This window comes from Yinghuangia sp. YIM S10712, assembly GCF_051388935.1.
GTDB lineage: Bacteria > Actinomycetota > Actinomycetes > Streptomycetales > Streptomycetaceae > Yinghuangia.
Genome location: NZ_JBPKBI010000002.1, coordinates 289,566 through 347,236, shown reverse-complemented (window position 1 = coordinate 347,236; position 57,671 = coordinate 289,566). Strand labels below are relative to the sequence as shown.

At 70.7% G+C, this 57,671-nt stretch carries 47 protein-coding genes, 2 tRNA genes and 2 pseudogenes (1 of these 51 only partly in view); 5 read left to right on the top strand and 46 right to left on the bottom strand.

Annotated features, from left to right (window positions below):
* Window positions 1–523, bottom strand: partial view of a glutamine synthetase family protein gene (locus tag ACRX5W_RS07005; RefSeq protein ID WP_436787061.1) — the beginning only. It extends 836 nt beyond the left edge of the window; the window shows 523 of its 1,359 coding nt (coding positions 1–523); its start codon is at window positions 521–523; the stop codon falls past the left edge of the window.
* Between the two features lie 136 nt (window positions 524–659).
* Between ACRX5W_RS07005 and ACRX5W_RS07000 the strand changes: the two genes are divergently transcribed.
* Window positions 660–1,427, top strand: a complete 768-nt coding sequence (locus tag ACRX5W_RS07000) for a FadR/GntR family transcriptional regulator (protein ID WP_436787060.1) — start codon at window positions 660–662, stop codon at window positions 1,425–1,427.
* A 248-nt stretch (window positions 1,428–1,675) separates the two neighbouring features.
* Here the strand turns inward: ACRX5W_RS07000 and ACRX5W_RS06995 are convergent.
* From ACRX5W_RS06995 to ACRX5W_RS06960, 8 genes are all read right to left on the bottom strand, one after another.
* Window positions 1,676–1,748: transfer RNA gene (locus ACRX5W_RS06995), tRNA-Ala, on the bottom strand.
* A 466-nt stretch (window positions 1,749–2,214) separates the two neighbouring features.
* Window positions 2,215–2,287, bottom strand: a tRNA-Ala gene (locus ACRX5W_RS06990).
* An 82-nt stretch (window positions 2,288–2,369) separates the two neighbouring features.
* Window positions 2,370–3,017 (bottom strand): histidine phosphatase family protein, encoded by a 648-nt coding sequence (locus tag ACRX5W_RS06985; RefSeq protein WP_436787505.1) that lies wholly within the window; start codon window positions 3,015–3,017, stop codon window positions 2,370–2,372.
* On the bottom strand, window positions 3,014–3,430 hold the full coding sequence (gene rsfS / locus ACRX5W_RS06980) for a ribosome silencing factor (protein WP_436787059.1): 417 nt from the start codon (window positions 3,428–3,430) through the stop codon (window positions 3,014–3,016). Before rsfS ends, ACRX5W_RS06985 begins: the two co-directional genes overlap by 4 nt.
* A 119-nt stretch (window positions 3,431–3,549) precedes the next feature.
* The gene (locus tag ACRX5W_RS06975) at window positions 3,550–5,655 is read right to left on the bottom strand and encodes an LCP family glycopolymer transferase (RefSeq protein ID WP_436787058.1); all 2,106 of its coding nucleotides are present in this window, start codon (window positions 5,653–5,655) and stop codon (window positions 3,550–3,552) included.
* Window positions 5,652–6,266, bottom strand: coding sequence for a nicotinate-nucleotide adenylyltransferase (nadD, locus tag ACRX5W_RS06970; RefSeq protein WP_436787057.1), 615 nt, complete (start codon window positions 6,264–6,266; stop codon window positions 5,652–5,654). The genes ACRX5W_RS06975 and nadD overlap by 4 nt, the downstream gene beginning before the upstream one ends.
* 190 nt (window positions 6,267–6,456) lie before the next feature.
* On the bottom strand, window positions 6,457–7,872 hold the full coding sequence (locus ACRX5W_RS06965; RefSeq protein ID WP_436787056.1) for a TerD family protein: 1,416 nt from the start codon (window positions 7,870–7,872) through the stop codon (window positions 6,457–6,459).
* 178 nt (window positions 7,873–8,050) lie between these two features.
* Window positions 8,051–8,212: a hypothetical protein gene (locus ACRX5W_RS06960; protein ID WP_436787055.1), complete on the bottom strand. Its 162-nt coding sequence runs from the start codon at window positions 8,210–8,212 to the stop codon at window positions 8,051–8,053.
* 313 nt (window positions 8,213–8,525) lie between these two features.
* Between ACRX5W_RS06960 and ACRX5W_RS06955 the strand changes: the two genes are divergently transcribed.
* Window positions 8,526–9,686: a M48 family metallopeptidase gene (locus ACRX5W_RS06955; RefSeq protein WP_436787054.1), complete on the top strand. Its 1,161-nt coding sequence runs from the start codon at window positions 8,526–8,528 to the stop codon at window positions 9,684–9,686.
* Window positions 9,687–9,693: 7 nt separating this feature from the next.
* On the opposite strand, the gene ACRX5W_RS06950 is transcribed toward ACRX5W_RS06955, so the two are convergent.
* The 12 genes from ACRX5W_RS06950 to ACRX5W_RS06895 form a co-directional block, all read right to left on the bottom strand.
* Window positions 9,694–10,929 carry a hypothetical protein gene (locus tag ACRX5W_RS06950; protein ID WP_436787053.1) on the bottom strand — a complete coding sequence of 412 codons (1,236 nt, stop codon included), beginning with the start codon at window positions 10,927–10,929 and terminating at the stop codon, window positions 9,694–9,696.
* 97 nt (window positions 10,930–11,026) lie between these two features.
* On the bottom strand, window positions 11,027–11,407 hold the full coding sequence (locus ACRX5W_RS06945; protein ID WP_436787052.1) for a hypothetical protein: 381 nt from the start codon (window positions 11,405–11,407) through the stop codon (window positions 11,027–11,029).
* A 96-nt stretch (window positions 11,408–11,503) separates the two neighbouring features.
* Entirely contained in the window at window positions 11,504–12,052 is a 549-nt protein-coding gene (locus ACRX5W_RS06940; RefSeq protein ID WP_436787051.1) for a hypothetical protein, read from the bottom strand.
* 90 nt (window positions 12,053–12,142) lie between these two features.
* The gene (locus tag ACRX5W_RS06935) at window positions 12,143–13,429 is read right to left on the bottom strand and encodes a glutamate-5-semialdehyde dehydrogenase (protein ID WP_436787050.1); all 1,287 of its coding nucleotides are present in this window, start codon (window positions 13,427–13,429) and stop codon (window positions 12,143–12,145) included.
* A gap of 338 nt (window positions 13,430–13,767) precedes the next feature.
* Window positions 13,768–14,226, bottom strand: coding sequence for a hypothetical protein (locus tag ACRX5W_RS06930; RefSeq protein WP_436787049.1), 459 nt, complete (start codon window positions 14,224–14,226; stop codon window positions 13,768–13,770).
* 91 nt (window positions 14,227–14,317) lie between these two features.
* Complete coding sequence (gene proB, locus ACRX5W_RS06925; RefSeq protein WP_436787048.1) at window positions 14,318–15,448, bottom strand: glutamate 5-kinase; 1,131 nt, start codon at window positions 15,446–15,448, stop codon at window positions 14,318–14,320.
* Window positions 15,449–15,834: 386 nt separating this feature from the next.
* A complete protein-coding gene (obgE, locus tag ACRX5W_RS06920) occupies window positions 15,835–17,277 on the bottom strand; it encodes a GTPase ObgE (protein ID WP_436787047.1) in 1,443 nt (480 codons plus the stop codon).
* Between the two features lie 90 nt (window positions 17,278–17,367).
* On the bottom strand, window positions 17,368–17,622 hold the full coding sequence (gene rpmA / locus ACRX5W_RS06915) for a 50S ribosomal protein L27 (RefSeq protein WP_436787046.1): 255 nt from the start codon (window positions 17,620–17,622) through the stop codon (window positions 17,368–17,370).
* 5 nt (window positions 17,623–17,627) lie between these two features.
* Window positions 17,628–17,942, bottom strand: coding sequence for a 50S ribosomal protein L21 (rplU, locus tag ACRX5W_RS06910; RefSeq protein ID WP_436787045.1), 315 nt, complete (start codon window positions 17,940–17,942; stop codon window positions 17,628–17,630).
* 443 nt (window positions 17,943–18,385) lie between these two features.
* Window positions 18,386–21,985, bottom strand: coding sequence for an Rne/Rng family ribonuclease (locus tag ACRX5W_RS06905; RefSeq protein ID WP_436787044.1), 3,600 nt, complete (start codon window positions 21,983–21,985; stop codon window positions 18,386–18,388).
* A gap of 176 nt (window positions 21,986–22,161) precedes the next feature.
* A complete protein-coding gene (locus tag ACRX5W_RS06900) occupies window positions 22,162–22,968 on the bottom strand; it encodes a TIGR03936 family radical SAM-associated protein (protein ID WP_436787043.1) in 807 nt (268 codons plus the stop codon).
* A gap of 168 nt (window positions 22,969–23,136) precedes the next feature.
* Window positions 23,137–24,396 carry a hypothetical protein gene (locus tag ACRX5W_RS06895; RefSeq protein ID WP_436787042.1) on the bottom strand — a complete coding sequence of 420 codons (1,260 nt, stop codon included), beginning with the start codon at window positions 24,394–24,396 and terminating at the stop codon, window positions 23,137–23,139.
* An 859-nt stretch (window positions 24,397–25,255) separates the two neighbouring features.
* Here ACRX5W_RS06895 and ACRX5W_RS06890 point away from each other — a divergent pair.
* Window positions 25,256–25,459, top strand: a pseudogene (locus tag ACRX5W_RS06890) (hypothetical protein); the annotation flags it as partial.
* A gap of 226 nt (window positions 25,460–25,685) precedes the next feature.
* Here the strand turns inward: ACRX5W_RS06890 and ACRX5W_RS06885 are convergent.
* The 22 genes and pseudogenes from ACRX5W_RS06885 to ACRX5W_RS06780 all read right to left on the bottom strand — a co-directional run bounded on the left by ACRX5W_RS06885 (window position 25,686) and on the right by ACRX5W_RS06780 (window position 52,334).
* Window positions 25,686–27,611 carry a TIGR03960 family B12-binding radical SAM protein gene (locus ACRX5W_RS06885; RefSeq protein WP_436787041.1) on the bottom strand — a complete coding sequence of 642 codons (1,926 nt, stop codon included), beginning with the start codon at window positions 27,609–27,611 and terminating at the stop codon, window positions 25,686–25,688.
* A 174-nt stretch (window positions 27,612–27,785) separates the two neighbouring features.
* Window positions 27,786–29,882 (bottom strand): hypothetical protein, encoded by a 2,097-nt coding sequence (locus tag ACRX5W_RS06880; protein ID WP_436787040.1) that lies wholly within the window; start codon window positions 29,880–29,882, stop codon window positions 27,786–27,788.
* A 6-nt stretch (window positions 29,883–29,888) separates the two neighbouring features.
* Window positions 29,889–30,944 (bottom strand): lysylphosphatidylglycerol synthase domain-containing protein, encoded by a 1,056-nt coding sequence (locus ACRX5W_RS06875; RefSeq protein ID WP_436787039.1) that lies wholly within the window; start codon window positions 30,942–30,944, stop codon window positions 29,889–29,891.
* On the bottom strand, window positions 30,941–32,206 hold the full coding sequence (locus tag ACRX5W_RS06870; RefSeq protein ID WP_436787038.1) for an acyl-CoA reductase: 1,266 nt from the start codon (window positions 32,204–32,206) through the stop codon (window positions 30,941–30,943). The genes ACRX5W_RS06875 and ACRX5W_RS06870 overlap by 4 nt, the downstream gene beginning before the upstream one ends.
* Complete coding sequence (locus ACRX5W_RS06865) at window positions 32,203–33,315, bottom strand: hypothetical protein (RefSeq protein WP_436787037.1); 1,113 nt, start codon at window positions 33,313–33,315, stop codon at window positions 32,203–32,205. Before ACRX5W_RS06865 ends, ACRX5W_RS06870 begins: the two co-directional genes overlap by 4 nt.
* A complete protein-coding gene (locus tag ACRX5W_RS06860) occupies window positions 33,312–34,766 on the bottom strand; it encodes an AMP-binding protein (RefSeq protein ID WP_436787036.1) in 1,455 nt (484 codons plus the stop codon). Before ACRX5W_RS06860 ends, ACRX5W_RS06865 begins: the two co-directional genes overlap by 4 nt.
* Before the next feature lie 5 nt (window positions 34,767–34,771).
* Window positions 34,772–35,533 carry an SDR family NAD(P)-dependent oxidoreductase gene (locus ACRX5W_RS06855; protein WP_436787035.1) on the bottom strand — a complete coding sequence of 254 codons (762 nt, stop codon included), beginning with the start codon at window positions 35,531–35,533 and terminating at the stop codon, window positions 34,772–34,774.
* Complete coding sequence (locus ACRX5W_RS06850; protein ID WP_436787034.1) at window positions 35,526–35,765, bottom strand: acyl carrier protein; 240 nt, start codon at window positions 35,763–35,765, stop codon at window positions 35,526–35,528. The genes ACRX5W_RS06855 and ACRX5W_RS06850 overlap by 8 nt, the downstream gene beginning before the upstream one ends.
* A 57-nt stretch (window positions 35,766–35,822) precedes the next feature.
* The gene (locus tag ACRX5W_RS06845; protein WP_436787033.1) at window positions 35,823–36,521 is read right to left on the bottom strand and encodes a hypothetical protein; all 699 of its coding nucleotides are present in this window, start codon (window positions 36,519–36,521) and stop codon (window positions 35,823–35,825) included.
* Window positions 36,437–37,093, bottom strand: coding sequence for an acyltransferase (locus ACRX5W_RS06840; protein WP_436787032.1), 657 nt, complete (start codon window positions 37,091–37,093; stop codon window positions 36,437–36,439). Before ACRX5W_RS06840 ends, ACRX5W_RS06845 begins: the two co-directional genes overlap by 85 nt.
* On the bottom strand, window positions 37,080–38,354 hold the full coding sequence (locus ACRX5W_RS06835; RefSeq protein WP_436787031.1) for a glycosyltransferase family 4 protein: 1,275 nt from the start codon (window positions 38,352–38,354) through the stop codon (window positions 37,080–37,082). Before ACRX5W_RS06835 ends, ACRX5W_RS06840 begins: the two co-directional genes overlap by 14 nt.
* Window positions 38,355–38,412: 58 nt before the next feature.
* Entirely contained in the window at window positions 38,413–39,342 is a 930-nt protein-coding gene (locus ACRX5W_RS06830; protein ID WP_436787030.1) for an NAD-dependent epimerase/dehydratase family protein, read from the bottom strand.
* 55 nt (window positions 39,343–39,397) lie between these two features.
* Window positions 39,398–40,546: a DegT/DnrJ/EryC1/StrS family aminotransferase gene (locus ACRX5W_RS06825; RefSeq protein WP_436787029.1), complete on the bottom strand. Its 1,149-nt coding sequence runs from the start codon at window positions 40,544–40,546 to the stop codon at window positions 39,398–39,400.
* Window positions 40,547–40,766: 220 nt separating this feature from the next.
* Complete coding sequence (rodA, locus tag ACRX5W_RS06820) at window positions 40,767–42,032, bottom strand: rod shape-determining protein RodA (RefSeq protein ID WP_436787028.1); 1,266 nt, start codon at window positions 42,030–42,032, stop codon at window positions 40,767–40,769.
* Entirely contained in the window at window positions 42,029–44,272 is a 2,244-nt protein-coding gene (mrdA, locus tag ACRX5W_RS06815; RefSeq protein ID WP_436787027.1) for a penicillin-binding protein 2, read from the bottom strand. The genes rodA and mrdA overlap by 4 nt, the downstream gene beginning before the upstream one ends.
* A 76-nt stretch (window positions 44,273–44,348) precedes the next feature.
* A pseudogene (gene mreD / locus ACRX5W_RS06810) lies at window positions 44,349–44,852 on the bottom strand (rod shape-determining protein MreD); the annotation flags it as partial.
* A 3-nt stretch (window positions 44,853–44,855) separates the two neighbouring features.
* Window positions 44,856–45,848: a rod shape-determining protein MreC gene (gene mreC / locus ACRX5W_RS06805; RefSeq protein WP_436787026.1), complete on the bottom strand. Its 993-nt coding sequence runs from the start codon at window positions 45,846–45,848 to the stop codon at window positions 44,856–44,858.
* Window positions 45,849–45,919: 71 nt separating this feature from the next.
* On the bottom strand, window positions 45,920–46,939 hold the full coding sequence (locus ACRX5W_RS06800) for a rod shape-determining protein (protein WP_436787504.1): 1,020 nt from the start codon (window positions 46,937–46,939) through the stop codon (window positions 45,920–45,922).
* Between the two features lie 324 nt (window positions 46,940–47,263).
* The gene (gene ndk / locus ACRX5W_RS06795; RefSeq protein ID WP_436787025.1) at window positions 47,264–47,674 is read right to left on the bottom strand and encodes a nucleoside-diphosphate kinase; all 411 of its coding nucleotides are present in this window, start codon (window positions 47,672–47,674) and stop codon (window positions 47,264–47,266) included.
* A gap of 79 nt (window positions 47,675–47,753) precedes the next feature.
* Entirely contained in the window at window positions 47,754–48,077 is a 324-nt protein-coding gene (locus tag ACRX5W_RS06790; protein ID WP_436787024.1) for a DUF4233 domain-containing protein, read from the bottom strand.
* Between the two features lie 3 nt (window positions 48,078–48,080).
* Complete coding sequence (folC, locus tag ACRX5W_RS06785; protein ID WP_436787023.1) at window positions 48,081–49,649, bottom strand: bifunctional tetrahydrofolate synthase/dihydrofolate synthase; 1,569 nt, start codon at window positions 49,647–49,649, stop codon at window positions 48,081–48,083.
* A gap of 51 nt (window positions 49,650–49,700) precedes the next feature.
* On the bottom strand, window positions 49,701–52,334 hold the full coding sequence (locus ACRX5W_RS06780; protein ID WP_436787022.1) for a valine--tRNA ligase: 2,634 nt from the start codon (window positions 52,332–52,334) through the stop codon (window positions 49,701–49,703).
* A gap of 292 nt (window positions 52,335–52,626) precedes the next feature.
* On the opposite strand from ACRX5W_RS06780, the gene ACRX5W_RS06775 reads away from it, so the two are divergent.
* Both ACRX5W_RS06775 and ACRX5W_RS06770 read left to right on the top strand, forming a co-directional pair.
* The gene (locus ACRX5W_RS06775; RefSeq protein ID WP_436787021.1) at window positions 52,627–53,361 is read left to right on the top strand and encodes a hypothetical protein; all 735 of its coding nucleotides are present in this window, start codon (window positions 52,627–52,629) and stop codon (window positions 53,359–53,361) included.
* Between the two features lie 588 nt (window positions 53,362–53,949).
* Entirely contained in the window at window positions 53,950–54,462 is a 513-nt protein-coding gene (locus ACRX5W_RS06770) for a hypothetical protein (RefSeq protein WP_436787020.1), read from the top strand.
* A 69-nt stretch (window positions 54,463–54,531) separates the two neighbouring features.
* On the opposite strand, the gene clpX is transcribed toward ACRX5W_RS06770, so the two are convergent.
* From clpX to ACRX5W_RS06755, 3 genes are all read right to left on the bottom strand, one after another.
* Complete coding sequence (gene clpX, locus ACRX5W_RS06765) at window positions 54,532–55,815, bottom strand: ATP-dependent Clp protease ATP-binding subunit ClpX (protein ID WP_436787019.1); 1,284 nt, start codon at window positions 55,813–55,815, stop codon at window positions 54,532–54,534.
* Window positions 55,816–56,024: 209 nt separating this feature from the next.
* Window positions 56,025–56,699 carry an ATP-dependent Clp protease proteolytic subunit gene (locus ACRX5W_RS06760; RefSeq protein WP_436787018.1) on the bottom strand — a complete coding sequence of 225 codons (675 nt, stop codon included), beginning with the start codon at window positions 56,697–56,699 and terminating at the stop codon, window positions 56,025–56,027.
* 62 nt (window positions 56,700–56,761) lie between these two features.
* Window positions 56,762–57,352, bottom strand: a complete 591-nt coding sequence (locus tag ACRX5W_RS06755; RefSeq protein ID WP_436787503.1) for an ATP-dependent Clp protease proteolytic subunit — start codon at window positions 57,350–57,352, stop codon at window positions 56,762–56,764.
* Window positions 57,353–57,671 lie beyond the last annotated feature (319 nt).

Genomic DNA, 57,671 nt, shown 5'->3' with positions numbered 1-57,671 from the left:
CGACGTTGTACTGATTGGCGGGCGTGAGGTCGCGGTAGCCGCGGTTCCACGCCTCTTCGTACGTGTCGCGGTAGACGACGAACTCAAGCTCCGTGCCGACCATCGCCCGCCGGCCGGCCTCCGCCAGGCGGTCGGTCTGCCTCCGGAGGATCTGACGCGGAGACGCGGCCACCGGCGTTCCGTCCGCCCACGTGAGATCGGCGAGCACCATCGCCGTCCCGGCGTTCCACGGAACCGGGCGCAACGTGGCCATGTCGGACACCATGACGAAATCGCCGTAGCCCTGGTCCCAAGAACTCATCGCATAGCCGTCGACGGTGTTCATGTCGACGTCCACCGCGAGAAGGTAGTTGCAGCCCTCGGCGTGACGGTCCGCCACCTCTTCGAGGAAGTATCGCCCCGAGAGCCGCTTGCCCTGTAAGCGGCCCTGCATGTCGGTGAAGGCGATCAGAACAGTGTCGATGTCCCCGGCTTCGACCTGCCCCCGAAGCCGATCGACGCCATACGCCCACCCACCCGACACCGTCACCCTCCCCTGGGGCACGCCAGTCTGCCGCCGTCCGCACTGCCCGCACGATCGGTTCGGGGCCATCCAACCTCATTGGGCTAACATCGGTCCATTGAATCGGATAAGCGTTCGACCAGGGGAGGTACCGCCGGTGCCGGCCGACACGGCGACATTTCCGCCGGAGAGCCCACGCGCGGCGTCCGACACCCCCGCCGCGGACGCCGTGCTCCGCCCCGTACGCACGGGAAACGCGTTCGAGGAGACGGTCGAACGCCTCATGGCCGCGATCAAACTCGGCGTGGTCCCCCCAGGCGACCGCTTCCCCGCCGAACGCGACCTCGCCGCACGCCTCTGTGTCAGCCGCATCACCCTCCGCGAAGCCCTGCACGCCTTGCGCCAATCCGGCCACGTCGAAGTACGACGCGGCCGATTCGGCGGCACGTTCGTCACCTGCCCTCCGCCCACCCCGCCGCCCGGCGAAGCCCGCCGCCGCGCCGAGGACATGGGCCCGGCACTCGACGACGCCCTCACCTTCCGCCGCGTCCTCGAAGTCGGCGCCGTCCACGTCCTCGCCACCCGTCCCCTCGACGAAGACCGGCGCGCCCTGCTCCTCGCCCGTCTGCACGCCGTGGACAACGCCACGCCCGGGGACTACCGCCGCCTCGACACCGCCTTCCACCTGACCCTCGCGGAACTCGCCGGCTCCTCCTCGCTCACCGCCGCGGCCGCCGACGTCCGCATGCGCCTCAACGACCTCCTGGACGCGATCCCGGTCCTCGACCGCAACATCGAACACAGCGCAGCCCAACACGCGGCAATAGTCCGCGCCATACTCGCCACCGACCCCGAAGCCGCCCGCCACGCCGTCACCGAACACCTGGACGCCACAGCCGCATTGCTGAGGGGCTTCCTCACCTGACGCGCCGGGAACGCGAGGTGCCCCCCAAGAACACCGCGATCCCGCAACGGTGCTCCCCCACCCGCGCGACCCGCCCCAAAAAACAAACGCCGACCCCGTCCCCACGCTTCGGGCACCACAACCACGAAGCCAACAAGCGCCCCACGACTCCCCGCGCCGACGCGGGCTGTGGGTGGCGAAGCCGCGCAGAAACAACAAAGACGACCCGGTCTGCGCTTTCCGCAGACACAGGTCGCCCATCGTTTTTGTGGAGCTAAGGAGACTTGAACTCCTGACCCCCTGCATGCCATGCAGGTGCTCTACCAGCTGAGCTATAGCCCCTCACCGGCGCCACCGGTACCCCGGTCGGCCGAGGAACACCTTACATGGTCGACGCCCCAACTTCCCAACCGATAGACCCAGGAACGCCCACCGACACCCCATCCGCAACAGACGCAACTGGAGCGGCACATACGGGCAGGACACACACTGTCCGCAGAGCGAGCCACGACCCATCTCCGACCAGCCGCGCCTGAGAGTCGTCACGACCGAGCCGGTCGTCGCTGTCGGAGTTTCACGGGATCTCAGCGGTGTCGTCGAGCCGAGAACGACTCGTGTGGCGTAACGCATGCCGCCGCCTTCGAACGACAGTCAGAACCGATCAACAAACCCACCACCCCCACAATCCCCCGCGCCGGCACGGGGGGCGTGGGTGGCGAAGCCCCCACCCACGCGGCGAAGCCGCGCAGAAACAACAAAGACGACCCGGTCTGCGCTTTCCGCAGACACAGGTCGCCCATCGTCTTTGTGGAGCTAAGGAGACTTGAACTCCTGACCCCCTGCATGCCATGCAGGTGCTCTACCAGCTGAGCTATAGCCCCTCACCGGCACGACCGGTACTCCGGTCGGCCGAGGAATACTTTACATGGTCGGCAGGGGAACTTCCCAACCGATAAACCTCGCTCAGACCTCGTCGCCGAGCACCGGCTCCGGAAGGGTGCCCGCGTTGTGCTCCAGCAGGCGCCAGCCGCGTGCGCCCGGGCCCAGTACCGACCAGCAGCAGTTGGACAGCGCGCCCAGGACGCCCCATGCACTTTCGTCGAGTCCGATCATGCGTCCTATGGCGCAGCGGATCGCGCCGCCGTGAGAGACGACGACGAGGGTGCCGGAGTCCGGGAGTTTTTCGAGTGCGCGTTCGATCGACTGGACCGCGCGGTCCGCGACCTCGGTTTCCAGTTCGCCGTCGCCGCGGCGTACCGGTTCGCCGCGCCGCCAGGCCGCGAACTGCTCCGGGAAGCGTTCTTCGATCTCGCTGTTGGTCAGGCCCTGCCAGTGGCCCGCATACGTCTCGCGGAGCCCCTCGTCGAGTTGCACCGAGAGGCCGGTGAGGCTCGCGAGTTCGCCGGCGGTGTCCGCGGCGCGCATCAGGTCGGAGGCGAGGATCGCGCTCGGCTTGAGCGCCGCGAGCAGACGCGCGGCGCGTTGTGCCTGCGCGACGCCCGCCTCGGTGAGCGGGATGTCCGTCTGCCCCTGGAACCTTCGCTCGACGTTCCATGTCGTCTGGCCGTGCCGCCACAGCAGGATGCGGCGACCGCCGCCGGACGCGCTCAGTTTGCGTCCTCGACTGCGGCACCGGCCTCGGCGCGCTCGGCGTTGACGCGCTGCACCACCTCGGGCAGCTCCATCTTGGGGCAGTCCTTCCACAGTCCTTCGAGCCGGTAGTACGCGCGTTCCTCCGCGTGCTGCACGTGCACGACGATGTCGATGAAGTCGAGCAGGACCCAGCGCGCCTCACGGTCGCCCTCGCGGCGGACCGGCTTGGCACCGAGCTTCCGGAGCCGTTCCTCGACCTCGTCGACGATCGCCTTGACCTGCCGGTCGTTGGGCGCGGAGGCCAGGACGTAGGCGTCGGTGATGCCGACGACTTCGCTGACGTCGTAGGCGACGGTCTCGGTGGCGAGCTTCTCGGCGCACGCCTCGGCGGCGGCGTTGACGAGCTCGATGGCGTGGGGTGTGGCGGTCACGGTCTGCTTTTCTTCAGGTGACGAGGGACGCCTTCCAGGTTCTCACACCGGACAGGGTGGCCGCCGCCGAGTAAAGCGACGGCCACCGTCCGTACGAAACGGTCCCGGTGAGGCACCGGTCAGGCCGGGTTGTAGTCCTTGCCGAGCGTCACGACGATGTCGGCCAGCATCTCTCCCTCGGATTTCTGCACCGCCGTCTCCGGCAGGCCCAGCGTGAGCGCGATCTGCACCGCGGCTTCGCGTCGTGCGTCGTCGGAGAACTGCACCACGGTCGTCGGCTTGGCCACGGGTTCGACCATGCCGCCCGGCACGTAGGAGTAGCCGGCGTTGACCATCTTGATCCGCGCCGCCTCCTGCGCTCCGGCCTTTCCGCTGGCGTCGGCGACCATGACGCGCGCCGGGCCCTCCGACTTCGCCACCTGCACGGTCCCGCCGAGCAGTTCCCCGACGACCGGCCCCGCCGCGGCGACGTCGATGATGCCGTCGGGTTGCACCGGCAGGTCGGCGGATTTGAACTGCTGCGCCTGGACGGCCTTGGCCATCGACGTGAGCAGTTCGGCAAGCCGGTCGTCGGGCAGTGACGGGTCGGCGACGTTCGCGAGGTTGCGCAGCAGATTGGCGACGAGCTGCGCCTCGGTCGGCAGCACCTTGAGCACCGCCTGCACGACACGGCCGAACCGCTCGGCGCCGAGTGAGGGTGCCTCGCCCGGGATGCGGTACGTCGCGTACGCGCGCGCCTGGAGGCCGGTGACCTTCGACGGCCCGGCCGGCAGCACGACGCGGCCGTCCGCACCCTTGACCTCGACGTCGGCGGCGAGTTCGACGCCGCCCATCATGTCGACCAGGCCTTGCAGCACCGGCTCGCTCACGACCCACGAGCCGTCGAGCCTGACACCGATGAGCTGGGCGAGCGCGTCGCGGGTCGCCCCCGCGCCGTCGGTCGCCATCAGTTCGCCGAGTCCCCTGGGGCCACCGCCCGCGGTGTTGACCACGGTCGCCGACGGGACGGTGATCATCGCGGCGGTGCCGCGCTGCGGGTCGTCGGCCAGGACCGCGCTCGCGGTCGCCTGGCCGCCCTCGCCGCGCAGTTGGATCAGCACCGCGCCGCCACTCGCGCGCTCGGCGGTCTTGGAGTCTTCGCTCCACCAGGTCGTGTACGCGTAGTAGCCGCCCGCGCCGACCGCCGCGACGGCCAGGACCACCACCAGGGCGATCAGGCGGCTGCGCAGTTGGCGGCGGCGTTCGTCGCGACGTTCGGAGCGCGTCTCGGCGAATTTCAGCCAGTCGATGACGTCTTCGGTTTCCTCGGCGTCGTCGTCGACGAAGTCGAACTCGTCTTCCGCGTAGCCGACCCGCTCGCGGTTGGGTCCGGGTCGGCCGCCGGGCCGCCTGCCTTCCCCGGGGCGCGGCCGTCCGGGGGCGGGCACTGTTCCGGTCGTCCCGGAGGCCGCGGGCTTCGCGGGGCTGCTCGGCGCGGCCGGACGGGCGGGTGCGGCAGGTCGGCTGGGAGTTCCCGGCCGAGCGGTGGGCACCTGGACGCGGAACGAACCTGTCGCGGCGCCGCCGGTGGGTCCGGTCGCGCCGGGCCGGCGTACACCCGCCTCCGTCTGCGGCCCGGCCGCGCGGGCGGCACCGCCGAGCCCCGCGGCCGCGGACGCCGCAGTGGGCGCCGCGCCACCGGGGGCCGCGGGCCGGCCGTCCGGGGCCGGAGCAGGGTAGGCGCCGCCGTCGTACGCCGCGTAGGCGCCGGAGTCCTGGTCAACCGGCGCCGCGGGCTGCCCGTATCCGGGTTGCTGCGGTACGGCTCCGTACGCGCCGGAGTCGTGCACCGGCGCGGCGCCCGGCTGGGGATACGCGTCGGGGGCGGGCGCATACCCGTACGACGACTGGTCGTACGCCGGGTTCTCGTACGTCGTGCCATACGCCGGCGCCCCGTAGCCGGGAGTCTCGTAGGCCGGGGTCTCGTGGGCCGGGGTCTCGTAAGACCCCGGATAGCCCTGCGCGCCGTACTGCCCCGGCACTTGCTGCCCCGCCGCCTGCTGGTCGTAGCCGTAGGCCGTGTCCTGCGGATACGCCTGGCCCTGACCGGCGCCCTGCTCCTGCCCGTAGGCCTGATAGGGCCCTTCCTGATAGGGCCCTTCCTGGTAAGGCCCCTCCTGGTACGGCCCTTCCTGGTACGGACCGCCCTCGTAAGGACGTCCGTCCCCTTCGCCCCTACCGCTCACGTCGCCCCTCGGTACAGCCCTCGTTTGCTGATGTATTGCACGACCCCGTCGGGGACCAGGTACCAAACCGGCTCACCGCCGTGCTGGCGGCGGCGGATGTCGGTCGACGAGATGGCCAGTGCGGGCACCTCGACAAGGCTGACGCCGCCGTCCGGGAAGCCGGGGTCGGACAGCGTGTGGCCGGGCCGGGTGCAACCGATGAAGTGTGCGAGCGCGAACAGCTCTTCGGCGTTGCGCCACGAGAAGATCTGCGCGAGGGCATCTGCACCGGTGATGAAGAACAGCTCGGTCCCCTCACCCGACGCGTGGCGCAGGTCCTTGAGCGTGTCGACCGTGTACGTCTGGCCGGGCCGGTCGATGTCGACGCGGCTGACCGAGAATCGCGGGTTGGACGCGGTGGCGATGACCGTCATGAGGTACCGGTCCTCGGCGGGCGAGACCGCACGGCCGCTCTTCTGCCACGGCTCGCCGGTCGGCACGAAGATGACCTCGTCGAGTCGGAACAGCCCCGCGACCTCGCTCGCGGCCACGAGGTGGCCGTGGTGGATCGGGTCGAAGGTGCCGCCCATGACGCCGACGCGTCTGTTGCGCTGTGCCGTGCCATCGTCCATGGGCGGCCAATCTATAGGGCCGGGTTCCGGAAGGACACGGACCGGCGGTGAACAGACGGGTTGGCCGCACGGGGGGCCGGGACACCCCGAGCGTTTCGTCGGGCAACCGCGAACTCCCGTGCGCCACAAGGCCAATCGGGTGCCATCGGGCGAACCGACCGAGCCCGGATCCAGCGGGCGGCCGGATCCTTCACCCCGGTTCGGGGGTGAACGTCCATTCTCCGTCCGCCTCGATCTCGATGAGGCAGGGGCCGGCGGGGATGATCGACTCGCCGTCGTAGCTCCCGATCGCGTTCGCGAGCGAGGCGAGGTAGGGGTCTTCGGCCTGACCGGGGGATTCGGCGTACGCGCGCACCATGAAGTTGCTCGTGCCCGCGTGCGTCATGGCGACGACCGTACGGGGACCGGTCCACCGCAGGACTTCCGGGCCGTCGCCGGAGACCGGGCCGGTGAGCCAGGGCGCGGCGGTGGGCGGTTGGATGACGACCGTCCAGGGGCCGTCGCTTTCGATCTTCAGGCGCTCGGTGGCCGTTCCGCGCTCGTCGACGAGGACCCGGCCGCGGTACGCACCGATCTCGTTGACCAGCAGCTTGTCATGTTCGAGCGACGAATTCAGAGTCCACACCGCGAAGTTGGCGGTTCCGTCACCGGTGATCTCGACGACCACGGGGCCGGACTCGACCGGGCGCGAGATGCGGAGGATCCGGTCGCCGGAGCCTTCGTAGGTGTGGACGCCGGGAACGGCGGACTCACCGGCCCCGGACTCCGTCGCGGCGTCGGTTCCGCCTCCAGCCGCGTCGGCACCGGTCTCGTACTTGATCTCGGTCTCGGCCCGGACATCGGTCTCGACTTGGGTCTCGGTCTCGGCCCGGACATCGGTCTCGGCGTGGATCTCGGTCTCGGCCACAGTCCCGGCCGCACCCCCGTCAACAGCCTCCGGCTCCGGCGCCGCGTCCCTTTCCGCTTCCGCGTCCGCGTCCGGCCGCCCCTCGACGGCGACCGCCGCCTCCTCCTCGGAACCGCTCACGGGCTCCGCGTCGCTGTCGCTGTCCCTGTCGCCGTCGTCGTTCGCCGCCCGGCCGCCCAACAGCACGGCGGGGTCGGCCCCGTAGTCGCGGACGAGCTGCTCCAGCCCGTCCCGGTATCCCTGCCCGACCGCCCCGAAGCGCCAGCCGTCGCGGCGGTAGATCTCACCGAGGATCAGCGCGCGCTGGCCCTTCATCTCGGACGGGTCCATGAGGAACGCGCCGATCGCTTCCTCGCCGGCGGTCAGCACGACGCTGCCGGCGTCCAGGGCGATGTCCGGTCCGACCGACGCCACGACGAACAACAGCCGGTGCACGTCCGGCGCGACAGCGTCCAGATCCACGTCGAAGGAGGCGTTCGAGGCGCCTCCCGACACCAGCGCGACCGCGCTCACGAGCGACGCGGGGCGGTCCGCGCTGACCGGCGGCCGGTTCGCATCTATGTGTCCGTCCGCATCGAGGGCGAAGCAGAACGCGGCGGTGTCGGTGCCTGTTGCCGCCCCCGCGATCTCGACGCGCAGCGCGGTCGCCGCGGTCAGATCCGCCAGCCTGGCCTTCTCGCCCATGGCGAATGTCCGCATTTCACCCTCCCCAAGGTGCTGCCGGGTCCCGTGCCCGCGACTCGCCCCGAACATTAACGCGCGGCCGGGGGGCCGCACACGTGCCCGTGGGCGGCCGACCCGCGGGCAGCACGAAACCGGGGTCGCCGTACGTGGCAACCCCGGAGATGTGTCTGACGCCCAAAGGGCCAGGTGGAGTTCAGCGGTCCTTGTTGAAGGACATCGTGATGAGGAGGAGAACGATCAGCGCGACGAACGCACCGATCCCGGCGCCGAGCGGGTTCAGGTTCTCGTGGTTGCCGCCGTGCTCGCCGCCTTCGCTGGCGAGGCGGGTGAGTACGGTCACGGCGTGCTCGGTCATCGTGTCAACCCTCGTGTGTCGGTCGTCGGACGCCGGCCGGGTGTCCGCGAGGACATCTGGTCACACGGCCGCGGACGACATCGTACGGAAGGGGGGTGGGCCCTGCGCGCGCAGGATCGCTTCGGCAGTTCCTCGGCGGCAGGCCCGGCACCGGCCGGCGAGCCGTCACGGGACCGGCTCACTGCGCCGAACGAGTGAGGGTTGTCCCGCAGTGGCCTGCTCCGGCTGCGCCTAACCTGAGGGGACGAAGGGCGGCGCAGCGTCGCCGCGCGTGCCTGCCGCCCGGCCGGATCACCCACGAGGGGGAGCGCCGATGCCCGACACCACCAAGCAGCCGGGGGCCGGTGGGACCGACGGCCGACTGCCCGCCGCTCAGCGCAAAAGGTTTCCGGGCATCTCCTCGCGGGCGTACGAACACCCCGCCGACCGCAGCGCGTTGGTGGCGTTGCGCAGGTTGCAGGGGTTCGACGGTGTTCTGCGGCAGTTGCACGGCATGGTGTCGGAGCGGGCCGTCCGCCTCGCGTTTCTGGCCGGCAGCGTACGCACGAGCGAGCAGCAGTTCCGGCGCCTGCACGAAATGGCACGCGACGCGGCGTACATCCTGGACCTGCCGAATGTGCCGGAGGTGTACGTCACGCTCGACCCGCAGCCGAACGCGATGGCGATCGGCATGGACAAGCCCTTCATCGTCGTGACGACGGGTCTTGTCGAACTGCTGGACGACGACGAGATGCGCACGGTCATCGGCCACGAGATGGGCCACGTCCTCTCCGGCCACGCGGTCTACCGCACCATGCTGCTGATCCTGACGGGTCTGTCGATACGGCTGTCCGGCATCCCGCTGGGCACACTCGCGGTCCAGGCGGTCGTCGCGGCCCTTCAGGAGTGGTTCCGCAAGTCGGAACTGAGCTGCGACCGCGCCGGCCTGCTGGTCGGCCAGGACCCCGAGGCCTCCCTGCGGGCGCTGATGAAGATCGCGGGCGGTTCGCGGCTGCACGAGATGAGCACCGACGAATTCCTCGCGCAGGCCGCCGAATACGAAGCGGCGGGCGACATACGCGACAGCGTGCTGAAGCTGATGAACGTCGTCGGGCGGTCGCATCCGTTCCCGGTGGTACGTGTCGCGGAGCTCAAACGCTGGGCCGACGGCCCGGGCTATGCCGCGATCATGGCGGGCGACTACCCGCGGCGCGACGAGGACGGCGACGCATCGGTGCGCGGCGAGGCGAAGGCGTCGGCCGATTCCTACCGCGAATCGGCGCGGCAGACTGCGGACCCCCTCTTCGGCCTGCTGCGCGACCTCGCGGACGGCGCGGTGGACGCGGGCGGGCGGCTGCGTGACAAGTTCACCGGCCGGTCACCGGGCTCCGGTACGGCCGAGCCCACGCCGCCGAAGAGCACCGCCAAGACCGCCGACGAGAGTAACGCGAATTCCGGCGACGCCAATCCGGAACAAGGCGGCCCCAGGCACTGACGCAGCGTCAGACCGCAGTAGTCAGGCCTCCGCACGTCATCCCGCTCGCGCCCCCGAGTGCCAGCGGATCGAGCGGCGACCCGCTCGGCAGCGGACCGGACGAGGACGCCGGCGGCATCGGCGACGGCATCGGCGTCGGCAGGATTCCGGTGGCCCCGGAGATCACCGCGGCCTCGGACGCCGTGACGGTCGGCCCGCCCATCGCGCCCTTGGCCGCCGAAGCGGCCTCCGCCGACGCGGCAAGCGTCGGGGCGCCGGTCGGCTCGGACGCCGAACTTCTCTCCCCGGCCGGGAAGATCGGCTGGAAGTACGCCGCGGCGGTGGCCGTGCACGGCTGCGGTGCCGCCACGGTCACGATGCGGCGCACCCGCATTTGGGCGTCCCGCAGACCCGGCTTGTCGATCCGGAACTCCCAGAGCCGGTGCACGACGAAACGCGTCCACACCTCGCCTCCGCGCGCCTTGACCGCGTACACGAAGACGCCGTCGACCGTGACCATGAGCTCGCCGTCGCGCGGTTCGGCGATCGACGTCACCGCGTTGACCCGGGCCAGCGTGGCGTCGGCGTCGACGGCCTCGGGGTCGAAGCGGGTGACCCATCCGGTGGCCGCGTGCACATCGTCGTCGACGGGGTGGTCGAGCGCGGCGATCACCTGCCGGTACTGGTCGGACCGGAGGTTCAGCGCCGCGGACCACGGGCGCCCGCCCCGCCAGACCGCGGGATCGAGTTGGGTGTCGGCGATGAAGTCCCTGACCAGCTCCAGGCTTTCGCGTACCTGTGGAGCACTGAAGTGCTCGGTCTCCTCCTGCGCGGGCAGGGCGATACCGGCCCGGTCGTCTCTCCATGCGGCGGCGGAGGTTCCCGCGAAGGGGTCGGCGTCCGGGGCCACCTCGGCAGGGACGACGCCGACGGCCGGGGCGAGAGAGACGCGTACCAGAACCGCTGGTCCCGGCGCGGTCCGGTGCACCGGCGCGTTCGCGCGTCGCCCGGCGAGGTAGAGGGCGCCGGACGTCACGACCACGATCGACAGCACCAGCACGACGGCCCGGAACATCGCCGGGGGCATGCCGAAGGCCCGGCGCAGGGGCCGGGGTTTCCTCCCGGTGCGCAGCCGTTCCTGCGCCGACGGCTCATGGAGCACGGCGGCCTGGACGAAGGACTCGTCGAAGACGACGCGGAATTCGTCCTCGCCGTCGGGTCCGCCCCTGCGGCTGCCTTCAGGGGGTTCGCCCCGAGCGGACATATCCCCATGGTAGGCGGCGGAGGGTTCGCCCGGAATGCGGAAATCCACCCGCACATCCGGCTCTTGACGGACCTTCAGGTACGAACCGGCGCCGTGGTCACCCGCGGACGGACAGGAACAGGACCACCGCCGCGATGAGCACGAACCACACCGCGATCTTGAGCTCGGTGCGGTCGCGGTGCTCCGCGCCTCCGCCCCCCAGGCGTCGCGGGGCGCCCCCGCCGCGTTCCTGCCGCCGACGCAGTCGGCGCCGCCCCCGGTTCTCCCCGGCCGCCTCCCGGAACCCGGTGTTCTCCGGCGGCTCGTGCTTCCAGCGTTCGGCGAGCATGCGTGCCCGCGCGGACGGCTCGCTCTTCTGCGCTCCCTTGATGAATTCCTCGTCGAGCACCAGGCCTTCGAAGGGGTCCGCGCCCGCAGGCTGCTGCCCATCCGTCGCCTCGGGCTCGTGGTCGGGTCCCCCGTCACGTCGCTCAGACACGGGCGCAACCTATCGGATGCCGGCGACATCGGCGAGACCGTCGTGGCCAGGATCACGGCAGGGGAGCCGTCGCGTGTCAGCCCACCTGCCCGCGACTCAGCAGTTGCCGTGCGGAAGGGCCGGACACAGCAGGAGAGCGGACACCGCCGGCGGGGTGTTCTCAGCCGATCCCGGCCGACCGGTGTGCGTCTCGGGGGCCGGGGTCCCGACCGTCGGCTGGGGAACCGGCGGGTTCTGCCCGGACCGCCCGGGGGCGACCGCCGTGACCGCCATCGCCACCACACCGACGCCCATCAGCACCGCCAGCACCCACGCCACCGACTGGCGCCACCGGGAGGGGCGGGCGGGCCCGCCGAAATCGTCGTCCGCGCCCCAAACGTCGTCCGGAGCCTCGAACCTGCCTTCGGTGCGCGGCTCGTGCAGCGCGTAGGGATCTTCGCCGAAGTCCGTCGGCTGCGGCGGCGTCAGCGGAGTCGGCGGCGCGGCGGCGAGCTGCCGTTCGGCGGCGGTGGGCTCGTGGATGGTCGCAGCCCGCACGAAGTGATCGTCGAAGACGACGGAGGACCAATCGTCCCCCGCGTGCTCGGGGTCGTCCCCGGACTCCGGCGGGCCGTCAGGTGGTTCCGGCCCTCGCGCGTCGGCCACCGCATCACAGTATTACCGCGGTGCCCCCGAGGGGAACGGATTACCGCGAGCCGGTCGCTGCGGTCTCCGTCCCCCATGCGTCACTCCGGGTCATCCGCGCACGTGCCCCTCGCCGGTCACGACGAACTTGGTGGACGTGAGCTCCGGCAGACCCATCGGCCCGCGCGCGTGCAACTTCTGCGTCGAGATCCCGATCTCGGCGCCGAAGCCGAACTGGCCGCCGTCGGTGAAGCGTGTCGACGCGTTCACCATGACCGCCGTCGAGTCGACCAGGCGCACGAAGCGCCGGGCCTGGGACTGCGAGCGCGTGACGATGGCCTCGGTGTGGCCCGACGAGTGCCGGCGGATGTGCGCGACGGCGTCGTCGAGGGAATCGACCACGGCGGCGGCGATGTCGTACGAGAGGTACTCGGTGTCCCAGTCCTCGTCGGTCGCGGGCACGACGTCGGCGGAGTACTTCTGCACGGCGGGGTCGCCGTGCACGGTCACCCCGGCCTCCTTGAGCGCGGCCAGAGCAGCCGGCACGAAGGCGTCGGCGATGTCGGCGTGCACGAGCAGCGTCTCGGCGGAGTTGCACACCGACACGCGCTGCGCCTTGGAGTTGACCAGGATCTCGACGGCCATCGGCACGTCGGCGTCGGCGTCGACGTACACGTGGCAGTTGCCCACGCCCGTCTCGATGACCGGCACCGTGGATCCCTCGACCACGGTCCGGATCAGGGATGCTCCGCCGCGCGGGATGAGCACGTCGACCAGCCCCCGCGCGCGCATCAGTTCGTTGACGCTGTCGTGGGATTGGCCGGGGACGAGCTGGATCGCGTCGGCCGGAACCCCGGCGGAGGCGACCGCGTCGCGCAGCACCGCGACGAGTGCGGTGTTGGAGGCGTACGCCGACGACGAACCGCGCAGCAGCACCGCGTTGCCGGACTTCAGGCACAGCACGGCGGCGTCCACGGTCACATTGGGCCGGGCCTCGTAGATGATGCCGACGACGCCCAGAGGGACGCGTACCTGCCGAAGCTCCAGGCCGTTGGGCAGCGTCGAACCGCGCACGACCTCGCCGACCGGGTCGGACAGGCCGACGATGTCGCGCACGTCGGACGCGATCGCGGCCACCCGCTCGTCGGTGAGGGTGAGCCGGTCGACGGTCGACTCGGGGGTGCCGTTGGCACGGGCCCGCGCGACGTCTTCGGCGTTGGCCGCGACGATCTCGGCGGAGCGAGCGATCAGCGCGTCGGCGATCGCGAGCAGCGCGGCGTCCTTGACCCTGCGCTCCAGTGGGGCGAGCGCGGCGGCGGCGTCGCGGGCACGCCGCGCGGTGGCGAGGACGGCGGAGGATTCACCGGTGGCTGCGCTGAGGGATTCGCTGCTGCTCATGACGCAAGCCTACCGACCTCTTTCGGCGTCCCCGGAAAGGTTTCCGCCAGGCGAGACGGCCGCGAACCGCCGGGGAGGCGGAACGGCCTCCTCCGGGAACGCGGGTTCGGGCCGGCCGCATCTGCCGCACGCCGCGGCCGGTCGCCGCCCCCGGCCGCACACGATCCACCGTCCTTCGCGGCCGTGCCCGTTCATGCCCGCGTGCCTGCTCGTGGCATGGTGGTCGCGCGCTGTCGGTGTGCACGAGTGCGGCCGCCGTGCGGCGGCAGACGTCGCGGCGGACGGCGAATACGGTGACGACGTTCAGCGATGCCGTCCCGTGCGCGGTCGTGTCCGCCTCAGAACGGCTGGACGCCTCCCGGCACGATCGGACCTCCCGACGGGGACTTCGCGCGCTGCTGCCACGTCCCGCGGTCGACGACCTCCAGGCCGATGATCTCCCACGGCGGAAGCCCTGCCGAGCGGCGGTGTTCGCCCCACAGGCGCAGGGCGAGGGCCGCCGCGTCCTGAAGGTCGCGGGCCTCCTCCCAGTAGCGGATCTCCGCGTGGTCGGCGGCGTACCGGCCGGCGAGCAGGAAGGGGTGGTCGTGCGCGAGTTGTTCGAGCGCCCGGCGGATGTCGTCCGAGGGAACCGCGCTGCCGGCGACGGTCAGCGTTATGTGCCACATCCGGGTCTCCTCGATCCGGACGGCCTTCTTCTCCGCCAAGGCGCCGCGCGCGACCGACTCGCCATCGTCCCCGCCCGCCCGTCGCGGCGCCACGGCCTCCCAGGGCAGCTCCCTGCCACGTCCCTGCACCGGTCCGCCTTCCGTCGATGACGCGGGACGGCACCCGGCGGCATCGGCCCGGCGCCGGGCCCCGCACAGTGCCGGTTCCGCATCGCGTGCGTCAGCGGCGCTTCAGCGCCAGGTCATCGCGGTGGACGACCTCGCGCTCGTACGCCGGCCCCATTTCCCGGGCCAGCTCGTGGGTGGAGCGGCCCAGGAGTCCGGGGAGTTCCTTTGCATCAAAGTTGACCAGTCCCCGGCCGATGATGTTGCCGTTTTCGTCGACAAGGTCCACCGGGTCGCCCGCGACGAAGGTCCCCTCGACCGCCGTGACGCCGGCCGGCAGGAGCGATTTGTGCCGCTCGGCGACCGCCTGGACCGCGCCCGCGTCCAACACCAGGCGCCCGCGCGCGGTGGTCGCATGCGCGAGCCACTGCAACCGGTCGGCGCGGCGCGTGCCGGTGCGGTGGAAGAACGTCCCCGTCTCCTTGCCGAACAGCGCGTCGGACGCGCACCGCGCCGCGGTCAGCACGACCGGTATCCCCGACGTCGTCGCGATGCGGGCGGCCTCGACCTTGGTCACCATGCCGCCGGTGCCGACGCCGGCCTTGCCGGCCTTGCCGATCTCCACGCCCGCGAGGTCGGCAGGGCCGTGCACCTCGGTGATGAGCGACGACGTCGGTTTGGCGGGATCGCCGTCGTAAAGCCCGTCGACGTCGGACAACAGCACCAGCAGATCGGCGCGCACAAGGTGGGCCACGAGAGCCGCGAGGCGGTCGTTGTCGCCGAAGCGGATCTCCTCGGTGGCGACGGTGTCGTTCTCGTTGACGACAGGCAGCGCGCCCATGGTCAGCAGACGGTCCAGGGTCCGGTACGCGTTGCGGTAGTGCGTACGCCGCGTCATGTCGTCGACGGTCAGCAGCACCTGCCCGACCCGCAGGGCGTACCGCGCGAACGAGGCCGTGTAGCGCGCGACCAACAGCCCCTGCCCGACACTCGCCGCCGCCTGCGCCGTGGCGAGGTCACGCGGCCGGCGGTCGAGTCCCAGCGGTGCGAGGCCGGCCGCGATCGCCCCGGACGACACGAGGACGACCTCGGCCCCCTCGGCGCGCTTCGCGGCGATCACGTCGACAAGGGCGTCGACGCGGTCCGCGTCGAGCCCCCCGGCGGCGGTGGTCAGGGACGACGAGCCGACCTTGACCACGATGCGGCGCGCGGAGGTGACGTCCTCGCGTCGAGCCGGGACTGACATGCGCCGTAACTCCCACTCCGTTGCTCCGAGCCCCAACAGCCCTCGGCATCCCGGACATTTCTTGCCGGAAGGTCCGTTTTCGGTCCTTTCGGGCAGGGGACTACGGTCCGCGCTTCGACGCCGACTGCCCGGAGAGCTCCAGGGGTCTTACACCAGCTCCACGCGGGGTTCCACGTCTCCGAGGCACCTGCGGCGACGGCAGGCACCAAGCCCGCGATGCGAGTGTGTTCAGCCTGCCACCGCAGGGATCGAGCAGTCGGACGGTTTGGTTTTCGCCGCCCGGCAACGCATACCCTACCAACAGGCAACGCCATTCCATGCCGTCGTCCGGAGACACCCGCAGCGATCGCGAACCCCTGCCCGAGGTCAGGACAGTGTCTGTCCCCTCATTCCTGCTCGAACGGCTCGAAGTCCTCGAACCGGCCGTGCAGCGAGTCGCGTTCGCGACGCCGCTGCACGGCGGGACGCGGTGTCTCGAACCGGTGGTCCTCACCCCGGCGGCCGAGCATTTCGGCACCGGTCGCCACGGTCGGCTCCCAGTCGAACACAACGCCCGACTGGTCGTCGCCGATGACGACCTCGGCCCCCGGACGCGCGCCGGCGTCGAACAACGCCTCCTCCACGCCGAGTCGGGCGAGCCGGTCGGCCAGGTAGCCCACGGCCTCGTCGTTGGCGAAGTCGGTCTGCCGCACCCAGCGTTCGGGTTTGGTGCCGCGTACGACGAACGTCTCGCCGCGCCGGGTCACGGTGAACCCGCTGTCGTCCACCGCGGTCGGCCGCAGCACGATGCGCGTGGCCTCGGCAGGCGGCGCGGCGTCACGGGCCTGCTGCACCAACGCGGCCATCGCGAACGACAGTTCGCGCAGGCCCTTGTGGCTCACCGCGGACACCTCGAAGACCTGGAGGCCGCGGCCTTCGAGGTCGGCGCGCACCAGATCGGCAAGGTCGTGGCCGTCGGGGACGTCGGTCTTGTTGAGCGCCACCATGCGCGGCCGGTCGTCGAGGCCGCCGTAGGCGGTGAGTTCGGCCTCGATGGTGTCCAGGTCGCTGACCGGGTCGCGGCCGGGCTCAAGCGTCGCGCAATCGAGCACGTGCACGAGGGCCTTGCAGCGTTCGACGTGCCGCAGGAACTCCAGGCCGAGGCCCTTGCCCTGGCTGGCGCCGGGGATCAGCCCCGGCACGTCGGCGACGGTGTAGACGACGTCGCCGGCGGTCACCACGCCCAGGTTCGGCACGAGCGTGGTGAACGGGTAGTCGGCGATTTTCGGCCGCGCCGCACTCATGGCCGCGATCAAACTCGACTTGCCCGCGCTCGGATAGCCGACAAGCGCGATGTCGGCGACCGTCTTGAGTTCGAGGACGTAGTCGCCTCCCTCACCGGGCTCGCCGAGCAGCGCGAAACCGGGCGCCTTGCGGCGCGGTGAGGCGAGTGCGGCGTTGCCGAGGCCGCCTCGGCCGCCCTGCGCGAGGACGAACTTGGTGCCGTTGCCGACCAGGTCCTCGACGAACTCCTCGGTGCCGTCGGGCAGCAGGCGCTTGACGACGGTGCCGTCCGGCACGGCCAGCACGAGGTCCGCGCCGTCCGCGCCGCTGCGGTGGCCGCCCGCGCCGGGCTTGCCGGACGTCGCCTTGCGGTGCGGCGAGTGGTGGTACTCCAGGAGCGTGGTGACGTTGGGGTCGACGACGAGCGAGACATCGCCTCCACGACCGCCGTTTCCGCCGTCCGGTCCGCCGAGCGGCTTGAACTTCTCACGGTGGATCGAGGCGCACCCGTGGCCCCCGTTGCCCGCGGCCACGTGCAAAACGACGCGGTCGACGAAGGTGGTCACGACTGCCTCCAGCAGTTTGTCGCCGACAAAGCCCGAAGGCGGACCGTGATCCGGTCCGCCTTCGGGTCGAGCAAGGTGGTCCCTCGGGCGTCAGGCCGCCGGGACGATGTTCACGACGCGGCGACCGCGACGCGTGCCGAACTGCACCGCACCCGCGGCCAGCGCGAACAGGGTGTCGTCGCCGCCACGGCCGACGTTGGCACCCGGGTGGAAGTGCGTGCCGCGCTGGCGGACGATGATCTCGCCCGCGTTGACGACCTGGCCGCCGAAACGCTTCACGCCGAGCCGCTGGGCATTGGAGTCACGGCCGTTACGAGTGGACGATGCGCCCTTTTTGTGTGCCATGTCCTCTACTTCCCGGTCTCGATGCCGGTGACCTTGAGCTGGGTGTGCTGCTGGCGGTGACCCATGCGCTTGCGGTAGCCGGTCTTGTTCTTGTACTTCAGGATGTCGATCTTCTTGCCCTTGGTGTGGTCGACGACCTCGGCCGTCACCTTCACACCCGCGAGGACCCACGGGTCGCTCGTCACGGACTCACCGTCGACCAGGAGCAGCACCGGAAGCTCGACGGTCTCACCGGCCGCGCTCTGCACGCGGTCGGCCTGAATGACATCGCCGACGGCAACTTTGTGCTGCCTACCGCCGGCGCGAATGATCGCGTACACCGCGAACCCGCTCTCTGTGTCGATCGGAGCCCCTGACGCCAGCCGACCCCGACCGATGCCGGGCGGCCTCCCCCGACGACGACCGCCGGGAGGTGGGTGCTCAGGAGCTTGGCATGAACATGCCGAGGGTCAACCTTACGGACCTCGTCCTCCCCAGGTCAAACCGGGTGGCCGGGGCCCGGGAGGCCCCGGGTGTCACGCCGGAGACTCCAGTGCTTCGGCCGCCGCAGAGGGGCGCGCGACAGAACCGACCGGGACCCGTGCATGCCGTTTCACGCACGGCCCGAAAGGGTGTTGTGGGGCCGTAAGGCGTACGCCGAGGCCGTCCCACGGCGGCCCTCACCACGACCGGGAGGACCACTCTCCGTGGCATCCACCGCCCCGGCCCTACGGCCGGTGCCCGGCGGACGGACGAGTGACGTCCGTCCGCCGGAAAGACCCGCTCATTGGCCGGTGGACGCGCCGACCGACTCCCGAGCAGCCTGCTCGGAAGCCGCCGAATCCGAGCCGGCCGGCTCCGAACCGGGCTGGTCCGCAGTCGTGCCGGGAGCGCCTGCCGGACGCGTCGCCCGGCGCGCGGCCTTGCGTGGCTTCGCCGGCTTCTCCTCGGCAGGCTCCGGGGCGGCGGACGCTGCCTTCGTGGCCGCCTCCGCCGCGGGTGCGTCCGGAGCGGCAGCCGCATCGGCGGCCGACTCCGAGGCGGACGCGGCAGTCTTGCGCGTGGTCCGCTTGGCCGCCGTCTTCTTCGCGGTGGTCTTCTTCGCCGCGGTCTTCTTGGCGGCCGTCTTCGCAGCCGTCTTGCGCGGAGCGCGCTTGGCTGCCTTCTTCGGCGCCTCGGGCTCCGCCTCCGCGGCGGGTTCCGCCGGGGCCTCGCCTCCGGCGACAGCCGTCTCCGGAACGGCGGTTTCCGCGGCAGTGGCAGCGGCTTCGGCTTCCGGGGCCGCCCCGGCCTCCGCAACCCCCGCCTCAGCCTCCGACGCGGCCTCGACCCGCTCGACCACCTCGACCGATTCGGGAACGACGACGACCACTTCCGCCTCGGCCTCCGCCTCGGCGGGCGCCTCGGGCTCGATCGCGGCGACGTGCTCCGGCGTCTCGACGACCTCGATCTCCTCGATCACCTCACTGGGCTCGGGAGCCTCCTCGGCGACGAGTACTTCGATCGGCTCGGCGGGTTCGGCGACCTCGGCCTCCTCGGCGGCCGGCGGTACCTCCACCGGCTCGTCGTGGGTGTGCTCGACGACGACGCCGTTGCCCGCACCGCCCTTGCCGCGGCGACGCCGGCCCGAACCGCCCGACTTGGGCTCCGGCGTGTCCATACGCACGAGCACACCGCGCCCGTTGCACTTCTCGCACGTCTCGGAGAACGCCTCCAGCAGGCCCTGGCCCACCCGCTTGCGTGTCATCTGCACCAGGCCGAGCGAAGTGACCTCGGCCACCTGGTGCTTCGTACGGTCCCGGCCCAGGCATTCGAGCAGGCGCCGCAGTACGAGCTCGCGGTTGCTCTCCAGGACCATGTCGATGAAGTCGATGACGATGATGCCACCGAGGTCGCGCAACCGGAGCTGCCGCACGATCTCCTCGGCCGCCTCCAGGTTGTTCCGCGTGACGGTCTCTTCGAGGTTGCCGCCCTGACCGGTGAATTTGCCGGTGTTGACGTCGACGACGACCATCGCCTCGGTGCGGTCGATCACCAGCGAACCGCCGCTCGGCAGCCACACCTTGCGGTCGAGCGCCTTCATGAGCTGCTCGTCTATGCGGTACGTCGCGAACACGTCGACGTCGCTCGTCCACCTCGACAGGCGCGGCGCCAGATCGGGCGCCACGTGCGACACGTAACCGTGGATCGTGTCCCACGCCTCGTCGCCGGAGACGACCAGCTTGGTGAAGTCCTCGTTGAAGATGTCGCGGATCACCCGGACCGTCATGTCCGGCTCCCCGTACAGGAGCGCGGGCGCGTTCGCGGTCGCGGCCTTCTTCTTGATGTCCTCCCACTGCGCCTGGAGGCGTGCGACGTCCCGCGCCAGCTCGTCTTCGCTGGCGCCTTCGGCCGCGGTGCGGACGATCACGCCGGCGTCGTCGGGGACGATCTTCTTCAGAATGCTCTTCAGGCGCGCGCGCTCGGTGTCCGGCAGCTTGCGGCTGATGCCGGTCATCGTGCCCTCGGGCACGTAGACGAGGTAGCGGCCGGGCAGCGAGACCTGGCTCGTCAGCCGGGCGCCCTTGTGCCCGATCGGGTCCTTGGTCACCTGCACGAGGACCGACTGGCCGCTCTTGAGCACCGCCTCGATACGCCGGGGCGACCCCGCGTCGAAGTTGACCTCGCCTGCGTACAGCACGGCGTTGCGGCCCTTGCCGACGTCGACGAACGCGGCCTCCATGGACGGCAGGACGTTCTGCACCTTGCCGAGGTAGACGTTGCCGACGTACCCGGACTGGTCCTGCTTGCGGCTGACGAAGTGCTCGACGAGCACGCCGTCCTCCAGCACGCCGATCTGCGTGCGGTCGCCGGTCTGCCGGACCACCATGACGCGCTCGACCGCCTCGCGGCGCGCGAGGAACTCGGCCTCGGTGATGATCGGCACGCGCCTGCGGCCCTGCTCGCGGCCCTCGCGGCGACGCTGCTTCTTCGCTTCGAGACGCGTCGAACCCTTGACGCTCTGCACGCCGTCACCGGCGACCTCGTCGATGTCGGTGCGCTCGGCACGGCGCGCCCTGGGCTCACGCACCTTGACGACGGTCCGCTCGGGGTCGTCGGCGCTCGGCGCCTCGGTGTCGCCTTCGGCACGGCGGCGGCGACGGCGACGGCGACGGGTCGTCGTGGCCACGCCCTCCTCGCCGTCGTGTGCTTCCTCGGATTCGTCGGCCTCGGGCTCTTCGTCCGTTTCCTCCGCGCCCTCGTCGCCCTCGCCCTCGGCGCGCTCGGCGTCACCACGGCCACGACGGCGACGGCCGCCGCGCCGACGCCGCCGCGTCGGACGGTCGTCGGTCTCCTCTTCGAGGTCCGCTTCGGTGTCGAGGTCTTCGGTGTCCGCTTCGGCTTCGGCGTCCTGCGGCGGCTGACCGGCCCCGGGACCGGCGACGGTCACGCCCGGGATGCTCGCCGCAGCTTCGGCCGCGAGGTTGCGGCGTGTTCGGCGACGGCGGGTACGCGGTTCCTCGACGGCCTCTTCTTCGGCTTCGGCTTCGTCGCGGGCCTCGGATACTTCGCTCTTATCGGGCTTTTCAGGCGCGGGCGCAGGTGCCGTGTAGCGCGGCATCTGTGCCTCGGGTGCCTGGAAGAGCGGCTGGAAGATCGCGGGCGCCACCCTGCGCGTCGGGGCAACCGGTGCCGCCTCGGGCTCCGGTTCCGCTTGCTTCGCGGGCGCGGTCTCGGCCTCGGCTGCGGTCACTGCCTCGGCCGGTGCCGTCTCGGGCTCCGGCTCCGCCACGACGCGCTTGCGCGTACGCCGTGTGCGCCGGGGCGCGGGTTCCGCCTCGGCGTCGTCCGCGGTGGTTTCCACCACGGGCTCGGGCTGCGGCTCGGGTTCGGCCGCGACGCGTTTGCGCGTACGCCGCCGCCGAGGCGCGGGCTCGGCGGCGGGTTCCGGCGCGGGCGCCGCCTCGGTGGCCTGCGAGTCGGCATCGGCGGTCTCCGCCGCGTCCTGCGCCGTGACTTCTTGTGTGTCTTCTTGTGCGTCCTCTGGTGTGCCTTCGGCCGTGTCGATTGCGGCCTCGTCACTCGTGGGCCCCGCCTCGGGAACCGAGGCCTCGTCGGCAACCTCCCCGACCGGAGCGGAGCCCGGCTCGGCGACGCTCTCGGGAGCTGCGGGGGCCGGCGCTTCCGCCGGTACTTCGGCCGGAGCCTCAGGCTGCTCGGCGGTCACCCTCGGGGGTCCGGCCGGACGGCTCGCCGCGCGGCGGCGGCGACGCGTGGGGGGTGTGGCCGCGTTCTCCGCAGCGGGCGTACCCGCTGTCGAGTTCGTCGCGGCATCGTCGGATGTGCCTGTGTCATGCGGCTGGGCGTCGTCGGACGCCGCACCGTTCAGCTCGTTGTCGAGCATGCGGGTCTGTCTCCCGTCACGCTTCCGGGCGCTCCTTTACGGGCGCCGCACGGAAGCTCGTCTCTCGCTCGCCGGCTCCGCACCGGGCGGGGCTGACGAAAGTCTGTCGGATGCGCCCCGGGCACCCGGTCGTTCCGGGTCGAGGCGTCGACGGCGGTCCGTTCTCCGGTCCGCGGTCAGCCCGGCTGCGGTTCCTCGTTCCCCATCGAGGTCACCGCATGCTCGGGCGCGAGCGGATCGGTCACCGCGCCGGTCACAGTGTCGAGCGGCCCCTGCGCCAAGCGGGTCACCGCGGCGGGTACGGGCGGCGCGAGGTCGGCGACCAGGCGAAGACCGGACAGAACGTCGTCGGGTCGGACGGCGGGCGTAGTGTGCCGTACAACCAATCGCAGTATCGCACAGGGTAGGTCGCTGCTCCCATCGACACCCTGGTGACCTGCGTCAATCCGGTCGCCGGCCGCCGCGCGGGCTTCGAGTACGGCGACGGCCGCCCGCGCGTCGAAAGTGCGCTTGCCGTTCTTCGTCATGCGGTCGACCTCGACCGTCTCGGCGTCCAGAAACACCTCGACCGCCTTGCGCGCGGTCTCCGGGTCGACCTGCGGGAGCCGGATCTCCCATACGGAGGCCTGCAACCGCTCGGCGAGGTTGCCGGGCGCGGCTTCGACGACATCGAGGACGTCGAGTCCGGGAGGCAACGACGCGTCGAGCAGCCGGCGCAGCTCGTCGGGCTCGCAGCGACGCGCGACCGAGAGCTCAAGATATTCGGCCTCGCTGGCCACACCGGTGGGGGCGGCGCCCGCGTACGAGACCTTGGGGTGCGGCGTGAATCCGGCGGAGTACGCCATCGGCACGTCGGCACGCCGCAGCGCGCGCTCGAAGGCGCGCTGGAAGTCCCGGTGGCTGGTGAACCGCAGGCGACCGCGCTTGGCGTAGCGCAGACGCAGTTTCTGGACGGCCGGCGCGGGCGGCGGTCCTTCGGGCATTCGACGGGCCAGGGCTACTCAGTCCTCAGTTAGTACGAAGAAGCAGGGGTGGTGCATCACGTGGGCGAGCTTTTGTCACGCACCCGCGGCGCCGACGTGTGGTGCCGGGCTGCCGTGCGGAAACGCGGTGGCTCTTGCTCCAGGGTACGGGGACAGGGGACCCCGCCGTCATCGACCGCCTCGACCCATCGAACGCCGCACGTCGGCCACGGTCCGCCGGACACCAGCGCTCGCCTCGCGTATCGCCGCGCGCGCCTCGGCCGCCGCCCGGCGCGTCGCCTGCGCCGCGGACCGTACGGCGTGCCCGATGGGAGTGAGCACCGAGCCGTAGACGGCGACGAACGGCCAGGTGAACCAACGCCACACGCGCGTCGCGGCACGTTTGCCCCAGCCGACGGAGGTACGCGCCGCCCGACCGGCAGGACGTACGACGTGGCTCCAGAGCGCGACGAACGGCCAGGCCAGGAAACGGCCAATGAAGCGCAGGAACCGCCACGAGCGCGTCGCGGCCCACGCGATGGCGCGGCCGATATGCCGAAGCCCGGCCGACAGCAGGCGACCGCTCCAGGTCAGACCGCGCCAAAGCTGAAGGAGAGGCCAAACCACGATCACCGCGAGCCGTCGGATGAGCCACCCGATGCCGCTGCCGACGGACCGCAGCATGCGCCCAGCCCACGCGACCGGTGCCCGCAACGCACGCCCGCACCAACACAGTCCGCGCCAAAACCGCACGGACGGCCAGGCCAGCGCGATACCGAGTCCCTTGAACGCGATCGCCGCGGCGCGCGCCGCCCAGCTCAGCGCGGCAACCAGCCCGCGCCACAACCGCACCAACGGCCAGACCAGCACGCGGCCGATGGCGGCAAGGCCGTTCGCCAGCCACGGACCGAACCGCCGCAGACCACGCCCCAATCGCACGAACGGCCAAGCCAGCACGCGGCCGATCACCGCAAGGCCGTTCGCCAGCCACGGACCGAACCGCCGCAGACCACGCCAGAGTTGAACAAAAGGCCAGACGAGCACTCGGCCAAGCAGGCACACGACGCGCAACGTGTGCGGCCCCAACCAGACCAGAACGCGCCAGAGATGGACGCACGGCCACACGAGCGCGCGACCGAACCACCGCAACACGACCAGCAGCGCGCGGCCCACCACACCAAGCCCGGCGCCGAATTTGCCCAGCAGCCGGCCGATCCCCCGGAAGAGCGCGCCCAGTCCGCGTTCGAGCATCCGGAACGGCCAAAGCAGGGCACGCCCCAGCGCCCCCAGCGGACCCACGAGTGCTCGCCCCAGCCATCGGAGCCCGCGCCGCAGGCGCACGAAAGGCCAGGCCAGCACGCGGCCGAGAGCACGCGCGGCGACACGGATCGCCGACCACGTCGCGGAAAGCGCTGTCCGGACAAGCTGGATGGGGACGACAATGACCAACGCGACAATCCGCAACGGCCAGACCAGCCACCCGGGCGCGCGGGAAGACTCTTGTTCCTCGGCAACGGCCGGTTCTTCGTGCTTCGTAGGCGACGGCTTGTCGAACTGAACCCGCTGCGGTGGCTCATCGGCGTCGGAGCCCGAACACGCGGAGGAGGCAGTCGGAGGCGCACTCGTCGGCGATTCTTCCGTTTGCCGATCCGGGCCACTGCCACTTTGCGAAGGCACGTCGCGCACGCCGCCTCCCCTCAGGACCCCGTTGCCGACTCAGACGTGGCCCCAGGAAACCCGGTTCCGCTCACAAGCCGCGGACGCTACACCATCGCGCAGCCGCACATGTCGATCGCACGGACGCCCCGGCGCGCAGTTGTTCGGGGGCGGTTACTCATCGAGTTGCTCACGGACTATCGGAGTAGCACCCCGCGTGGCACTGCGAGCAATCGGCGGCAACCGCCCACAGCTCGGCATCGGTCGGGTATCCGGCTGCCGCAGGGGCGCACCCGCCGACTTTTCGCGCATGAACAGCCATCTCTGGCAGGTCCATCCCTCGCACGCTCCAAAGGATCTGTCTACCCCGTCATCCGCACGCAGCTGGCGACACTGCATGAGGCACTGGCCTCGGACACCCGAGGGCGCACACCCGTTCCCTGCTGGAGGCGTCAGCCGACCTTTCTTCGCGGAGCGGAGCGACTGGCCTCGCAAGGGAACAATCTGCTCGCCACCCGCCGGTGGGTCGCCGCTGTCCAAGCCGAGGCTTACGCCGGCTGGGGCGACTTGGCCGCATGCGAGCGCGCGCTGGACAAGGCGGAAACGGTGAACAACCTTGCTTGGGGTGGCACCAACGGCGGTTGGCTGCGGTTTCGTCGAGATCGGCGGTGGGCACGCGGCCAAGCTCTCGTGGGAGCAGAAGAGCCGGTTCGTGGCGACGTGTTGGACCGCCCGGATGTTCAAGCACTTCGAGGATCCGAAGCCAGGCTACGTCGCAGACTGGCCTGACCTGCCGAGCTGGCAGCAGAAGACCGACGCGGAAATTTTCGATTCGATTGCGAAGGGCAACAGCTAACTCTGATCAAAATGAGCTTACTTTGCGTCACGGTTGAGCTGGCCGGGTTGTGAACGGGGAAGGACCGACCGGTCCTTCCCCGTTCAGCTGCAAGACTTCGTGGCCGCCGGAGGAACGTGTCGCCGGTCGGACCCTCCCGGATCTCCGTCACCGTTTACCGGCAGACACCGCAGTCAAAGTGCGGAGTCCAAAGGCCTGCCTCGCCTGACAATGGGAAGCCTGGGCGCTATTTCACGACCGACAGCGGCAACAACTTCTGGCCGGTGGGGCCAACCTGAATTTCGGTGCCCATTTGGGGGCACACCCCGCAGTCAAAGCAAGGGGTCCAGCGGCAGTCCTCGACCTCGACCTCTTCCAGCGCGTCCTGCCAGTCCTCCCACAGCCAGTCCTTGTCGAGGCCGGAGTCGAGGTGGTCCCAGGGAAGCACCTCGTTCCAGTCGCGCTCGCGGGTCGTGTACCAGTCGACGTCGACCGGGACGTCCGCGAGGGCCTTTTCGGCGCAGCGCATCCAGCGTTCGTAGCTGAAGTGTTCGCTCCAGCCGTCGAATCGGCCGCCGTCTTCCCAGACCGCGCGGATGATCCGGCCCACGCGGCGGTCGCCTCGCGACAGCAGGCCTTCGACGATGCCGGGCTTGCCGTCGTGGTAGCGGAAGCCGATCGCCTTGCCGTACTGCCTGTCGGCGCGGATCGCGTCGCGGAGCTTCTGGAGGCGGGCGTCCGTCGTCTCGGGGTCGAGCTGGGGTGCCCACTGGAACGGGGTGTGCGGCTTGGGGACGAAGCCGCCGATCGAGACCGTGCAGCGGATGTCGCGGTTGCCGGACACCTCGCGGCCTTTCGCGATCACCTTTTTGGCCATCTCGGCGATTTCGAGCACGTCTTCGTCGGTCTCGGTGGGCAGGCCGCACATGAAGTACAGCTTCACCTGCCGCCAGCCGTTGCCGTACGCGGTCGCGACCGTGCGGATCAGGTCCTCTTCGCTGACCATCTTGTTGATGACCTTGCGCATGCGCTCGCTGCCGCCCTCGGGGGCGAACGTCAGGCCGGACCGTCGGCCGTTGCGCGTAAGTTCGTTCGCGAGGTCGATGTTGAACGCGTCGACTCGCGTGGAGGGCAGCGAGAGACCGATCTTGTCCTCTTCGTAGCGGTCCGCGAGGCCCTTGGCGACATCCGCGATCTCGCTGTGGTCGGCCGACGACAACGACAGCAGGCCGACTTCCTCGAAACCGGTCGCCTTGAGGCCCTTCTCGACCATCTCGCCGATACCGGTGATGCTGCGCTCACGCACCGGACGGGTGATCATGCCCGCCTGGCAGAAGCGGCAGCCGCGCGTGCACCCCCGGAAGATCTCGACCGACATGCGCTCGTGGACGGTCTCCGCGAGCGGCACCAACGGCTGCTTGGGGTACGGCCACTCGTCCAGGTCCATGACGGTGTGCTTCGACACCCGCCACGGCACGCCGGAGCGGTTCGGCGCCACGCGCTGGATCCGGCCGTCGTCGAGGTAGTCGACGTCGTAGAAGCGCGGGACGTACACCCCGCCGGTGACCGCGAGGCGGAACAGCAGCTCGTCGCGCCCGCCGGGGGACCCCTCGGCCTTCCAGGCACGGATCACGTCGGTGATCTGGAGCACCGCCTGCTCGCCGTCGCCGACCACGGCCGCGTCGATGAAGTCGGCGATCGGCTCCGGATTGAACGACGCGTGGCCGCCGATCAGCACGATCGGGTGCTCGTCGGTGCGGTCGGCGGACTCCAGCGGGATGCCGGCCAGGTCGAGTGCGTTGAGCAGGTTCGTGTAGCCCAGCTCGGTCGAAAAGCTGACGCCGAAGACGTCGAAGGCCCCGACCGGCCGGTGGGCGTCCACGGTGAACTGCGGTACGGAGTGCTCGCGCATGAGCTTCTCCATGTCCGGCCACACCGCGTACGTCCGCTCGGCGAGGACGTCCGCGACCTCGTTCAACACCTCGTAGAGGATCATGACGCCCTGGTTGGGCAGGCCGACCTCGTACGCGTCCGGGTACATGAGCGCCCAGCGAACCGCCGCCGCGTCCCAGTCCTTGACGGTCGAGTTCAGCTCGCCGCCGACGTACTGGATGGGCTTCTGCACCCGCGGCAGCAGCGGTTCCAGGCGCGGGAACACCGACTCGACGGGCATGGTGCACGGCCTCCGGCGGGGCTTGAGGGGGTTCGGACGAACAGCCTCCCAGCTTAACGGCTGCGAGCAACACCGATTCCGGCTCGTCGCCCCCACAGCCCCGCTGTCGGGCTCGCCACCGGCAACGGTAAGCCCGCCAAGCACCCAGCCGCACGTCTGGGACGCGCCGGTCGGTCAGGCGGCCGGTCCGCCGCCCACGACCGCGCCCGACGCTGCGATGGGGGCGCGCGTGCCGCCCGGACCCGAAAGATGAACCACCTCGACCTTCGAGCCCGGTGTCCGGTCGACGACCTCCTGGAGCCGGCGCGCGGTTCCGGCGTCGAAGACGACGATGCGGAAGCGCTCGTCGGTGCGGGGGATGAACGACGCGAGGTTGTCCGTCCAGTGCAGCGTCACCGCGTTGAGGGGGTCGGCCCCGCTCTTCCGGTCGATCTCGCCGGCCCCGGCCTTCGGCATCTTGGCGACCAGGTCCTGCAACGCGCCCAGCTGGTGGTTCATGACCGCGACCTGCATGGTCGTGATCGCGTTGTCCCACCCCTCCGGCGAGACGACGACCAGCGTCGGCACGCCGTCGCCGAGCATGCCCGCGTTGTACATCGTCCGCAGTTCGCGTCCGTCGCTGGACAGGATCATGCCCTTCGCCCACAGCGTGCCCCACGTGGTGTCCGCGCCCGGCCGCCCCCATACGAACACAGGAGACCCCCAGCTCAGTCCGCCCGCCAGCAGAACCGCCGCGCCCGCCGCGACGACGGCCGTAGCGATCCGGCGGGCCCGCCCGCGCAGGCCTCCGCCGACCGCCGTTTCCAGAGCCTCGCCGCGCAGCAGCAGCCCGACCGCGCCCGCGCCCACGAGCACGAGCAGCACCCACGCGTGGACGACCTTCTCCAGGTAGTACGAGGTCTCACCGACCGTGGCCCACTGATAGAGCGCGACCCCGACGACCACGAGAGCCCCCGCGACCAGTTGCCCGCCCATCGCCCGCAGCGCGGGCGAGCGACGGATCCGGCGCAGGCCGTACGCAACGACCAGCAGCGCACCGAAGGCGAGCATGACCGTGCGCGGGAACTCCAGGATCACGCCGTCCACCAGCAGGTGGTCGCTCTCGTCAAGCGACCCGACGAGATGCGGTGCGGCCACCGGCACCAGCACGACCGCGCCGCACACCGCGGTGACCGCCGCCACGCGCCGCCAGGCGGCCCGGAAGCGGCGGCGGCCCAGCGCGACGACGATCAACGCGCCGAGGGCGAGCGACGGCAGGTAGAGCGGATACGTGAATGCGACGCCGACGGCCGACGCCGCGACGATCAGCGCTTGTTCGCCCGGCCGGTCCGGATAGCGCACGAGCGCGGCGGTGCCCAGCACGAGCATCAGCAGGCCGAGCACTTCGGAGTCGAAGCCCTGCCAGAACAGCGACAGCATGATGCCGGTCGCGAGGAAGGCGCCGACGGCCGCGAGGACGAAGGCCCGCCGCCAGCCGCCGAGCATCGGCCCGGCCACCCATCGGGCGGCCCACACGACCGCGAGGACGAGGAGCGCGTAGCCGGCCACGGTGTACCAGTAATAGCGCTGGAACTGGTCGTTGGAACCGCCCGAGTCGGTGGTCGAGCGGGCGAAGATGTCGGTGAGCGCGTAGAGGTAGCTCGTTCCGTTCGGATACTGCTCGGCGAAGCCCGGGGACAGGTACGGCTCGGCCGCGGAGACGTCGAAGAAGGTGTATCCGCCGATGTTGTGCACGGCGTCGAACATGCTGTAGTGCCGCAGGCGGTCACCGGTCCGGTTGACCGGGAAGAACGGCAACTGCTCGCGGAACCCGGCGCCGAGCGTCGGCCAGGCGACGACGAGCCACGCGGCTGCGCCCGCGCCGAGCGCGAGAAGGTCGCTGCCGAGCACGCGGCGCGGCAGTTCCGGTCCGCGCCCGGCCGCCGCCCCGGTCAGCACCACGCCGGTCAGCATCGTCCCGGCCACCGGCACCGGCTCCAGCCCCCAGGGCCACAGCGAGAACAGCAGTCCGCCGACCAGCAGGCACCCCATGAGCAGGGCTCCGGCGAGCATGAGCCGGTCGAGGACGGTTCCGCCCGCGCGCAGCAAAGACGCGATGGCGAGGAGCATCACGACGGGCAGCACGATGTCGGCGCCCAGGGCATGGGTGACCAGTGGCAGCAGCCACGCCCCCACGATCAGCAGCAGGATGCGCACGAGGCGCGGCAGGCGGGCGAACCTCTCGCGCAGCGCCGCCCATTGCGCGGCCGGGAACCGTTGGGCTGCGGTCATCAGCACTTAGCGTGCCCCCTGTTCGCGCGCGGGCGGCTCGGCTGTTCCGGCCGCGGGGTCCGGTTTTCCGGCGGGTTCGGTTCCTGGTACGCCGGGTGCCTCTCCGCCGCGCACCAAGCGCCGGGCGAGCAGCGCGGCGACGGCGGCGCACAGCAGGTCGGCAACGGTGAACAGCAGCCGCGAGACAAGCGCCAGGGCGACCGCTTGGCCGCGCGGCATCGTGCCGGCCAGCGAGGCGACGATGACAATTTCGCGGACGCCCGCGCCGGACGGCAGGACGAAGGCGAAGATGCCGCAGGTCAGTCCGATCGAGATCGCGCCGACGCACAGCAGCAGCGTGTCGAGGTCTGCCGGGGCGACCGCGCGGGCGAGGATCCACAAGTGCAGGCCGAAGAGCACGTACGCCAGCGCCGCGAGGCCCGCCGTACGCCCGACGAGCCCCCATGTGAGCCGCAGCTTCACCGGCGGGCGCTTGAGCAGCCGCAGTGTGAACTCGCCCGCGCGGGCGAGGAATCGCGGGTGCAGGGTCGCGAAGCCGATCGGCAGGAGCACGAACACCCATGCTGCGCTGGGCGCGTCGGAGACAAGCACGGGAAGCGCCAGGATGCCGAGCAGGAGCGAGACGACGACCGAGACGGCGATGTGCAGGAGCGACGCGGTGAACAGCCGGGCCCGCGAAACCTTTGCCCGGCGGCCGAGTTCGAGTTGGAGGACGTAGCTCCACACCGATCCGGGCACGTATTTGCCGAGCTGGCTCACGAGTTGGATCTGCGCGCCTTTGCGGAAGCCGATCGGTTTGCCCATGCTGTCGACGACCGCCTGCCACGCGAGCGTCCCGGCGACCATGCCGAGCATGACCGTCATCCCGCTCAGTACCACGGCGTACCAGGGGAGTTCGCGCAGCGTGGCAGCGACCTCGGACCAGTTCCGCAGCACGACGTACGTCATGGCGCCGACCGCGGCGACCAGCAGGACCGGGCGCAGCCAGGCGACGACCCGCCCGAGCCTGCGCGTCCAGGTCCGCGACCGGGTGGCGTCGGCGCCGGTCGCCGGTCCGGTCACTGCCGGGCCCGCGCGGGCGGGGCGGCGATGGTGGTCAGGCGCGTGAACTCGCGCGGCAGGTCGTAGCCGTCCCAGATGGGTGCGAACGACAATGCCGCGCCGATGGGCACGATGCGGTCGATGCCGCGCCCGCCCGCGCCGCGCGCGAACTCGGCGAGTTCGGCCTCGGTGAATCCGAAGTGGGTGAGCGTCTGGTCGCGGCGGCGCAGTATGGGCGCGAGGTCGGCGAGCCGTGCGACGGTCGCGGTCGGGAAGGTGCCGGCCCCGAGCCAGTCGCGCGGGGCGTCGAGGGGGTCGGCGAGGTCGAGCACCGCGAGGGCTTCGTCGGCGGCGAAGGACACGCGGGTGACGCGCCCGCCTGCTGCCTCGCCGTAGGCCGCGACGCGTTTGTGCACGGCCATGGCGGGCTCCGGGGTGCCGCCGCGCTCGGCGATCACCTGGGCGAGCCGGGCGAACAAGTCGCGGCGGGCCTCGGTGGCGGGCGCCTCGTCACCGACCCAGAACAGCGCGCGCGGCGACGCGCACGCGGCCTGGTCGAACCAGTAGCTGTCGTTGTGCAGGCCGAGGACGACCTGTTCGCGCTGTTCGTCGTCGGCCGCCAGCCACGCACCCGCGGAGACGACGGCGAACGAGGACCGGTCGGGGAACGCGAGGTCGCGGGCCGCGGGCGGGAGCGGTGTGCGGCGCACGGCGGCGACGGTGTGGTCGCCGCCCCAGACGACGCGCAGGTCGCACGCGGCGGACAGGGCCTCGGTGGCGCGGTCGTCGCGGTCGTAGGTGATCATCCGCTGGGTCGCGGCGAGCGCCGGGTGGGCGTCGGCGAGCGCTTCGGTGAGGCGGTCGAGGATCACTTCGGCGGCGGGGCCGGAGCGCGGGGAGACGCGCACGATGTTGCGGTTGCCTGTCAGGGCGGCCAGGGCCCAGGCGTAGACGAAGATCGTGTCGACATTCGCGGGGGGAATGTGGAACACCAGCCCGCGCGGGAAGCGCAGTGTCCGAAACGCGCCTGTGTCGGCGGTGGTCAGCCGCGCGAGTTGCGCGTCGAGTTCGGCGCGGCGCAGGAAGAAACCGAGGGGCGCGAGCTCGGGGTGTCGCCGGATCAGCGCGGGTTCGAGGAGCGTGCGGCCGAACGAGGTCAGGAAGTCCACGACGCGCGGATCGCCCACGACGAGGGGCCCGCCGGGGACGTCGGCGGCCATCTCGTCCAGAAGGTCGGGCAACGCCCTGTCGGGGCCTGCGGGGAAGCGCTGACGGATCATCATGCGGCTTGTCCCCCTTCGGAGTCGGCGGACGAGTCCGGGGTTTCCGGCGCGGCCGGTCCCGTATAGGTGTCGCTGCATCCGCGTGCCTCGGCACGGGGCAGGCGCCCGAGGACCGAGAAGCGCTTTCCGGGCCAGTGGCCGTCGTCGACGCCGTGCACGACGCCGAGGTCCTCGGTGAGCAGCACGTGTCCGGGATAGGAGCGCGGCAGGGTGCTGACCACCTCCAGCACGCCCGGGGTGCCGACCGGCTGTTCGCGCCACGTGCGCGGGTCGCGGACCACGACGTCGGCGAAGTCCGGGCAGTACAGGGCGTCTCCGTCGGGGCCTTCGACGAAGACCGTGCCGATCTGCTCGACCATGCCGTAATAGTTGTGGATGCGGGTCAGACCGGTGTCGGCGGCGAACTTCGCACGGAACGTCGCGTTGTCGACGGCGCGTTCGGCGAGTTTCTTCCAGCCGCCGGAGTGCACGAGGATCCCGTGCGAGAGGTCGAGCCGGTGTTCGGCGGCGACTTGGTACAGGTACTGCCACACCATGGCGGTGAAGCCGAAGATGAGGAACGGCTCGCTGCCGTGGGCGGCGAGGAAGCCGCGTACGGCATCGGGGTCGGGGCGGCCGTCCGCGTCGAGCGCGTACGCGTGGTCGCGGCCGAATCCGGCCATGCCGAGTACGCCGGCGCCGCGCGCCGAGAACGTTCGCGGGTCCTTGACCACGGACATGGTGTCGACCATGAGCATGGGCAGGCGCTTGCTGCCGAGGACCGCCTGGAGGGTACGGCTGAGCGCGCGGCTCTGGTCGGCGGCGGCGGCCCGGTCGAGATGGATGCGCGAGACCTCCGCGCCGGTGGTGCCCGACGACGTGAGGGTCTTGAAGATCTCGTCGCGCGGCACGCTGACCAGGTCGTGGTGCTTGAACAACCGCACCGGCAGCCACGGCAGTTCGGCGATGCTCGCGCCGGGGTCGCCGGGTTCGGTGCCGAGCGCGGCGAGGATGCGGTCGTACTCGGGGCAGTGGGCGCGGTGATGGGCGGTGAGCCGGTGGAGTTCGGGCAGCAGTTCGGTCTCGCGCTGGGCCTGTGTGCGGCCGAAGACGAAGCCTTGCTCGGTCATCCGGAGGCCTCCAGGGCGCGGTAGTCGACCTTGCCGCTGGCCAGCAGCGGCAGCGCGGGCAGTGCGCGGACGTCGAATCCGGAGGCGTGGACGCGCAGTCGTGCCGCGAGCGCGCGTCCCGCCTCGCGGCAGCGCTCGGGGTCGGCGCCTTCGAGCCACACAATGATCCGGTCGTCGCCGGGGACCGCGGCGGCGACGCCGTGGGAGCGCAGCAGGTCTTCCAGGTCGTCGAGGCTGACGCGGGTGCCGAAGACCTTGCCGATGCGCTTGAGCCTGCCGGTGATGGTCAGGAAGCCCTCGTCGTCGAGGCGGCCGAGGTCGCCGGTGGCGAGGACTCCGGCGAGGTCGTCGCCGCGGGCGAGGTCGTCCTCGTGTTCGGCGTAGCCCATCATCACGTTGGGCCCGGTGTAGACCACTTCGCCGACTTCTTCGTCGCCGTCCGGATCGGGCGCGTGGTGGGGTGCGTACTCGGGCGGCCGGATGCTGAACGCCCCGCCGGGGACGGCCAGTCCGGCGGTGCCGAGCTTGTCGGCGAGGCGTTCGGGCGGCAGGACCGCCATGCGCGCGGTCGCCTCGGTCTGTCCGTACATCACCACGAGGCGCCCGGCGACGGTGTCCATGCGCTCGGCGAAGTCGCGGACAAGGGTGCCGCGCAGTCGCCCGCCGGCCTGGGTGAGGGTGCGCAGCGCCGGGTGGTCGCCGGGGGTGAAGCCGATGCGGCGCAGCATCTCGTAGTGGTACGGCACGCCCGCGAAGCTGGTCGCGCGGTGTTCGTCGATGGCGTCCCAGAACGTGCGCGAGAGCACGCCGTTCGGCTCGATCAGCACGGTCGCGCCGGCGACGAAGTGGCTGTTGAGGACCGACAGTCCGTAGCTGTAGTGCAGCGGCAGGCTGGTCGGCGCGACCTCGTCGGGGCCGAGTGCGAGCGCCGTCGCGATCGAGCGGGCGTTGGCGAGGACCGCCGACGCGGAGAGCCGGACGAGTTTGGGGTTGCCGGTCGAACCGCTGGTCGTCAGCAGGACCGCGAGTTCGGGGTGCGGGGCGACGCCGTTCGGATCGGCGCGGACCCATCCGACGGGGGCCGCGGCGCGGTAGCCGGACGGCGTCGGCCCGTCGGCGGCGATGACGGCCGCGGGCCGGAAGCGCCCGATGAGGAGTTCCAGCGTGGTGCGGTCCAGTGCGGGGTCGAGGAGCAGCACGGGGCGTTCGGCGCTCAGCGCGCCCAGGTAGCGCAGGACGCCGGACACGTCGAGCGGCGTCAGCGCGAACACCACGCCGCCGGGCACTCCGGCCAGCGGTTCGGCGGTCTCCGCGATCCGGTCGCGCAGTTCCGCGCCGCCGACGCGCTCCCCGGACCGTCCGTCGAGCAGCGCGGCTCCGTCGGCCACGAGGAGGTCGGCGAGTGCGGCGCAGCCGAGCCGGGAGGCAACGCCGTCGGCGTGTTCGGACACGTGCGTCACAGGACCAGGCCCCCGTCGACGCCGACGATCTGGCCGGTGACGAAGTCGGCGTCCGGGCCGCACAGGAAGCGGATCACGCGCGCGACCTCGTCGGGGTCGCCGACCCGGCCGAGGGGCGTGTCGGCGACGCGTTCGGCGATGACTTCGTCGGGCAGGTGGGCGATCATGTCGGTGCGGATGACGCCGGGCGCGACGGCGTTGACGCGGATGCCGTGCGGGCCGAGTTCCTTCGCGGCCGACTTGGCGAGCGCGGCGACGGCGCCTTTGGAGGCGGCGTACGCGCTTTGCCCGGCGTTGCCGCGTTCCCCGACGATCGAGGCGAGGAGCACGATGGCGCCGCGGCGTTTGCGCATCATGACGCGCGCGGCCGCCTGGAGACAGGCGAGGGTGCCGGCGACGTTGGTGCCGAGCATGCGGTCCACAAGGTCGTCGCGGATCATGCCGATCAGCGCGTCCTCCAGTACCCCGGCGTTGGCGACCAGGCAGTCCACGGTGCCGTGTTCGCGGGCGACGGAGGCGAACAGTGCGCGTACGGCGGCGGTGTCGGTGATGTCGACGCCGTGTCCGGCCGCGCGAACGCCGAATTGCGCGGCGACCTCGGCGGCGCGTTCCTTGGCGACGGCCTCGTCGCGGCCGGTCAGGACGACGGTCGCGCCGGCTTCGGCGAGCGCGCGGGCGGTGGCCAGGCCGATGCCGCGCGTGCCGCCGGTCACCACGCAGATTCGCTCGTGCAACGGCTTGGCGGGGCTGTCAGTCACCGAGGCCCATCTCCCGCAGCATGTCGTATGCCACCTTGAAGGCGCTCATCTCGATCACCTGGTCGGTGTCGAACTGCACGTCGAACTCGTCTTCGATCGCGGCGACGAGGGCCATGTGCCCGAGCGAGTCCCACTTGTCGATCTCGCGGTAGCGCAGATCCTCGATCCTGGTGCCGGGGGCCAGGTCGAGCGCCTGGGCGAAGACGCCCTTCAGCCGTTCTTTGGTGGACATGCCTCTCCCTTGCTGCCGTGGTGCTGCTGTTTGCTGGTTCGTCGTGTCGGGCCGCCGTCAGTCGGGCGCCGGTGCGGATCGCTCCCAGGCGGTGAGCATGGAGGCGATGTCGGGCGGCAGGCCGTCCGGCACCGCGCTGTGGCCCTTGACGTACTCGGCCATCGCGGCGACGGCGTCGCCGTCGATGCCGCAGCGGGCGAGGCCGATCTCGTTGACCCCGACGGCACGGGCCGGGTTGCCGACGGCGATGCTGAACGGCGCGATCTCGCGGCGCACACAGGCGCCCATGCCGACCATCGCGCCGGGCCCGACCCGGCTGAACTGGTGCAGGACCGCGCTCATGCCGATGTTGGCGTGCGCGCCGATCTCGGTGTGGCCGCCCAGTTGCACCGAGCACGACAGCGTGACCGAGTCGCCGAGCGCGACGTCGTGGCCGGCGTGGCTGCGGGTGAGCAGGTAGCAGTCGTCCCCGATGCGGGTCGGCCGCTTCGTGCCCTGGTGCACGGTGACGTACTCGCGCAGGTAGTTGCGGTCGCCGATCTCCACGCCCTCGCCGTCGAGTTCGCCCTCCCACGCGACGGGGTGCGGGCCGCCCCGCGATTCGGCCGCGGCGCCGATCGAGACGTGCGGGCCGATCCAGTTCCCGTCGCCGATCCGGCACGGCCCGAGGATCACGCTGTACGGTCCGACGACGTTCCCGTCTCCGAGGACGACGCCGGCACCGACGACAGCGGTGGGGTGGATGCGGTTGGACACGGTGATTCCTGACTATGGGGGGTTTCTGCCGCCGCGCGGACCCGACGTACCTCGGCCTCGACGTATTCGGCCTCGATCCGCCGGATCACCCGCGCGGGGTTGCCGGCGGCCAGCGACCGGTCGGGTAGGTCCTTGGTCACCGTCGACAGCGGCTGCACGGTGACGAAGTCGCCGATGACGACGCCCGGCATGATCACGCTGTTGCCGCCGATGAAGCAGCCTTTGCCGATGCGGACCGGCTTGTGCTGGTTGAGCTCCGACCCTGTGTGGTTGGCCAGCGTCATGTTGGCCAGCCAACTGGAGTGCGTGAAGACCAGGACGTTCGGGCCGACGCTGGTGTGCTCGCCGATGTGAAGTCCGCCGCTGGCGTCCAGCACCGCGCCCTCGCCGATCCAGCAGTGGTCGCCGATCTCCAGGCGCTCGCGGTCGACGATCTTGGCGCGCTCCCGGATACGGGTGGTCGGCGGCAGGCCGAGCAGTGCGGCGCGTTCTCGGTCGTTCATGTACTGGCCGACCAGGTCCGTGAGGATGCCGGGGCGCAGTCGGCGGCTGCGTTCGTCATCGAGGAACATCGGCGGTCCCCTCGGCCGGCGGCGCGTCGGTCTCGGGTACGGGCTGCGCACCAGGCGCCGTGTCGCGGTGGGTTCCGGGGGTTCGGCCGAGCATCTGGGCGAACACCTCCAAGTGTTGGTCGGTGATCCGGTCGAGCGTGAAGTGTTCGCGGATGAGCTCGCGTTGCCGGCCGGCGATGGCTGCGCGTTCGCCGGGGTCGTCGAGCAGCCGGATGAGGGCGCGCGCCAGTTCGTCCGCGTCGCGGTGCGACACCAGGACCGCGTTCTCCCAGTTGCGCAGCCGGATGCCGGGGAAGTTGGTCTCGCGCACGGCGACGACGGTCGGGCAGCCGGCCGCCATGGCCTCCAGGCTCGCGGTGCCGCAGCCGCCGCCGGACAGATCGTGCACTTCGACGTCGGCCGCGGCGAAGTACGCGGGCACGTCCTCGCGCGGCACCTCGCCGACGCACACGACGGCGTCCTGGACACCGAGTTCGCGGGCCCGGTCGAGAAACGCCCCGTAGTAGACGGTGCCGACGACCACGAGCTTGGCGTCGGGGTACTTGTCGCGGACGGCGGGCAGCGCGTCGATCAGCAGCCTCCGGTCGCGCAACGGGATGACGTGGCCGACGGAGGCGATCAAGGGGCCGTTTCCCACACCGAGTTCGGCGCGGATGTCGCGGGTGGGCAACACATCGAACCGTGCGGGGTCCACGGCGACGGGGATGTAGTGGAACCTGTCCTTCGCCGCGTCGTAGCGGGTGGCGCAGTACGTCTCCATCAGTTCGTCCATGATCACGAAGCGCGGGTCGTAGCGGCGCAGGACACGGCGCAGGAAGACCCGGTCGATCGCACGGAAAGCCGTGGCGTAGAGGGCGCGCGGGCTCTGCAGGCGGGTGTGCACGGACAACAGGACCGGGACGCCCCGTGCCCGCGCGTACTGCCCGGTGAGCCAGCTCAGATCGAGGAACTGCCCGTGCTGGTGGATGACTTCGGGTCGAAAGGCGTCGAGGATCCGGTACACGCGCCGCAGATTGCGGCGTCCGCCGGTGAAGGTGATGTCGAAGTCGATGGACAGGCCGAGCTTCGGCATCGTGACGGCCGGCAGCCGGTGGATCCGGACACCGTCGGCGACCTCGTACGCGGGCGCACCCCGGTAGGCGGCGGTGAGCACCACCACGTCGTGGCCGCGCGCCGCGTATTCGTGCGCGAGGGCGGCGGACAGGTGCGAACTGCCGCCCACACGCGGCGGGAAGAAGTTGTTGACGACGGCGATACGCACGGCGGACCTTCGGTGCTCCGGGGGACTTCGGCGGTCAAGCGGTGGTCGGAACCGCGGGTCAGTTCCCGTCGCGCACCAGGTCGGCCATGCCTTGTTCGACCGACACCGTCGGCTCCCAGCCGAGCACCTCGCGGGCCCTGCCGATGTCCGCGGCCCGCCGCGACACCAGCACGTCACGCGGGTTGAAGCGCGGCTCCATGCGCGCACCGACGGCGTCGATCAGGATCTTGGCGAGTTGGGCGATCGAGGTGTCGATGCCGGTGCCGATGTTGATCGGCATGTTGTCGCGCTCCGCCTCCAGCGCCGCGGCCACCGCCCGCGCGATGTCGCCGACGTGCACGAAGTCCATCGACTGCTCGCCGCGCCCGTCGATCACGGGCGGTTCGCCCGCGCGGATGCGGCGGAGGAAGGTGTTGATCACCGAGGTGTAGTAGGCCTCGATCCGCTGGCCCTTGCCATACACGTTGAAGAACCGCAGCGCGAGCCACGACAGGCCCTTGGTGCGCTGGTAGAACGCGAGCAGGTCCTCGCCCATGCGCTTGCTGATGCAGTACGGCGTCAGCGGGTCGAGTTTGTCGTCCTCGTGCATCGGCAGCGTCTCGGGGTCGCCGTACACCGACGCCGACGACGCGAACACCAGGCGCCGCACGCCGTGGTCGGCCGCGGCGGCGAAGACGTTGTGGTTGCCGGTGACGTTGATGTCGATGCTTTCGTACGGGTCCTCGATGCTCTTGTTGATGGACACCGTCGCGAAGTGGATCGCGTGCGTACAGCCCTTCATCGCGTTGTGGACCGCGCCGCCGTACCGCACGTCCTGCTCGACCAGGTCGACCTTGCCGGTCGCGGTGAACTCCTCGACGCGGGCCCGGTCGCCGCGCGACATGTTGTCGAAGATGCGTACCCGGTAACCGCGTTCGAGCAGGATCGGAATGGTGTGGCTCGCGATGAACCCTGCTCCGCCGGAGAAGAACACGGTGGGGACGGACACGCTGGACTCCTCGTGGGTGGCGCTGGTCGGTGGGTGGGCCCGGACGGTCCGGGGGTCAACGGCTGTTCTCGACCGCCTTTCGCAGCGCCTCCGCGACCCGCTCGACGTCCGTGTCGGACATCTCGGCGTGCATCGGGACGGCGAGCTGGCGGTGGAACAGCCCGGCCGAGACCGGACACGCCTCGCGCGGCCCGTAGACGGGCTGGAGGTGGGACGCGTAGGTGCCGAAGTTGCAGCCGATGTCCTGCTCGCGCAGCAGGGTCGCGACGCGGGCACGGTCCACGCCGGGGGCCAGCGTGACCGCGTACGACTGCCAACTGCCGGTGCGGTCGGCGGGTTCGCGGGGCAGGGCGGCGCCGTCGACGTCCGCGAGCAAGGCGGCGTACCCGGCCGCGACTTCCCGGCGGCGCGCGAGCAATTCGGGAAGCCGCGCGAGTTGCACGCGCATGATCGCCGCGGCCAGGTCGGACAGCTTGTAGTTGTACCCGGGCTCGTCGAAGACCGGGACCGGCAGCTCGGTGCGGCCGGCCCGTGTCCACGCGCTCTCCAGCCCGAAGGCCGCGAGCTTGCGCGCCTTGTCGGCGATCGCGGCGTCGTCGGTGACCAGGGCGCCGCCTTCGCCGCACGTGATGCCCTTGCGGCCGTGGAAGCTGAACGCCGCGACCGGCGCGAGGGAGCCGGCCGGCCGCCCCTGGTACGTCGCCCCCGCCGCGCACGCGGCGTCCTCGACGAGGAACACGCCGTGGCGCTCGGTCAGTTCCCCCAGCTCGGCATAGTCGGCGGGCAGCCCGGCCGTGTCCACCGCGATCACCCCGACGGTACGCGGCCCGACGAGCGCGGCGACCGCGGCGGGATCGACCGTGGCGGTGTCGGCGCGCACATCCGCGAAAACCGGCGTCGCGCCCGTGAACAACACCGCGTGCCCGGTCGCGGGGAACGTGTAATCCGCGACGATGACCTCGTCGCCGGGCCCGACACCGTACGCGAGCAACGCCAGGTGCAGGGCAGCGGTGCAGTTGGCCACCGCGACCGCGTGCCCGGCACCGCACGCCGCGGCGAACTCCTCCTCGAAGGCCCGGCACGCCGGGCCCGCCCCGGCCACCCAGCCGGACCGGAAAACCTCCGCCACCGCGGCGAGTTCCGCGTCCCCCAGGCTCGGTCGCCCGAGAGGCACGGCGCCGGGTGCTTCGGGTCCATCCGCCATGGCCTCTCCCTGCCTGTGCTGTGCCGAAACCGCCGGCCTCTGCCGATACCGCCAAGCCGTGCCGTGCCGTGCCGAACCGCCGAGCGCAACCGGTCTCCGGACGCGCCAGGACCCGGGCTCCGTGTGCTCAACGGGTCCCGGGTCCTGGGGGTTACTCGGCCAAAGGGGCGAAATCGCCATCAATCCCTGATGGGTCACCCAGCCCGCACGGGCCGCGCGTTCAGGCCTTGGTGAACGCCTTGGCACCGCGCATGTGCACGGATTGCAGCAGTCCTATGGCGATCCAGATGGCGAACATCGAGGAGCCGCCGTAACTCACGAACGGCAGCGGCAGGCCGGCCACCGGCATGATGCCGATGTTCATCCCGATGTTCTCGAACATCTGGAAGCCGAGCCACGCCACGACACCCGCCGCGATGATCGTGCCGAACAGGTCGTCGGCGTTGACCGCGATGCGCACCCCGCGCCACAGCAGCGCGCCGAACAGGAACAGGATCACGGTGCAGCCGATGAGGCCGAGCTCCTCACCCGCGACCGAGAAGATGAAGTCGGTCTGCTGCTCGGGCACGTACTGGCCCTGCGTCTGGTTGCCCTGGAACAGCCCGGTGCCGGTGAGTTTCCCCGAGCCGACGGCCAACTTGGCCTGCGTGATGTTGTAGCCCGCGCCCGCCGGGTCGAGGTCGGGGTCGGTGAACGCCCGGAACCGGTCGATCTGGTACTGGCTGAGGACCCCGAGCTTCCACACCCCGAGGGCGACGACGATGCCGAGGGTGGTCAGACCGACGAGCCACCGCGCCTGCGCACCGGACGCCAGCAGAACGCCCATGATTATGACGCCGATGACCATCGCGGAGCCCAGGTCGGGCATGAGCATGATGACCCCGATCGGCGCCATCGCGAGCGCCACCGCCCAGAACACCGCGCGATTGCCCGGCCGTTCGACGTCGCCGGTGTCGACGCGCTCGGCCAGCAACATGGCCATGCCCAGGATGACGCCGATCTTGGCCAGCTCGGCCGGCTGCAGCGAGAAGCCGGCGGGCAGCATGATCCAGGCCTTCTGGCCGTTGATGGTCGCACCCAGGGGGCTGAGCGCGGCAAAAAGCCCGAGCATCGCGACGATGCCGATGAACGGGACGAGGACACGCATGCGCCGGTGCCCCACCATCGCGACGATGGCGAACAGCACCAGACCGATCACCATGTTGAGCAGGTGCTTCTTGAGGAACGCCTGCGGATCGCCGCCGGTCAGATGCGTCCGCGGCCGGGTCGCCGACCACACCAGCAGCGACCCGATGACCGACAGCGCGAGCGACGCGCCGAACAGCACCCAGTCCAATCGGCGCACGGGGGCGTCGCGTTCGAGCGCACGGGCGGCGAACGAACGCTTTTGCTCGGCGAATCCCGGCGACAGCTTCTGCAGCGGCGGCGGCCCGCCCAGGCCGAACGCCTTGGGCTTGCTCTGCCGCATCTTGAGGCCGAGGTTCATACGAACCGTCCCCCTCGGTACGGCACCCGGTCCGGCGGCAACGCCCCCGGTGCCTCGATCGCGACCGTTGTCGCCATACCGTTCGGCCCCGGTGTGCCCGGCAGTTCGAACGTGTAGGAGGCGACGGGCGCGACCGTGCCGTCCGCGTTGATCGGTGGCAGCGCCGACGGAGGCGCCGGCAGCATGGCCCGGGCCGGGTCGATGTTGCCCTTGTCGTCGACCCCGTACAACGCGTCGTAGATCTTGCGCACGCTCGGACCCGACGTGCCCGAGCCGGTACCACCTTGGCTGACCATCATGACGACGGCATACTGCGGGCCGTCCGCCGGACCGCCGAACGTCGCGAACCACGACGTCGACTGCTTGTTCTGCACGGACCCGGTACCGGTCTTGGCCCCGACCGGCAGCTTGTCCAGGGGCCACCCGGCGAAGACACGGGACGCGGTGCCGTTGGCCGAGACGCCGACCAGCGCGTTCTTGAGGTACGCCAGGTGCTCCGGGCTTATCGGCAACTTGCCGCTGACCTCGGGCTGGATCTCGCGGACCACCTTGCCGTCGGGGCTGACGATCGCCTTGCCGATCGTCGGCTCCCAAACCGTGCCGCCGTTGGCGATCGCCGCGTACACGCGCGCCATCTGCAACGGCGTCACCAGCGTCTCGCCCTGCCCGATCGCGAAGTTGACCGCGTCACCCGCGCGGAACTGCCAGCCGTCGATGCAGTTCTCGCGGTAGACGGCCTTCTGCCCCGCGGAGATCTTGGAGTCCTCGGCGAGGCGGCACCAGTCGTCCTTGTTCTGCTCCCACTCCGCGCGGCGCACCGACTGGTCGACGATGCGACCGCCGACCTCACCGGGGATGTCGATGCCGGTCGGCGCTCCCAGGCCGTACGCGCGGGCCATGTCCACCATCGGGTGGTGGGTGCCCTGCAGGCCGCCCTGCTTGAGCCACATGTCGTACGAGAGACCGTAGAAGACGGTGTTGCACGACACTTCGAGCGCACGGGCCAGGGAGATGTCCCCGTAGCCCGCCCCTTCGAGGTTGTTGAAAGTGATTCCGCCGACCGTGACGCTGCCCGGGCACGGGTAGTTGTCCTTGAGCGAGTACCCGCTCTGGGCCGCCGCCGAGGTGGAGACCACCTTGAAGATCGAGCCGGGCGCGAACTGGCCCTGTATGGTCCGCGGCATGAGCGGCGTTCCGGCCTCGGGGCTGCTCAGCATCTGGTAGTCCTTCGCCGAGATGCCGCCCACCCAGACGTTCGGGTCGTACGTCGGCGCGCTCGCCATCGCGACGATGCGCCCGGTCTTGACGTCCATCACCACGACCGCGCCGCTGTCGCCCTCGAAGAACCGCCCGGTGTTGCCGGAGTCGAAGGTGGCCCGCGCACGCAACAGCGCTTCCTGGAGCTGCTGTTCGGCCACCGCCTGGATGCGCGCGTCGATACTGGTCACCAGGTGGTTGCCCGGGATCGACGGCGTCTCGGAGACGGTTCCGGTCACCCGCCCGATGTTGTCGACCGAGAGCCCGGTGACCCCGGCCTGACCGCGCAGGTCCGCGTCGTACGTGCGCTCCAACCCACTGCGGCCGACCTGGTCGGACCGCTGGAGGTTGCCCTCCCCCGTCTCCTTCTGCCGGGTCAGCTCCTGGTCGGAGACCGGCGAGAGGTAGCCGAGGGTGTGCGCGGCATTGACGCCCTCCGGCGTGGGATACGCGCGCACCGCGGTCGGTTCGGCGGTGATGCCCGGGAAGTCCTCCCGGTGTTCCATTATCGCCAGCGCCTGCTCGGTCGTGGCGCCCTGCATGATCGGAATCGGCTGGTACGGCGAGCCGTTCCAACACGGCTGCGACACATCCTTGTCGCACAGCCGGATCTTCAGCTTCAGTTCCTCGGCCGGCATCTTCAGCACGTCCGCGAGCCGCTCCAACACGGCCTCGCCCTTGTCGGGCTGCTTGAGCAGTTCCGTACGGCTCGCCGACACCACGAGCGTGGTGCGGTTGGCGACCAGCGGGCGGCCCATGTCGTCGAGGATCGAACCGCGCACCGCCGGCGTCACGACCTGCCGCACGTTGTTGCTGACGGCCGCCTGGCTGTACTCGTCGCCCTCTCGGATCTGGAGGTACCACAGTCGACCGAACAACGTGACCACCAGCGACAGGACGAGCACCTGAAGGATGATCAGTCGAGCCCGGACCCCGTGGGCGCCGTCACCACGCGAACGCCCGGCGTTCGTCAGGCTGGGCATCATCGGCGTATCACTCCCACGTTCTCGTGCGTGCTGCGATGGGGTGCGCAAGGTGCGCGGCGGATCAGACGGGCAGCATCGGCTGCGGGTCGGTGCGGCGGGCGCCGGCCATCACGAGCGGCACCACGAACGGCGAGAGCAGCGCGTCGTAGATGACCGCCGTGACCATCAGGTGGGCGACCCCGGCGTCGCGGGCCGCCGAGTCGCCGACGAGCGCACCGACACCCGCGTACAGCGCGGTGGTCACCGCGGCGAGAACGACCACGACGAGGATCGGGGTGAGCACCGACTGGCGGTTGCGCGCCGAGAACATGCCCGCGATGTAGCCGGCAACGCACAGCACGAACGCGTAGCGCCCGGCGGCGTGGTCGGACGGCGGCGCCAGGTCGGCGCACAGCCCGGCGGCGAACCCGATCACGCATCCCGCCGTGGGGCCGTACGTCATGGCCATGCCGACCACGACGAGCAGCAGCAGGTCGGGCACCGCGCCGGGCAGCCCGAGCCGGGCCAGGACACTCACCTGGAGCACCAGGGCGACGACAATGAGGACGGCGGCGTACAGCACCCGTACTGCTCCCACCGGTCAGTCCCTTCGGGTCGTGGTGTTCGGCTGCGGGGTTCCGCCGGCCGTCTTGTCGGGATCGGCAGGCGGCGGAGCCGACGGGGCCGGCGGCGGCGCGGCCACCGGGGCGACCGGGGCCGGCGGTGCGGGGGCGGGAGCGGGCGGCAGGACCGCGTCACGCGGATCGGTGCGCGGTGGCTCGATCACGACGCCGACGGTGTCCAGGCTGCTGAACCGCACGAACGGCTTCACTTCGACGGTCTTGGTCAACGTGCCCGGCGTGGACCGGATTTCGGTGATTTCCCCGACAGGCACGCCGGGCACGAAGGGCCGCCCGCCCTCCGAACCGAACGACACGAGGCGGTCGCCGATCTTCACCTGGGCCTGGCCGTTGAGGAGTTGCAGGCGCATCGGGCGGTCGCCCTGGCCCGTCGCGATGCCGATCTCCATCGAGCCGGCCATGCGCGAACCGACCGAGAAACCCGGGTCCGTGGCGAGCAGCACCGTTGCGGTCATCGGGCCCACGGTCGTGATCCGGCCCACCAATCCGTCGCCGTTGAGCACGGTCATGTCGGTCTTGATGCCGTCGCGGCTGCCGACGTCGATGGTCACCGTCCACGAGAAGCCCTGGGCCGGTCCCACCGCCACGACGCGCGCGGGCTTGATCTTGTACTGCCCGACCGAGGCCACGCGCAGGAGCTTGTCGACCTCGGCGACGCGGGCGCGGTCCAGTTCGATGTACTCCAACTGCTGGCGGAGCCGGGCGTTTTCGGCTTCGAGCTTCTCCTTGTCGTCCTTGTGGTCCCCGGCGTCGCGCACCGCGTCGACGGCGTCGCCGATGGGGTCCACCGCGGCCGCGGTCGCGCGTTCGGCCGGGCCGAAAACCGCCGAAGCCCAGTCGCGGGCATGCGACATGGGCGAATTCCGGCCGCCGCGGATGTCCACGGTGATCAAGGCGAAGGAGATCGCGAGCAACAGCACGAGGACCATGCGGCTGCGGCGGGTGTCCCTCACGATGCGCCCCGCCCCTTTCGTTTACTGACGTGCGTGGTGGATCGCTGAATCCCGGTCCGAACGGCCGGCGGTCACCTGCGGGGCTGCGCGTCCAGCACCTGCTGGAGCGCCTCGTACTCCTCGACGCACTTCCCGGCTCCCAACGCGACCGAGTCCAGCGGGTTGTCGGCGATGTGGATCGGCATGCCGGTCTCGGCACGCAGGCGTTCGTCGAGCCCCCGCAGCAGGGCACCGCCGCCGGTGAGCACGATGCCGCGGTCCATGATGTCGCCGGAGAGCTCCGGCGGGCACTTGTCGAGCGTGGTCTTGACGGCGTCGATGATGGTGTTGACCGGCTCCTCGATCGCCTTGCGAACCTCGCCGGTGGAGATCACGATCGTCTTCGGCAGGCCGCTGACGAGGTCGCGCCCGCGGATCTCGCTGTGCGCGTCGTCGCCCATGTCGAATGCCGACCCGATCGACATCTTGATCTCCTCGGCACTGCGTTCGCCGAGCAGCAGCGAGTACTCCTTCTTGACGAAGTTGATGATCGCCATGTCGAGTTCGTCGCCCGCGACGCGGATCGACTGCGCGGTCACGATACCGCCCAGCGAGATCACCGCGACCTCGGTGGTACCGCCGCCGACGTCGACGACCATGTTGCCGGTCGCCTCGTGCACCGGCAGGCCCGAGCCGATCGCGGCGGCCATCGGCTCCTCGATGATGTGCACGCTGCGCGCGCCGGCCTGACTGGACGCCTCGACCACGGCGCGGCGTTCGACGCCGGTGATGCCGCTGGGCACGCAGATCACCACGCGCGGGCGCGCGAGGTAGCGGCGGCGGTGCACCTTGAGGATGAAGTAGCGCAGCATGCGCTCGGTGATCTCGAAGTCGGCGATCACGCCGTCCTTGAGTGGCCGGATCGCGACGATGTTGCCCGGCGTACGGCCGATCATCTTCTTCGCCTCGGCACCGACCGCGAGGATGCCGCCGGTGGCGGTGTTCTTGGCGACGACGGACGGCTCGTTCAGGACGATGCCGCGGCCTCTGACGTACACCAGCGTGTTGGCCGTGCCGAGGTCGACTGCCATGTCACGACCGATGAACGACAAATTGTTCGCCATGAAGCAACCAGGGCCTTCCGGAGCCTTTTTGAGCCTTTGTAAGCCAACGCGGGCCAACGAGGACGTGAACCGGCCTGCTGCACGCGGCTGGGACCGGTCCCCAATCGTAGGCGTGCCACGGCGCGCGGAACACCTGTGAACCACGATGACGTGATCATCAGACCGAAGGTTGTTTGCCACGCGCGGCAATAGGGTCAAACTTGTTTTCTCACCCCGAAGCATCACTCAAAGGGCACAAAAACTGCCGCCAACCGGCCGTATGGGTAATACGTCCGGTGGTTTCGTTGAGTACGCGGGGTTCGTGACGGCGCGTCAGGCGAGATGCGGGAAGAAGTTCTTGATCTCACGCGCCGCGGACTCGGGCGAATCCGATCCGTGCACGATGTTCTGCTGCGTGACGGTGGCCAGGTCGCCGCGGATCGTGCCGGGGGCGGCCTTGATCGGGTCGGTGGCGCCCGCGAGCGTGCGGAACGCCTCGATGACGCGCTCGCCTTCGACGACGATCGCCACCGACGGCGCCGAAGTCATGAACTCGACGAGGCTCGGGTAGAACGGCTTGCCCGCGTGCTCCTCGTAGTGGCGTTCGATCGTCTCCCGGTCCATCACCCGCAGGTCCAGCGCGGCAAGGGTGAACCCCTTGCGCTCGATTCGACCGATGACCTCGCCGACGAGACCGCGCCGGACACCGTCCGGCTTGACGAGGACAAGCGTGCGCTCGGACACAGGGGCACTCCTGACACAGATGCGGGATGCGGATGCGGACTTCAGGTTTTCGGGACTCGAACGAGCCGCTGTCCCGAGCCTATCCGCGTGCGGCCTTCGCGGCGTCGATGGTACGGCCCACGCGGACGCACGCGTACCAGATCGCGGCGAACAGAATGCCCACCACGAACATCATCGGCACCACGAACCCGGCCGCGATCAAGGCGACTTGCAGCGCCCACCCGGCCGACACGGCCCAGGGCGCGGACAGTCTGCCGCACAGCAGAACGCACAGCACCGCCGCCGGACCCGCCACACTCCACAGGACGCCCGTGGAGATGTCGGTGAGGGACATCGCCACCAGCGCACCGAGGCAGATCACGATCGCTTCGCCGATCAGATGGGTGGAGCACAGGGCACGCACCGGTCATCCCCTTCCTTGCCGCCCGCCGGTGAGCAGCACGCGCGCCTCGCCCACCGTGACCACCGACCCCGTGACCAGCACCGCGGCACCGCCCAGGTCGCCTTCCTCCTCCGCGAGCCGCACGCCGGCGTCGATCGCGTCGTCGAGGCGCGGCACGACCTCGACGCGGTCCTCGCCGAAGATCTCCACGGCCAGCGCCGCGAGTTCGTCGACGGGCATGGCCCGCGGCAGGGAGTTCTGGGTGACCACGATCTCCGAGAAGACCGGCTCGAACGCCTCCAGAATGCCGCGCACGTCCTTGTCCGACATCGCGGAGACGACGCCGACCAGGTGCGTGAAGTCGAAGGATTCCGAAATCGCGTCGGCGGCGGTCCGCGCGCCGGCCGGGTTGTGGGCGGCGTCCAGGACGACCGTCGGGCCGCGGCGGACGACCTCAAGACGGCCGGGCGAGGTGACGCCCGCGAAGGCCTCGCGCACCAGCTCGACGTCGAGCTTGCCGGTGTGGTCGAGGCCGACGCGCTGGCCCGTGCCGACGCCGAAGAACGCCTCGACGGCAGCCAGGGCGACGGCCGCGTTGTGCGCCTGGTGCGCGCCGTGCAGCGGGAGGAAGATCTCGTCGTACTCCCCCGACAGGCCGCGCAGCGCCACGAGTTGGCCGCCGACCGCGAGATCGCGGCGGACGACGCCGAACTCCATGCCCTCGCGGGCGACCGTCGCACCGACCTCGACGCTGCGGCGCAGGAGCGTTTCGGCGGCGTCCAGCGGCTGTTGGGCCAGCACCGCGAGGGCGCCCGGCTTGATGATGCCGCTCTTCTCGACCGCGATGGCTCCCGGGGTGTCGCCGAGCTTGTCGCTGTGGTCGACCGCGATCGGGGTCACCACCGCCACCTGGCCGTCGGCGACGTTGGTGGCGTCCCACGCGCCGCCCAGGCCGACCTCGACCACCGCCACATCGACGGGGGCGTCGGCGAACGCGGCGAACGCCATGCCGGTGAGCACCTCGAAGAACGACATCGGCAGCGGTTGTGCCGCGTCGACCATGCCGACGTACGGGAGGATGTCGCGGTAGGTCTCGACGAACCGCTCGTCGCTGATCGGTTGGCCGTCCAGGCTGATGCGCTCGGTCATCGCCGTGACGTGCGGGCTGGTGTAGCGCCCGGTGCGCAGCGAGAACGCGCGCAGCAGCGCCTCGATCATGCGCGCGGTCGAGGTCTTGCCGTTGGTGCCGGTGATGTGGATGACCGGGTACGCGCGCTGCGGGTCGCCCAACACGTCCATGAGCGCGGCGATGCGCGTCGTGGACGGCTCCATCTTGGTCTCCGGCCAGCGCGCGACGAGCTCGGCCTCCACGGTGCGCAGGTCGGCGGCGGGGTCAGTCACGGGCTTCACCGGTTCGTCGGGGTCGGGTGGTGCGGAACGCGGGTGGTGCGGTGGTGCGGTCGGTTGACGCGGCGACCGGTGCCGGGGCGGGGGGGGGGGGAGGGGGGGGGGGGGGGGGGGGGGGGGGGTGGGGGGGGGGGGCGGGGGGGGTGGGGGGGGCCGGCCCCCCCCGGGGCCCCCGCCCCCCGGCACACGGACACCTGATGCACGGTCACCTTCCCGACCTTCGCCCAGAGCCTCGCCTCAGGCCGCCGGCAGGCGGTCGAGCTGGCCGGAGATGCGGTCGATGTCGGCCTCCGCGGTCGCCAGTTGCGTGCGGACCTTGGCGATCACCTCGGCCGACGCCTTGCTGAGGAAGCCCTCGTTGGCGAGCTTCTTGGTGCACTGCTCCTTGGTCTTCTCGGCCGCCGCGCGGTCCTTCTCCAGGCGGCGCCGCTCGGCGGCGACGTCGATCGCGCCGGACAGGTCCAGCTCGACCAGGGCTCCCGCGATCGGGAACGACGTCGTGGCGGCGAAGCCCTCGGCGTCGGGCTCAAGGCGGGCGAGCGTGCGGATCGGCGCCTCGTGGGCGGCCAGCGCCGTGCCGGCCAGGGTGAGCCGCGCCGGGACCTTCTGGCCCGGTTTGAGGCCCTGGTCACCGCGGAACCTGCGGACCTCGGTGATGACCTGCTGAAGAGTCGTCACCTCGGCCTCCGCTGCCGGGTCGCGGCGGCCCTCGGGCTGCGGCCACGCGGCGACGACGAGCGACTCGCCGCCGGTGAGCGTGGTCCACAGCTCCTCGGTGACGAACGGCACGATCGGGTGCAGCAGGCGCAGCGTGACGTCGAGGACGTGGCCCAGGACGCGGCGCGTGGCGGCGGCCTGGGGGCCGCCGGCCTGGAGGGTGATCTTGGACAGCTCGACGTACCAGTCGAAGACCTCGTCCCACGCGAAGTGGAACAGCGCGTCGCTGAGCTTCGCGAACTGGTAGTCCTCGTACAGCGCGTCGACCTCGGCGACGGTCGCGTCGAGGCGCGAGAGGATCCACCGGTCGACCGTCGAGAGCTCTTCGGCAGGCGGCAGCGGGCCTTCGACCGTCGCGCCGTTCATGAGCGCGAACCGGGTCGCGTTCCAGATCTTGTTGCAGAAGTTGCGCGAACCCTGGACCCACTCCTCGCCGATCGGCACGTCGGTGCCGGGGTTGGCGCCGCGCGCGAGGGTGAAGCGCAGGGCGTCGGTGCCGTACGCGTCCATCCAGTCGAGCGGGTCGACGGCGTTGCCGAACGACTTCGACATCTTCTTGCCGAACTGGTCGCGGACCATGCCGTGGAGGGCGATGGTGTGGAACGGCGGTGTGCCGTCCATCGCGTACAGGCCGAACATCATCATCCGGGCGACCCAGAAGAAGAGGATGTCGTAGCCGGTGACCAGGACCGACGTCGGGAAGAACTTGTCGAGGTCGGGCGTGCGCTCGGGCCAGCCGAGTGTCGAGAACGGCCACAGGCCGGACGAGAACCACGTGTCGAGGACGTCGTTGTCCTGACGCCAGCCGTCACCCGCAGGCGGCTCCTCGTCGGGACCGACGCAGACGATCTCGCCGTTCGGGCCGTACCAGACCGGGATGCGGTGGCCCCACCACAGTTGGCGCGAGATGCACCAGTCGTGGAGGTTGTCGACCCAGCCGAAGTAGCGGGCCTCCATCTCCTTCGGGTGGATCTCGACCCGGCCGTCGCGGACCGCGTCGCCCGCGGCCTGCGCGAGCGGCCCGACCTTGACCCACCACTGCATCGACTGGCGCGGCTCGATCGTCGTCTTGCAGCGCGAGCAGTGGCCGACCGCGTGGGTGTACGGGCGCTTCTCCGCGACGATGCGGCCCTCGGCGCGCAGCGCGGCGACGATCGCGGACCGCGCCTCGAAGCGGTCGAGGCCCTGGAACGGGCCGTGTGCGGTGATGACCGCGCGCTCGTCGAGGACCGTGAGAGAGGGCAGGTCGTGGCGCTGCCCGATCTCGAAGTCGTTGGGGTCGTGGGCCGGGGTCACCTTGACAGCGCCGGTGCCGAACTCCGGGTCGACGTGCTCATCGGCGACGATCGGGATGCGGCGTCCGGTCAGCGGGAGTTCGATCTCGGTGCCGACGAGGTGGCGGTATCGCTCGTCGTTCGGGTGGACCGCGACGGCGGTGTCGCCGAGCATCGTCTCGGCGCGCGTGGTCGCGACGACGATCGCGGTGCCGTCGGCGTCCGTGCTGCCGTAGCGGATGGAGACGAGCTCGCCGTCGTCGTCCTGGTAGTCGACCTCGATATCGGAGATCGCGGTCAGGCAGCGCGGGCACCAGTTGATGATCCGCTCGGCGCGGTAGATCAGACCGTCGTCGTAGAGGCTTTTGAAGATCGTCTGGACGGCGCGCGACAGGCCCGCGTCCATCGTGAAGCGCTCGCGGCGCCAGTCGACGCCGTCGCCGAGCCGCCGCATCTGGCCGAGGATCTTGCCGCCGGACTCGGTCTTCCACTGCCAGACGCGCTCGATGAACGCCTCACGGCCGAGGTCGTGGCGGGACAGGCCCTCCTTGGCCAGCTCGCGCTCGACGACGTTCTGCGTCGCGATGCCGGCGTGGTCCATCCCGGGCTGCCACAGCGTCTCGTAGCCCTGCATGCGCTTGCGGCGCGTCAAGCTGTCGATCAGCGTGTGCTCGAACGCGTGCCCCAGGTGCAGCGACCCGGTGACGTTCGGCGGCGGGATGACGATGGTGTAGGCCGGCTTCTCGCTCTTCGCATCGGCCTCGAAGTAGCCCGCGGCTACCCAGCGCTCGTACAGCTTGGCCTCTACCTCGGCAGGGGCGTACTGGGACGAGAGTGTCTGCGCCTGGGCAGCGGTCGCGGAGGAAGAAGTCTCGGTCACAGTGCCCAAGTCTACGGATGCCCCGGCCTCGGTTCCGCACCATATACAGGCGCGGACGCCCGGCCATGGGCGAGGGCCGCGGGCGCCACGTCCGTTTCGGCGGCGTCGCGGTGACGGCGGCCCGGTCACCGCCTTGTCACCGTGCTGTCACCACCGCCCCCCTGGCCCTGGAAAGCACCGGTGGAACAGCTAATGTTCGGGACCGAGCCGGACGAACGGCCGCACGTGGGGGGTCATGGGCGGACGTGAGCGATCCGGCATATAACGACCGCTTTCCCTGGGGGGATTTGCCATGCGCACCCGTACTTCCGCCATACCTGCCGCACTTGTCGCCGCCGTGCTGGGATCGATGGCGCTGACCGCCTGCGAACTACCGGGCCAGGACGACAAGAAGAACGCCGGAGCGAGCTCTTCGCCGAGTGCTCCCGAATCGCCGTCCGCGTCGGCCCAGCAGTCCGCCGCCGCGTCCGCCTCGGCGTCCACCGCCCCGAAGGCCACCGACCAGCCGAGCGCGAAGCCCACCGGCCGGAACTCCACGAGCGCGGCCCCGACCAAGGCGGCCGGACCTCGGACCCTGGTCCCCACCGCGTCCACCGCGGGGTACGTGCGCTACACCGGCGACGGAACGCTCCTCGACGTGCCGGTGGACCCGGGCGAGATGACCGACAAGAACAACCTGGTCATGGAGGAGTACGCCAAGAACGCCTCCGGCCCGCGCGAGGTGCTGTTCGTCGGCGTCGACGGGCTTGCCTCGGTCGACGGCAAGCGCATGGAGCACATGATCCGCGGCATGATCGACTGGGTGAACGCGGACGGCGGCAGCGTGCCCGAGGGTGCCTCGATGCAGTCCTACGCGGCCGGCCCGCTGGGCGGCACGCTGGAGTGCATGCCGGCCCAGGACGCCTACCCGGCGGCGATCTGCGCGTGGGCCGACACGAACACCGTCGCGGTGGCCTACTTCGACAAGCTCTCCGCCGACGCGGCCGCGGTGAAGTTCGTGGAGATGCGTTCGGACCTGGAGAAGTAGCGGGGTCGCGCCCGCGGTCGGCAGCTATGCGGGCCGGGCATCCACCGGCATGCTCCCGACCTTGAGAACCGACGGCGTTGCGTGGTTGGCGTGTGACGGTCTCTACCGTCACACCGGCGGCGGCCGGAGCGGGACGGTGCCCGGGCGCGTGAACTTCCCCACGCTGCTCGAACATCACAGCTTCTCCACAGCCTTCAAGAGCGTTTGTCCACAGCTTCGATTGGTGCCGCTCCACACGGCCGATTACGTTCTCGGCCGTGGGAGGAGGCCGGCGCGTTCGCGGAAAACAGCGGCGCCGCGGATGACATGAGCGACAACCACGGAAGCGCCGACCCGGCCGCGGCACCGCCGTGGCGGCCCGCGCCTGCCGGTCCGCCCGCGTCATGGCGGTGGCCTCGATCGCGAGCGGTCGACGCATACGGGATGCACCATCCGAACAAGCCGCCTTTCTCGGCCGGTTACCGGCCCACGGCACCCGGTGTCCACCGGGCGACCGGTGTTCTTCGGGCCCCGGCGCCGCGCACTGGCGCTTTCCGCGCGAGGCAGGGTCTGTTCGGGCGCGGGGCGGCGGCACGTCCGCCTCGGCAAGTGGCAGTCGTCCTCGTCGCCGTCGTCGGTCTCCTGCTCGTCGCCGGGGTGCGCGGGACGGACGGCGGACGACCCCTCGCCGTCGCTGTCGTGGCGACGCCGGAGGTGCCCGCATTCGCGCTGCCACCGTCGATCGACGGACGGCTGCCGCTTGCCGAGGCGGACGTGTCCCCGGTGGCCGCTGACGTGGCCGCAGTGTTCGCGCGGGACTTCGACCACGTGGTGACCCGGGTATACGGCGAACGCGGCGACAGGGATGCGGTGTTCGTCCTTCTCGGCGACCGGCGCTCGGTCGTGCCGGCGGACTTCGTACGCGACTTCGCACCGAAGGCCGGCGCCCCGGAGCATGCACCGGCCGGGAACAGCCCAGGCACCGACCGGTGTTGGTCGGGCGGCGAAGCCGGAGCGTGCCTGTGGGGCGACAACGAGAAGCTGCTTTACGTCGGCAGCATCCACGGCGTCGAGCACACCGCAGGACTGCTGGAACGCATCCTTCGCGGCGCGCCCGCGTGACCCCACGACACACACGAAGGCCCGGATCCCCCGCGGGGATCCGGGCCTTCGGCGTCGGGGGTGAAGTGCCTACGCGCTCTTCTCGCGGCGCTCGCGCTTGACGATCTCGCGCGGCACCAGCGTCGGGTTGACGTGCTTGAGGACGACGTCGTGGGTGATGACCACCCGGGCGATGTCCTTGCGCGACGGCACTTCGTACATCACCGACATCAGGACCTCTTCCATGATGGCGCGCAGGCCGCGGGCGCCGGTGCCCCGCAGAATCGCCTGGTCGGCGATGGCCTCCAGCGCCCCCATCTCGAAGTCCAGCTCGACACCGTCGAGTTCGAAGAGCCTGCGGTACTGCTTGACCAGGGCGTTCTTCGGCTCGGTGAGGATCTGGATGAGCGCCTCGCGGTCCAGGTTGTGCACCGAGGTGAGGACCGGCAGCCGGCCGATGAACTCGGGGATCATGCCGAACTTGAGCAGGTCCTCGGGCATGACCTCGCCGAATGCGTCGGCGAGGTCCATGTCGCGCTTGGAGCGGATCTGCGCGCCGAAGCCGATGCCCTTCTTGCCGACCCGGCCCTCGATGATGCGCTCCAGCCCCGCGAAGGCACCGCCCACGATGAACAGGACGTTCGTCGTGTCGATCTGGATGAACTCCTGGTGCGGGTGCTTGCGACCGCCCTGCGGCGGCACGCTCGCCGTGGTGCCCTCCAGGATCTTCAGCAGCGCCTGCTGGACGCCTTCGCCCGAGACGTCGCGCGTGATCGACGGGTTCTCGCTCTTGCGGGCGATCTTGTCGACCTCGTCGATGTAGATGATCCCGGTCTCGGCCTTCTTGACGTCGTAGTCGGCGGCCTGGATCAGCTTCAGCAGGATGTTCTCGACGTCCTCACCGACGTATCCGGCCTCGGTGAGGGCGGTGGCGTCGGCGATCGCGAAGGGGACGTTGAGCATTCGGGCGAGTGTCTGAGCCAACAGCGTCTTGCCGCAGCCGGTCGGGCCGAGCAGCAGGATGTTGGACTTGGAGATCTCCACACCGTCGTCGCGCCCACCGCCCTTGCCGCTCTCGCCGGCCTGCACGCGCTTGTAGTGGTTGTAGACGGCAACGGAGAGCGCCTTCTTGGCGACCTCCTGGCCGACGACATACCCGTCCAGGAACTCGCAGATCTCCCGGGGCTTGGGCAGTTCCTCGAACTTGAGCTCGGAGGACTCCGAGAGCTCCTCCTCGATGATCTCGTTGCACAGGTCGATGCACTCATCGCAGATGTACACACCCGGACCGGCAATGAGCTTCTTCACCTGCTTCTGGCTCTTCCCGCAGAACGAGCACTTGAGCAGATCGCCACCGTCACCGATGCGTGCCACGAGGTGCATCTCCTTCGCCTGGGCCGCGGCGCGAGCCGGACCTGGTGCCTGGTCTTTCGACGGTACCCCGCCGCAATCGCCCATCCCCCGGTTTTGGGCCCTCCCGCGGTCTTTTTCCGGGGCGAGCGCCCCCTTTCCACCGCGGGCCCCCTCCGGGGGGAGGGGATCATCGGCCGGCCGTCACACGCCGCGACCGGCCGATGCCGCCGTCATCCGGTCGACCGGGGTGACTTCCGGGGGGAGGTGATCTCGTCGATGAGGCCGTACTCCAGCGCCTCTTCAGCGGTCAGGATCTTGTCCCGCTCGATGTCGTCGCGAACCTGGTCGATCGGACGGCTGCTGTGCTTGGAAAGCATCTCCTCCAGCAGCGTGCGCATACGCATGATCTCGTTGGCCTGGATCTCCAGGTCCGACACCTGCGCACGCCCTGTTTCACTGTACGGCTGGTGGATGAGGATGCGGGAGTTGGGGAGTGCCATCCGCTTGCCGGGGGTGCCGGCGGCGAGCAGCACGGCCGCGGCGGAGGCCGCCTGGCCCATGCACACCGTCTGGATGTCGGGGCGCACGAACTGCATCGTGTCGTAGATGGCGGTCAGCGCGGTGAACGATCCGCCGGGCGAGTTGATGTAGATCGAGATGTCGCGGTCGGGGTCCATGGACTCCAGCGTCAGAAGCTGGGCCATCACGTCGTTGGCGGACGTGTCGTCGATCTGGACGCCGAGGAAGATGATGCGCTCTTCGAAGAGCTTGGCGTACGGGTCGTACCGCTTGATGCCCTGCGACGTGCGCTCTTCGAACTGAGGGACGATGTAGCGGCCCTCGGCGCGCCCGGCGGACAGCGCCCGGGCGTCGGGCCGCGGGTTGGGGAAGGGCAGGTCATTCATGGGTTTCGGTCCTCCGGGACTGCGGCTGCTGGGTGGCTCGGCGGCTGGGTGGGCCCGGCGGATCAGCTCGCGCTGCCGTTGGGGACCTCGCGGGCGCTGGTGACCACGTGGTCGACCAGGCCGTACTCCTGCGCCTCCTGCGCGGTGAACCAGCGGTCGCGGTCCGAGTCGCGCTCGATCTCCTCGAAGGTGCGCCCCGAGTGGGCGGCGATCAGCTCCGCCATGCGCTTCTTGAGCCGCAGCAACTGCGCGGCCTGGATGCGGATGTCGGACGCGGCACCGCCGAGGCCCGCAGAGGGCTGGTGCATGAGGATCTCGGTGTTGGCCAGCGCGATGCGCTTGCCCGGTGCGCCCGCCGTCAGCAGGAACTGGCCCATGGAGGCGGCCAGGCCCATCGCGACGGTCGAGACGTCGTTGCTGATGAACTGCATGGTGTCGTAGATCGCCATACCCGCCGTGACGGATCCGCCCGGCGAGTTGATGTACAGCGAAATGTCTTTTTCCGGGTCTTCGGCGTTGAGCAGCAGGAGCTGCGCCGAGATCGCGTTCGCGATCTGGTCGTCCACCGGTGCGCCGAGGAAGATGATCCGCTCGCGCAGCAGCCGGTTGTAGACCTGGTCGTCGAGCCCCATACCGCCCTGGGGTGCACGCATGGCGGGCACCGCGAGTCCCGGAGTCACGATCTGCGGATTCGTCACGTATCCACCTGCTCGTTTCCGACGGCAACCCGAGCCGTCCTGAAGTCGACCTTGCGGGAGCACCGGCCGTGCCCGGTTCCTGCACCGACCTGCGTTGGTGTCCCCCTCGTACAGCGACCCTAACGCGCCCCGCCGCCGTGACCATCCCCGACGCCGGGCTGTTCGCCGAGAGCGCATCGGAGCGATTTCCGGGCGGGAAGCGGGGTCGATGGGCTACACCGTACGGCGTGCGCCGTACGACGACGCGTGAGGGCCCGGCCGCCGGACAGCGGCC

What these genes read in the sequence shown, in the direction of transcription:
- ACRX5W_RS06950 (WP_436787053.1), bottom strand. Translation starts at nt 10,929, where the DNA reads ATGTCCGCTCGGGGCGAACCCCCTGAAGGCAGCCGCAGGGGCGGACCC.
- ACRX5W_RS06880 (WP_436787040.1), bottom strand. Translation starts at nt 29,882, where the DNA reads ATGACCGCAGCCCAACGGTTCCCGGCCGCGCAATGGGCGGCGCTGCGC.
- rpmA (WP_436787046.1), bottom strand. Translation starts at nt 17,622, where the DNA reads ATGGCACACAAAAAGGGCGCATCGTCCACTCGTAACGGCCGTGACTCC.
- ACRX5W_RS06885 (WP_436787041.1), bottom strand. Translation starts at nt 27,611, where the DNA reads ATGCCCGTCGAGTCGGTGTTCCCGCGCCTGGAACCGCTGCTGCCGCGG.
- ACRX5W_RS06865 (WP_436787037.1), bottom strand. Translation starts at nt 33,315, where the DNA reads ATGACCGAGCAAGGCTTCGTCTTCGGCCGCACACAGGCCCAGCGCGAG.
- ACRX5W_RS06840 (WP_436787032.1), bottom strand. Translation starts at nt 37,093, where the DNA reads ATGTTCCTCGATGACGAACGCAGCCGCCGACTGCGCCCCGGCATCCTC.
- ACRX5W_RS06850 (WP_436787034.1), bottom strand. Translation starts at nt 35,765, where the DNA reads ATGTCCACCAAAGAACGGCTGAAGGGCGTCTTCGCCCAGGCGCTCGAC.
- proB (WP_436787048.1), bottom strand. Translation starts at nt 15,448, where the DNA reads ATGTCAGTCCCGGCTCGACGCGAGGACGTCACCTCCGCGCGCCGCATC.
- ACRX5W_RS06935 (WP_436787050.1), bottom strand. Translation starts at nt 13,429, where the DNA reads ATGAGCAGCAGCGAATCCCTCAGCGCAGCCACCGGTGAATCCTCCGCC.
- ACRX5W_RS06965 (WP_436787056.1), bottom strand. Translation starts at nt 7,872, where the DNA reads ATGCGGACATTCGCCATGGGCGAGAAGGCCAGGCTGGCGGATCTGACC.
- ACRX5W_RS06955 (WP_436787054.1), top strand. Translation starts at nt 8,526, where the DNA reads ATGCCCGACACCACCAAGCAGCCGGGGGCCGGTGGGACCGACGGCCGA.
- ACRX5W_RS06760 (WP_436787018.1), bottom strand. Translation starts at nt 56,699, where the DNA reads ATGAATGACCTGCCCTTCCCCAACCCGCGGCCCGACGCCCGGGCGCTG.
- ACRX5W_RS06960 (WP_436787055.1), bottom strand. Translation starts at nt 8,212, where the DNA reads ATGACCGAGCACGCCGTGACCGTACTCACCCGCCTCGCCAGCGAAGGC.
- ACRX5W_RS06825 (WP_436787029.1), bottom strand. Translation starts at nt 40,546, where the DNA reads ATGGCGGATGGACCCGAAGCACCCGGCGCCGTGCCTCTCGGGCGACCG.
- ACRX5W_RS06900 (WP_436787043.1), bottom strand. Translation starts at nt 22,968, where the DNA reads ATGCCCGAAGGACCGCCGCCCGCGCCGGCCGTCCAGAAACTGCGTCTG.
- nadD (WP_436787057.1), bottom strand. Translation starts at nt 6,266, where the DNA reads ATGGACGATGGCACGGCACAGCGCAACAGACGCGTCGGCGTCATGGGC.
- mrdA (WP_436787027.1), bottom strand. Translation starts at nt 44,272, where the DNA reads ATGCCCAGCCTGACGAACGCCGGGCGTTCGCGTGGTGACGGCGCCCAC.
- ACRX5W_RS06870 (WP_436787038.1), bottom strand. Translation starts at nt 32,206, where the DNA reads ATGATGATCCGTCAGCGCTTCCCCGCAGGCCCCGACAGGGCGTTGCCC.
- ACRX5W_RS06905 (WP_436787044.1), bottom strand. Translation starts at nt 21,985, where the DNA reads ATGCTCGACAACGAGCTGAACGGTGCGGCGTCCGACGACGCCCAGCCG.
- ACRX5W_RS06755 (WP_436787503.1), bottom strand. Translation starts at nt 57,352, where the DNA reads ATGCGTGCACCCCAGGGCGGTATGGGGCTCGACGACCAGGTCTACAAC.
- rodA (WP_436787028.1), bottom strand. Translation starts at nt 42,032, where the DNA reads ATGAACCTCGGCCTCAAGATGCGGCAGAGCAAGCCCAAGGCGTTCGGC.
- ACRX5W_RS06775 (WP_436787021.1), top strand. Translation starts at nt 52,627, where the DNA reads ATGCGCACCCGTACTTCCGCCATACCTGCCGCACTTGTCGCCGCCGTG.